General features: G+C 44.3%; 54 protein-coding genes, 1 tRNA gene and 1 pseudogene (2 of these 56 cut by a window edge). 20 read left to right on the forward strand and 36 right to left on the reverse strand.

Going from position 1 to position 57671, the window contains the following annotated elements:
• From lon to DFP76_RS06125, 5 genes are all read right to left on the reverse strand, one after another.
• On the reverse strand, positions 1–1233 hold the 5' portion of the coding sequence (gene lon / locus DFP76_RS06105; RefSeq protein ID WP_113873778.1) for an endopeptidase La. The gene continues 1161 nt to the left of window position 1, outside the view; the window shows 1233 of its 2394 coding nt (coding positions 1–1233); it begins with the start codon at positions 1231–1233; its stop codon lies beyond the left edge, outside the window.
• A 202-nt stretch (positions 1234–1435) separates the two neighbouring features.
• Positions 1436–2716, reverse strand: coding sequence for an ATP-dependent Clp protease ATP-binding subunit ClpX (clpX, locus tag DFP76_RS06110; RefSeq protein ID WP_113873779.1), 1281 nt, complete (start codon positions 2714–2716; stop codon positions 1436–1438).
• 20 nt (positions 2717–2736) lie between these two features.
• Entirely contained in the window at positions 2737–3369 is a 633-nt protein-coding gene (gene clpP / locus DFP76_RS06115; protein ID WP_113873780.1) for an ATP-dependent Clp endopeptidase proteolytic subunit ClpP, read from the reverse strand.
• A 77-nt stretch (positions 3370–3446) separates the two neighbouring features.
• A complete protein-coding gene (tig, locus tag DFP76_RS06120; RefSeq protein WP_113873781.1) occupies positions 3447–4772 on the reverse strand; it encodes a trigger factor in 1326 nt (441 codons plus the stop codon).
• Positions 4773–4884: 112 nt separating this feature from the next.
• Positions 4885–4961 (reverse strand) — tRNA-Arg (locus DFP76_RS06125).
• Between the two features lie 338 nt (positions 4962–5299).
• Here DFP76_RS06125 and DFP76_RS06130 point away from each other — a divergent pair.
• The gene (locus DFP76_RS06130) at positions 5300–6124 is read left to right on the forward strand and encodes a YihY family inner membrane protein (RefSeq protein ID WP_113873782.1); all 825 of its coding nucleotides are present in this window, start codon (positions 5300–5302) and stop codon (positions 6122–6124) included.
• A gap of 54 nt (positions 6125–6178) precedes the next feature.
• Positions 6179–6730, forward strand: a complete 552-nt coding sequence (locus tag DFP76_RS06135) for a hypoxanthine-guanine phosphoribosyltransferase (RefSeq protein WP_113873783.1) — start codon at positions 6179–6181, stop codon at positions 6728–6730.
• Between the two features lie 105 nt (positions 6731–6835).
• Here DFP76_RS06135 and sthA read toward each other — a convergent pair whose 3' ends face one another.
• The 9 genes from sthA to DFP76_RS06180 all read right to left on the reverse strand — a co-directional run bounded on the left by sthA (position 6836) and on the right by DFP76_RS06180 (position 15465).
• Positions 6836–8230 (reverse strand): Si-specific NAD(P)(+) transhydrogenase, encoded by a 1395-nt coding sequence (sthA, locus tag DFP76_RS06140; protein ID WP_113873784.1) that lies wholly within the window; start codon positions 8228–8230, stop codon positions 6836–6838.
• Between the two features lie 20 nt (positions 8231–8250).
• On the reverse strand, positions 8251–8484 hold the full coding sequence (gene nqrM, locus DFP76_RS06145; RefSeq protein ID WP_113873785.1) for a (Na+)-NQR maturation NqrM: 234 nt from the start codon (positions 8482–8484) through the stop codon (positions 8251–8253).
• A gap of 33 nt (positions 8485–8517) precedes the next feature.
• Positions 8518–9531: an FAD:protein FMN transferase gene (locus DFP76_RS06150; protein WP_113873786.1), complete on the reverse strand. Its 1014-nt coding sequence runs from the start codon at positions 9529–9531 to the stop codon at positions 8518–8520.
• Positions 9532–9594: 63 nt separating this feature from the next.
• On the reverse strand, positions 9595–10821 hold the full coding sequence (gene nqrF, locus DFP76_RS06155) for an NADH:ubiquinone reductase (Na(+)-transporting) subunit F (protein WP_113873787.1): 1227 nt from the start codon (positions 10819–10821) through the stop codon (positions 9595–9597).
• 42 nt (positions 10822–10863) lie between these two features.
• Positions 10864–11472 carry an NADH:ubiquinone reductase (Na(+)-transporting) subunit E gene (nqrE, locus tag DFP76_RS06160; protein WP_063333410.1) on the reverse strand — a complete coding sequence of 203 codons (609 nt, stop codon included), beginning with the start codon at positions 11470–11472 and terminating at the stop codon, positions 10864–10866.
• Positions 11473–12135 (reverse strand): NADH:ubiquinone reductase (Na(+)-transporting) subunit D, encoded by a 663-nt coding sequence (locus tag DFP76_RS06165; RefSeq protein WP_063333411.1) that lies wholly within the window; start codon positions 12133–12135, stop codon positions 11473–11475.
• The gene (locus DFP76_RS06170) at positions 12135–12935 is read right to left on the reverse strand and encodes a Na(+)-translocating NADH-quinone reductase subunit C (RefSeq protein WP_113873788.1); all 801 of its coding nucleotides are present in this window, start codon (positions 12933–12935) and stop codon (positions 12135–12137) included. Before DFP76_RS06170 ends, DFP76_RS06165 begins: the two co-directional genes overlap by 1 nt.
• Positions 12928–14124 carry an NADH:ubiquinone reductase (Na(+)-transporting) subunit B gene (locus DFP76_RS06175; protein WP_113873789.1) on the reverse strand — a complete coding sequence of 399 codons (1197 nt, stop codon included), beginning with the start codon at positions 14122–14124 and terminating at the stop codon, positions 12928–12930. Before DFP76_RS06175 ends, DFP76_RS06170 begins: the two co-directional genes overlap by 8 nt.
• 3 nt (positions 14125–14127) lie before the next feature.
• Complete coding sequence (locus DFP76_RS06180) at positions 14128–15465, reverse strand: Na(+)-translocating NADH-quinone reductase subunit A (protein WP_113873790.1); 1338 nt, start codon at positions 15463–15465, stop codon at positions 14128–14130.
• 443 nt (positions 15466–15908) lie between these two features.
• Between DFP76_RS06180 and folX the strand changes: the two genes are divergently transcribed.
• The 3 genes from folX to DFP76_RS06195 are packed head-to-tail and all read left to right on the forward strand — an operon-like array spanning position 15909 to position 20608.
• Entirely contained in the window at positions 15909–16277 is a 369-nt protein-coding gene (folX, locus tag DFP76_RS06185; RefSeq protein WP_220150984.1) for a dihydroneopterin triphosphate 2'-epimerase, read from the forward strand.
• 6 nt (positions 16278–16283) lie between these two features.
• Positions 16284–19697 (forward strand): transcription-repair coupling factor, encoded by a 3414-nt coding sequence (gene mfd / locus DFP76_RS06190; RefSeq protein ID WP_113873791.1) that lies wholly within the window; start codon positions 16284–16286, stop codon positions 19695–19697.
• Positions 19694–20608: a hypothetical protein gene (locus DFP76_RS06195; RefSeq protein WP_113873792.1), complete on the forward strand. Its 915-nt coding sequence runs from the start codon at positions 19694–19696 to the stop codon at positions 20606–20608. The genes mfd and DFP76_RS06195 overlap by 4 nt, the downstream gene beginning before the upstream one ends.
• A gap of 84 nt (positions 20609–20692) precedes the next feature.
• Here DFP76_RS06195 and DFP76_RS06200 read toward each other — a convergent pair whose 3' ends face one another.
• The 6 genes from DFP76_RS06200 to sohB form a co-directional block, all read right to left on the reverse strand.
• Positions 20693–21331, reverse strand: a complete 639-nt coding sequence (locus tag DFP76_RS06200) for a response regulator transcription factor (RefSeq protein ID WP_113873793.1) — start codon at positions 21329–21331, stop codon at positions 20693–20695.
• A gap of 23 nt (positions 21332–21354) precedes the next feature.
• The gene (locus tag DFP76_RS06205) at positions 21355–22710 is read right to left on the reverse strand and encodes a cache domain-containing protein (protein WP_113873794.1); all 1356 of its coding nucleotides are present in this window, start codon (positions 22708–22710) and stop codon (positions 21355–21357) included.
• Positions 22711–22835: 125 nt separating this feature from the next.
• Positions 22836–24125: a TRAP transporter large permease gene (locus DFP76_RS06210; RefSeq protein WP_113873795.1), complete on the reverse strand. Its 1290-nt coding sequence runs from the start codon at positions 24123–24125 to the stop codon at positions 22836–22838.
• A gap of 33 nt (positions 24126–24158) precedes the next feature.
• Positions 24159–24698, reverse strand: coding sequence for a TRAP transporter small permease subunit (locus DFP76_RS06215; RefSeq protein ID WP_181799799.1), 540 nt, complete (start codon positions 24696–24698; stop codon positions 24159–24161).
• A 56-nt stretch (positions 24699–24754) separates the two neighbouring features.
• Positions 24755–25840: a TRAP transporter substrate-binding protein gene (locus DFP76_RS06220; RefSeq protein WP_113873797.1), complete on the reverse strand. Its 1086-nt coding sequence runs from the start codon at positions 25838–25840 to the stop codon at positions 24755–24757.
• Positions 25841–26120: 280 nt separating this feature from the next.
• Positions 26121–27164, reverse strand: coding sequence for a protease SohB (gene sohB / locus DFP76_RS06225; RefSeq protein ID WP_425451750.1), 1044 nt, complete (start codon positions 27162–27164; stop codon positions 26121–26123).
• A 169-nt stretch (positions 27165–27333) separates the two neighbouring features.
• On the opposite strand from sohB, the gene nhaB reads away from it, so the two are divergent.
• Positions 27334–28836 carry a sodium/proton antiporter NhaB gene (gene nhaB / locus DFP76_RS06230; RefSeq protein WP_113873798.1) on the forward strand — a complete coding sequence of 501 codons (1503 nt, stop codon included), beginning with the start codon at positions 27334–27336 and terminating at the stop codon, positions 28834–28836.
• A 92-nt stretch (positions 28837–28928) separates the two neighbouring features.
• Here nhaB and dnaQ read toward each other — a convergent pair whose 3' ends face one another.
• Genes dnaQ through DFP76_RS06245 form a run of 3 tightly spaced genes read right to left on the reverse strand, consistent with a single transcriptional unit; the run spans position 28929 to position 30831 of the window.
• The gene (gene dnaQ, locus DFP76_RS06235; protein WP_113873799.1) at positions 28929–29654 is read right to left on the reverse strand and encodes a DNA polymerase III subunit epsilon; all 726 of its coding nucleotides are present in this window, start codon (positions 29652–29654) and stop codon (positions 28929–28931) included.
• A complete protein-coding gene (gene rnhA, locus DFP76_RS06240) occupies positions 29654–30094 on the reverse strand; it encodes a ribonuclease HI (protein ID WP_113873800.1) in 441 nt (146 codons plus the stop codon). The genes dnaQ and rnhA overlap by 1 nt, the downstream gene beginning before the upstream one ends.
• A complete protein-coding gene (locus DFP76_RS06245; protein WP_113873801.1) occupies positions 30091–30831 on the reverse strand; it encodes a class I SAM-dependent methyltransferase in 741 nt (246 codons plus the stop codon). Before DFP76_RS06245 ends, rnhA begins: the two co-directional genes overlap by 4 nt.
• 88 nt (positions 30832–30919) lie before the next feature.
• On the opposite strand from DFP76_RS06245, the gene gloB reads away from it, so the two are divergent.
• Together gloB and DFP76_RS06255 are read left to right on the forward strand one after the other, a co-directional pair.
• Positions 30920–31693 carry a hydroxyacylglutathione hydrolase gene (gene gloB, locus DFP76_RS06250; RefSeq protein ID WP_113873802.1) on the forward strand — a complete coding sequence of 258 codons (774 nt, stop codon included), beginning with the start codon at positions 30920–30922 and terminating at the stop codon, positions 31691–31693.
• 55 nt (positions 31694–31748) lie between these two features.
• The gene (locus tag DFP76_RS06255) at positions 31749–33437 is read left to right on the forward strand and encodes a lytic transglycosylase (protein ID WP_113873803.1); all 1689 of its coding nucleotides are present in this window, start codon (positions 31749–31751) and stop codon (positions 33435–33437) included.
• Positions 33438–33538: 101 nt separating this feature from the next.
• On the opposite strand, the gene ppnP is transcribed toward DFP76_RS06255, so the two are convergent.
• From ppnP to DFP76_RS06275, 4 genes are all read right to left on the reverse strand, one after another.
• Positions 33539–33829 (reverse strand): pyrimidine/purine nucleoside phosphorylase, encoded by a 291-nt coding sequence (ppnP, locus tag DFP76_RS06260; protein WP_113873804.1) that lies wholly within the window; start codon positions 33827–33829, stop codon positions 33539–33541.
• Between the two features lie 48 nt (positions 33830–33877).
• Positions 33878–34774, reverse strand: coding sequence for a transcriptional regulator GcvA (gcvA, locus tag DFP76_RS06265; RefSeq protein ID WP_113873805.1), 897 nt, complete (start codon positions 34772–34774; stop codon positions 33878–33880).
• Positions 34775–34876: 102 nt separating this feature from the next.
• Complete coding sequence (locus DFP76_RS06270; RefSeq protein WP_113873806.1) at positions 34877–36214, reverse strand: DEAD/DEAH box helicase; 1338 nt, start codon at positions 36212–36214, stop codon at positions 34877–34879.
• An 87-nt stretch (positions 36215–36301) separates the two neighbouring features.
• Positions 36302–36835, reverse strand: a complete 534-nt coding sequence (locus DFP76_RS06275; protein WP_245931885.1) for a DUF1285 domain-containing protein — start codon at positions 36833–36835, stop codon at positions 36302–36304.
• 165 nt (positions 36836–37000) lie between these two features.
• On the opposite strand from DFP76_RS06275, the gene DFP76_RS06280 reads away from it, so the two are divergent.
• Complete coding sequence (locus tag DFP76_RS06280; RefSeq protein WP_113873808.1) at positions 37001–37957, forward strand: methylenetetrahydrofolate reductase; 957 nt, start codon at positions 37001–37003, stop codon at positions 37955–37957.
• A gap of 10 nt (positions 37958–37967) precedes the next feature.
• Here the strand turns inward: DFP76_RS06280 and DFP76_RS06285 are convergent, their stop codons facing one another.
• A complete protein-coding gene (locus tag DFP76_RS06285; RefSeq protein ID WP_113873809.1) occupies positions 37968–38978 on the reverse strand; it encodes a glycosyltransferase family 9 protein in 1011 nt (336 codons plus the stop codon).
• Positions 38979–39081: 103 nt separating this feature from the next.
• On the opposite strand from DFP76_RS06285, the gene DFP76_RS06290 reads away from it, so the two are divergent.
• The 4 genes from DFP76_RS06290 to DFP76_RS06305 all read left to right on the forward strand — a co-directional run bounded on the left by DFP76_RS06290 (position 39082) and on the right by DFP76_RS06305 (position 42357).
• Positions 39082–39792 carry a 3-deoxy-D-manno-octulosonic acid kinase gene (locus DFP76_RS06290; protein ID WP_113873810.1) on the forward strand — a complete coding sequence of 237 codons (711 nt, stop codon included), beginning with the start codon at positions 39082–39084 and terminating at the stop codon, positions 39790–39792.
• Positions 39785–40720: a lysophospholipid acyltransferase family protein gene (locus DFP76_RS06295; protein WP_113873811.1), complete on the forward strand. Its 936-nt coding sequence runs from the start codon at positions 39785–39787 to the stop codon at positions 40718–40720. The genes DFP76_RS06290 and DFP76_RS06295 overlap by 8 nt, the downstream gene beginning before the upstream one ends.
• Positions 40721–41855: 1135 nt before the next feature.
• The gene (locus DFP76_RS18370) at positions 41856–42035 is read left to right on the forward strand and encodes a DUF4160 domain-containing protein (RefSeq protein WP_220150985.1); all 180 of its coding nucleotides are present in this window, start codon (positions 41856–41858) and stop codon (positions 42033–42035) included.
• 82 nt (positions 42036–42117) lie between these two features.
• Positions 42118–42357, forward strand: coding sequence for a DUF2442 domain-containing protein (locus tag DFP76_RS06305; protein ID WP_113873812.1), 240 nt, complete (start codon positions 42118–42120; stop codon positions 42355–42357).
• Between the two features lie 92 nt (positions 42358–42449).
• Here the strand turns inward: DFP76_RS06305 and DFP76_RS18375 are convergent.
• A pseudogene (locus DFP76_RS18375) lies at positions 42450–42740 on the reverse strand (ferredoxin reductase domain-containing protein); the annotation flags it as partial.
• 418 nt (positions 42741–43158) lie between these two features.
• Here DFP76_RS18375 and DFP76_RS06315 point away from each other — a divergent pair.
• The 3 genes from DFP76_RS06315 (at position 43159) to DFP76_RS06330 (ending at position 46549) form a co-directional block, all read left to right on the forward strand.
• Entirely contained in the window at positions 43159–44208 is a 1050-nt protein-coding gene (locus DFP76_RS06315; RefSeq protein ID WP_113873813.1) for a hypothetical protein, read from the forward strand.
• 61 nt (positions 44209–44269) lie between these two features.
• A complete protein-coding gene (locus tag DFP76_RS06320) occupies positions 44270–44734 on the forward strand; it encodes a hypothetical protein (protein ID WP_113873814.1) in 465 nt (154 codons plus the stop codon).
• Positions 44735–45256: 522 nt separating this feature from the next.
• Complete coding sequence (locus DFP76_RS06330; RefSeq protein ID WP_113873816.1) at positions 45257–46549, forward strand: hypothetical protein; 1293 nt, start codon at positions 45257–45259, stop codon at positions 46547–46549.
• Here the strand turns inward: DFP76_RS06330 and DFP76_RS06335 are convergent.
• The 7 genes from DFP76_RS06335 to DFP76_RS06365 all read right to left on the reverse strand — a co-directional run bounded on the left by DFP76_RS06335 (position 46525) and on the right by DFP76_RS06365 (position 53675).
• Entirely contained in the window at positions 46525–47076 is a 552-nt protein-coding gene (locus tag DFP76_RS06335; RefSeq protein WP_181799800.1) for an NUDIX hydrolase, read from the reverse strand. The two genes, DFP76_RS06330 and DFP76_RS06335, sit on opposite strands and share 25 nt — an antisense overlap.
• 147 nt (positions 47077–47223) lie before the next feature.
• A complete protein-coding gene (locus DFP76_RS06340; RefSeq protein ID WP_113873818.1) occupies positions 47224–48213 on the reverse strand; it encodes an LLM class flavin-dependent oxidoreductase in 990 nt (329 codons plus the stop codon).
• A 111-nt stretch (positions 48214–48324) separates the two neighbouring features.
• Positions 48325–50673, reverse strand: coding sequence for a fatty acid cis/trans isomerase (locus tag DFP76_RS06345; protein ID WP_113873819.1), 2349 nt, complete (start codon positions 50671–50673; stop codon positions 48325–48327).
• 113 nt (positions 50674–50786) lie between these two features.
• Positions 50787–51386, reverse strand: a complete 600-nt coding sequence (locus DFP76_RS06350) for a hypothetical protein (RefSeq protein WP_113873820.1) — start codon at positions 51384–51386, stop codon at positions 50787–50789.
• 68 nt (positions 51387–51454) lie between these two features.
• Positions 51455–51835, reverse strand: coding sequence for a YacL family protein (locus DFP76_RS06355; RefSeq protein ID WP_113873821.1), 381 nt, complete (start codon positions 51833–51835; stop codon positions 51455–51457).
• An 11-nt stretch (positions 51836–51846) separates the two neighbouring features.
• Positions 51847–52824, reverse strand: coding sequence for a ribosome biogenesis GTPase YlqF (gene ylqF / locus DFP76_RS06360; RefSeq protein WP_113873822.1), 978 nt, complete (start codon positions 52822–52824; stop codon positions 51847–51849).
• Between the two features lie 242 nt (positions 52825–53066).
• Positions 53067–53675, reverse strand: a complete 609-nt coding sequence (locus DFP76_RS06365) for an acyl carrier protein phosphodiesterase (protein WP_113874142.1) — start codon at positions 53673–53675, stop codon at positions 53067–53069.
• Between the two features lie 232 nt (positions 53676–53907).
• Between DFP76_RS06365 and DFP76_RS06370 the strand changes: the two genes are divergently transcribed.
• From DFP76_RS06370 to DFP76_RS06385, 4 genes are all read left to right on the forward strand, one after another.
• The gene (locus tag DFP76_RS06370; protein WP_113873823.1) at positions 53908–55437 is read left to right on the forward strand and encodes an ABC transporter substrate-binding protein; all 1530 of its coding nucleotides are present in this window, start codon (positions 53908–53910) and stop codon (positions 55435–55437) included.
• 73 nt (positions 55438–55510) lie between these two features.
• The gene (locus DFP76_RS06375) at positions 55511–56491 is read left to right on the forward strand and encodes an ABC transporter permease (protein WP_113873824.1); all 981 of its coding nucleotides are present in this window, start codon (positions 55511–55513) and stop codon (positions 56489–56491) included.
• Positions 56488–57426 carry an ABC transporter permease gene (locus DFP76_RS06380; RefSeq protein ID WP_113873825.1) on the forward strand — a complete coding sequence of 313 codons (939 nt, stop codon included), beginning with the start codon at positions 56488–56490 and terminating at the stop codon, positions 57424–57426. The genes DFP76_RS06375 and DFP76_RS06380 overlap by 4 nt, the downstream gene beginning before the upstream one ends.
• A gap of 2 nt (positions 57427–57428) precedes the next feature.
• On the forward strand, positions 57429–57671 hold the 5' portion of the coding sequence (locus tag DFP76_RS06385; protein WP_113873826.1) for an ABC transporter ATP-binding protein. The gene runs 756 nt beyond the window's last position; only the first 243 of its 999 coding nucleotides appear in the window; its start codon is at positions 57429–57431; its stop codon lies off the right edge, out of view.

The following is a 57671-nucleotide window of genomic DNA, read 5'->3' on the forward strand; positions in this document are numbered from 1 at the left end:
CACCTTCACTTTGGTTAACTTCTGCAACAATTTACCCGGCATAGAACCAATGTAAGTACGACGGTGACCACGAATCTCAGCCTCATCACGCACGCCACCTAACGCCATACGAACGTATTTACGATTGACCGCTTTGGCAATCGACTGACCTAATGACGTTTTACCCACACCCGGCGGCCCAACTAAACACAATACCGGCCCTTTTACTTTCTTAACACGCTGCTGAACCGCTAAGAACTCCAAGATGCGCTCTTTCACATCTTGCAAGCCGTAATGATCCTGATTCAATACTTTTTCGGCATACGCTAAATCGTTACGAACTTTACTGCGTTTTTTCCAAGGCAGTGACACCAACCAATCAATGTAACCACGCACCACGGTTGCTTCGGCCGACATAGGCGACATCATGCGCAACTTTTTCAGCTCCGCTTCCGCTTTGTCTTTGGCCTCATCCGTCATGCCGACTTCCGCGATTTTTTCCTGCAGCAAATCCAGTTCATTACTACCGTCTTCCATATCACCAAGCTCTTTTTGAATGGCCTTCATTTGCTCATTCAAATAGTATTCTCGCTGACTCTTCTCCATTTGTTTCTTAACGCGACTACGGATATTTTTTTCAAGATGAGCAATGTCTAGCTCGCCATCCATCAAACCAATCAGATATTCACCACGACCCACCAAAGAATCCACTTCAAGCACTTTTTGCTTATCTTCAAGCTTCAAGCTCATATGGCCGGTGATGTTATCGATCAATTTAGCCAAGTCATCAATAGACTTAAGAGAGGCCACGACTTCGGACGGGATACGCTTGCTACCAGCAACGTATTCATCCAATTGCTTTAATAATGCACTTCGAATCACATCAAATTCAGCTTGATCTTCTTCGATCTGCTCTAGCTCAGTCACTTCGCCAAGAACAAACTCCGCCTCATCTTTCATGGATTCAAGACGTGCACGCTTCACCCCTTCAACCAAGACTTTGACCGTGCCATCAGGAAGACGTAATAACTGCATTATTTTCGCAGTGGTACCGATTGAATATAAATCTTCTGTTGTCGGGTCATCTTTTGAAGCGTCTTGCTGCGCCACAAGAAAGACATGTTTATCCCCTTCCATCGCGGATTCAAGCGCTGCAATGGATTTAGCGCGACCAACAAACAACGGCAATACCATATGGGGATAAACCACTACATCACGTAGCGGCAACATTGGAAGAAGCAAAGTATCTGACATATAAATTTCCAACTTGGGCGCAATCACAAAAGGCGCACTTACTATCTATTAAATTGAGGATTAAGAAAGAGATAAGGGCAAAGCAGAAAAATACAAGCACTTATATCCATTCAATTTAGCTTAGATCGACATGAAAAGCGAAAAACAAAAAAGCCGAGATTAAGAATGACTTAAACTCGGCTTTTTATAACAGGCAAGGAAATTAGGCGTTTTTCGCCACGTCTTCCTTTTCTATTACCATTAATGGGGCAGATTCACCACGAATAGACGGCGCATCCATTACCACCTTAACCACATCTTGTCGTGATGGCAGATCATACATGCAGTCTAACAAAGCAGACTCCAAAATACTGCGCAAGCCACGCGCTCCTGTTTTACGCTCTAGCGCTAACGAAGCTGCTTCCAACAAAGATTCAGGCGTAAACTCTAAGGTCACACCTTCTAATTCGAACAAGTGCTGGTACTGTTTGACCAAGGCATTTTTAGGCTCGCTCAGAATCGTAACAAGCGCCTCTTTGTCCAGTTCTGACAAGGTAGCCACAACAGGCAATCGACCAACAAACTCTGGAATCAGACCGAATTTCACCAAGTCTTCGGTTTCCACATTGTGAACCGTTTCAGAGAAAGACTTACCTTCATCTTTACTTTTCACTTTAGCAGAGAAACCAATACTACTTTTCTCAGTTCGCTCACCAATCACACGTTCAAGGCCTGCAAACGCACCACCACAAATAAACAAGATGTTAGACGTATCAACCTGCAAGAACTCTTGCTGTGGATGTTTACGACCACCTTGCGGCGGCACTGATGCAACCGTACCTTCAATTAATTTCAGAAGCGCTTGCTGAACACCCTCACCAGATACATCACGAGTGATGGATGGATTGTCTGACTTTCTAGAAATCTTATCGATCTCATCAATGTAAACAATTCCGCGCTGCGCCTTCTCAACATCATAGTCACAGTTCTGCAAAAGCTTTTGAATGATGTTTTCAACATCTTCACCAACATAACCAGCTTCGGTTAAAGTCGTCGCATCAGCAATCGTGAAAGGCACATCCAATACACGCGCTAGAGTTTGTGCTAACAAGGTTTTACCACTACCAGTCGGACCAATTAGCAAGATGTTACTCTTACCCAGCTCCACGCCTGCTTCTGACTTACCTTGATGACGTAGACGTTTGTAGTGATTATAAACCGCTACCGCTAACACTCGCTTAGCACGATCTTGACCAATAACATAATCATCAAGCGCAGTGCTTAACTTCATTGGCGTAGGCAATTCATCTTCTGAAGCTGACTCACCTTCTACTTGTGACAACTCTTGTGTGATGATGTTATTGCATAAATCAACACACTCATTACAAATATAAACCGATGGACCGGCTATAAGCTTCTTAACTTCATCTTGGCTCTTGCCACAGAAAGAGCAATACAATAACCGATCGGAGTGGTCGCCACGGCTAAAATTATCATCCGACATTTATTCCACCCTTAAAAAAATTAAACTGTACGTTTTTGTAAAATATCATCAATTAACCCGTACTCTTTTGCCGTTTCAGGATTCATAAAATTATCCCGATCAGTATCAACAGCAACCTGATCTATTGGCTTGCCAGTATGGAATGAGATAATTTCATTAAGCTTATGCTTAATACTCAAGATTTCACGTGTATGGATCTCAATATCTGATGCCTGACCTTGATAGCCACCAAGCGGTTGGTGAATCATGACACGAGAATTTGGCAGACAATAACGTTTACAAGCAGCACCGGCTGTCAATAAAAGCGCCCCCATACTGGCCGCTTGACCAATACACATAGTACTCACATCTGGTTTGATGAACTGCATTGTATCATAAATAGACATACCAGCGGTGACAGAGCCACCAGGGGAGTTGATGTACAAATGAATGTCTTTATCTGGGTTCTCAGACTCTAAAAACAACAGCTGAGCCACCACTAGATTCGCCATGTGATCTTCGACCTGACCAACCAAAAAGATAACTCGCTCCTTCAGCAAGCGAGAATAAATATCGAAAGACCTTTCGCCACGAGCGGTTTGCTCAATGACCATAGGAACAAGGCCATTACTTGTAATTGCTACGGGACCAGTTGTTGGGTTCGTCAAATTCATATCGCATTCCTTAAAACAAAAAAGTCGACATAACCTAAGCTATGTCGACCTTATTCAAAAAAGATAAGACGGAAGTCTTATGCTTCTTCTCCAGCTTCTTCAGCTTGAGCGTTTGGCTTGATAGCGTCTTCATAGCCCAAAGTTACTTCAGTTACTTGAGCGGATTCCAACAGTTTATCAACAACCTGCTCTTCAAGTACAGCAGATTGAACTTGAGCTAACTGCTCTTTGTTCTTCAAGTAGAAGTCGATAACTTGCTGTGGCTCTTGGTAAGCTTGAGCCATATCTTCCAAGAAAGTACGTACGCGATCATCATCAACTTTGATGTCATCTTTCTTGATTACTTCAGAAATCAACAAACCAAGTTTAGCGCGTTTTTTCGCTTCGTCTTGGAACAATTCTGCAGGAAGTTGAGAAGCATCAAAGCCTTCACCACCAAATTGTTGAGCCGCTTGCTTACGAAGTGCATCCACTTCTTGATCAACCAATGCAGAAGGTACTTCCACTTCGTTGATAGAAGAAAGACCGTCAAACAACGCTGTCTTAAGCTTAGCTTTAACCGCTTGGTTCAACTCACGCTCCATGTTTTTACGTACTTCAGCACGCAAAGCATCCAACGTCGCTTCTTCTAGACCAAACTTCTCAACGAATGCATCGTCAAGTTCAGGCAATACTTGCTCAGCCACTTCAGAAACAGTGATTTTGAACGTTGCAGCTTTACCTTTTAGGTTTTCAGCTTGGTAATCTTCTGGGAAGGTTACTTCAATTGAACGCTCTTCACCCGCTTTCGCACCGACAATACCAGTCTCAAAACCAGGAATCATTGTGTTAGAGCCAAGCACCAATTTATGTCCTTCTGCTGAACCACCTTCAAAGGCTTCATCGCCTAGGTAGCCAACAAAATCGATGGTCACTTGATCGCCATCAGCCGCTTCACGCTCAACAGCATTCCACTCTGCATTTTGCTTACGCAATGTTTCTAGCATAGTGTCAACGTCAGCATCTGTTACTTCAGAAATAACACGGTCAACTTTGATTGCTGAGTTATCAGCCAACTCAACTTCTGGGTACACTTCAACCTTAACAACAAACTCAAGGTCAGCGCCTTCAGCAAAATTCTTAGGCTCAATTGCTGGCATACCGGCTGGTTGAATGTCTTCTTTTTGAATCGCTTCAACATACGCATCACGCATAATTTGCTCTACAGCATCAATACGAATACCTTGGCCATAGCGTTTTTTAACAACACTAACTGGCACTTTACCTTTACGGAAACCATCCAGACGGATAGTTTTGGCTGTTTTCGCCACTTCAGTATTTACTTTCTCGTCTACACGAGCTGCTGGAACAGTGATATTCAGTACGCGCTCAATTGGAGACGTTGTCTCTACAGAAACTTGCATAAAATTTCCTCTCGGGAACTTGCTTTAATTTGTTGGTTTCAATCTGACCCGAAAGGGTCACTCATGTAATACAGCCAACAAAACCTAAACTTATTAAAGTAATGGGCTGAAATGGCGCGCCTGAAGGGATTCGAACCCCTGACCGTCCGCTTAGAAGGCGGATGCTCTATCCGACTGAGCTACAGGCGCAATACTCATTACATTTCTTGTGGTGGGCTATTATAGGGATGGAATAGCAATCGTCAACCAATAGACATAAAAAAGCCCAGTTAAACTGGGCTAAAATGACTATTTGTTACTAAGGAACCGAGAATAGTTAAACTCTACTACTCCGCAGCACAAATATCACAAAAGGAACAAGACAAATAATACTACCGACTCCCCACAAAAACAACCTGAATGCGCCATAAAATAGCACGTTGCACTCTTCTTGTGCATTGTGCATAAATCCTCACTCTATTACCTAGCTCGTCGGCCTATGCTATGGTAATAAGCCTGTTTCTTACCGAGCAAAACAAGCCACTATAATGACCGATCGCATCTTGTATTTAATCACTGTTTTTAAACGTTATGGATTACTGACCTTAAACCACTTTAAAACAAGTGCTTTATCACAAAAAGCCGCGCAGCTTACCCTATCCAGTTTATTAGCCGCCGTTCCGATTATTACCATCATCCTCGGCATTTTAAGTTTCACGCCGACTCTGCAAACTATGCAGACGCAACTGCTGAACTTCATTGAGTTGCATCTGGCACCTGGCTCAAGTGAACAAGTGTTGCCATATTTGATTCAATTCTCTGAGCAATCTAAGAAATTGCCCATTGCCGGGATCATCGCCCTTTTTCTAACCGCACTACTATTGTTAAACAGCTTTGAATCCAGTGTTCAGTCTATCTGGCAGATTCAGCAACGCCGAAAAATCAGAGAACGCCTACTGACCTATTGGGCGATTTTAACCCTAGGTCCAATTCTATTTGCGACAACACTTAGCCTTTATGGCACCTTAATCTCACTTGAATTTCAGCAGGATGACACAAGCTCATGGCTCAATAATCTGCTTGAATTAGGGAGCATGGTGCTATACTTTTTAATGCTATTAACCTTAAATTACCTAACACCAAATGCTGAGGTTTCCATTAAACTTGCCAGTATCGCCGCTCTTTTCGGCAGCATTGGCCTGGTGATTCTCAATTATATCTTTAGTTCTTTTGCACAATTTTTCACTAACTACCAAATTGTATATGGTGCCTTTGCAGCCTTACCGATTTTTTTAATTTGGTTACAGCTGTCATGGCTAATCATTCTGGCTTCAATTTGTTTGTGCGCCACACTACATAAGATTAAAACTTAGCATCTGGTCAAGTTTGATGTAGAATCGCGCCTATTTTTAAAAACAGAGCCTAAAATGACTAACACGATTGACCAACTCAACCAAATTTTAGACGAAGCTGACTGCCTTGTAGACGAGCATCAAATCGATGCCGCACTAGATAAAATGGCACAACAGATAACCGCAGACTTGGGAGACAAACTCCCTCTCGTTTTGTGTGTTATGAATGGCGGCTTAATCCCAACTGCAGCACTTATTGAGCGTTTAAACTTTCCACTTGAGTTAGATTACATCCATGCCACACGCTATGGCATGGAAACGGAAGGCGCGTCCCTAAACTGGTTAAGCTACCCACAAACCAGCTTGAAGAGTCGTCATATCTTAGTGGTTGACGACATTTTCGACCAAGGTCATACCCTGCAAGCCATTAGCAAATGGCTTGAAGAACAAGAAAGCAGCGCTGTGTATACTGCGACCGTAATCAATAAACTACATAACCGCAAAACAGACATGACGCCTGATTACATTGGAACGGATGTTGTTGACCGTTTCTTGTTTGGCTATGGCATGGATTACAAAGGCTACTTTCGTAACTTAAAAGGCATTTACGCCGTTAAAGACAGCTAAATCCATTCCTCTCAACCCCATCTGTTTCAGCATGGGTCCACTGAGACAAAAAAGGCGCCTGCATTGCAAGGCGCCTTTTTTAATACCTTTACTTAAGTATGTCGCTTAAAAAACTCGGTTAAAACCATTCAAAGCGGCCACACGATACGCTTCCGCCATCGTAGGATAGTTGAAGGTAGTATTTAAGAAATACTTCAACGTATTTTGCTCACCAGGCTGCTTCATGATCGCCTGACCGATGTGAACGATCTCAGACGCTTGGTCACCAAAACAGTGAATACCTAACAACTCTAGCGACTCACGATGGAACAAAATCTTCAACATACCTACCGCTTCACCCGTAATCTGAGCGCGGGCGGTATTTTTAAAGAAAGCACGACCCACTTCGTATGGCACTTTCTCCGCAGTCAATTCCGCTTCCGTTTTACCAACAGAGCTGATTTCAGGAATGGTATAGATACCTGTCGGTACCTCGCTGATAAACTCACCACCAGGCATGTTAAACATATTCGCCGCGGCTGCACGACCTTGGTCGTAGGCAGCACTCGCCAAACTTGGCCAACCAATCACATCACCAGCCGCATACACATTTTCCACCTGCGTCTGATAAGTGTCATTTACCGCCAACTGACCACGACTGTTTGCTTCCAAACCAATCGCATCTAACCCCAAGCTGTCGGTATTACCTGAACGACCATTACAGAACAGCAAAGCATCCGCACGTAGCTTCTTACCAGACGCCATGTGCATGACCACACCACGTTCCGTCGTCTCAACAGACTCATAGGTTTCATTGTGACGAATCAACACGCCACCATCACGCAAGTGATAACTCAATGCATCGGTAATTTCATCATCCAAGAAGCTTAGTAACTTCTTGCCTGGATTGATTAATTCAACACGCACTCCTAAACCACAAAAGATAGAAGCGTATTCACAACCAATGACACCTGCGCCATAAATAATCAATGAACGCGGTGTATGATTCAGACTTAAAATAGTGTCTGAACAGTAAATACGAGGGTGAGAAAAATCGATATTGGCCGGACGATAAGGACGCGAGCCTGTCGCGATCACAACCTGTTTAGCAACCAACAATTCTGGGCCACGCTCATAAGTGTTTACTTCTATGGTGTTCGCATCTTTAAATTTGCCTCGACCAAAGTAAATATCAATACGGTTACGTGCGTAGTATTCAGTACGACCTACAACCTGCTTATCAATAACCTTATTTGCTCTATCCAATACCTTAGGGAAAGAAAACCAACGCGGCTCACCGATATCACGAAACATGGTATTCGTATTAAAGGCAATGATTTCTTTAACCGCATGACGCAAGGCTTTAGAAGGGATGGTTCCCAAATGCGTACAACTACCACCTACCTGTGAACTGGCTTCAATGACAGCGACTTTCTTACCTGCTTTCGCCGCACTCATGGCTGCGCCTTCACCTGCAGGCCCTGTACCTAGAACCACAACATCATAATGTCTCGTTGTCATAACACCCTCTATTCGTTCAATTATTTAGATGCGTCGTAAAATGCATCGTCTGAGACTTTCGCGGCCGCGGCTTTTTTCGTTTCTTTTTCACATTTAACTTTATCGCCACCACAAATATCACAAGCCACTTCCATGCCAAGCGCACTCATGCCGCCACAGGACCCAGAAATAGGCTTACGCCCCATCAACACACCAACCGACATTGCGGTGACCACCAACAACATCGCTGCAAACACGATAATAGCCGTTAACATAACGCCTCCTAAAGCAAAATAATTCTACTAAGCCTAGTTCAAGTAAGGCTTAAACGCATCCGATGGACGCTCTTCAAAACCGAAATCTGTTTTCACCAATAAGTAAGCCGCAATGCCATTTTGCTCTGCAAACTCAAGCCCTTTTTCAGGACCTAAAACGGTAATGGCCGTTGCCAAACCGTCTGCCATGGTGGTTGTTTTGTCTATTACAGTAACAGAAACTAAGCGATGAGTAATGGGCTTGCCCGTTAAAGGGTTAATCGTATGGGAATAGCGAACCCCATTTTTTTCGAAATAATTTCGATAATCACCCGATGTCGCCACCGCCATATTATCTAACTCAATTACTCGCTCTGCCATTTCATGACCACCGGCAGGACTTTCAATCGCAATTCGCCACATTGCGCCATCTGGCTTCTCACCTTTGGAGGCAATTTCACCACCCACTTCTACAAGAAAACTTTCAATACCGTTGTTCTGTAAAACTTGAGCAACCGCATCGACACCATAACCTTTGGCAATCGAAGACAAATCCACATACAGATCTTTTTGTTTAGTGAGCTTATTGCCCTCTAACGTCAAACTCTGATAGCCCACTTTGGATTTGGCCGCTTCAATTTCAGCATCACTTGGCACTCTATCTTCGCGACTTCCTGGGCCAAAGCCCCATAGATTCACAAGCGGCCCAACGGTGACATCATATTCACCCTTCGTCATCTGGCTAATCAACAACGCCTTATCGATGACATGAGCCATTTCATCACTGATCATCAAAGACGACCCCGCTGGCATTTTATTAAAACCAGACAATTCAGAACTTGGGTCGTAGGTTGACATCAGCTTATTGACTCTAACCAAAGCGGCATCCACACCCTCTTTTAAGGACCAAGGATTTGAGATATCGCTCGTGGTATAAAACTTTACCGTATAGGTAGTGCCCATTGTCGGGCCAGAGAAACTAACAAGCTCGGGAGTAAAAGAAGAGCAGCGATAAACCACCGCTAACAGAATAAGGACACACGCTGACAATAGTATTTTTTTACGCATAACACATCTTTTTAGTTAGCAACAAAATAAAGACCCACCAAATGGTGGGTCTTTATTCAGGCATTAGCCACCGAAATCATCCAACAAGATGTTTTCTTTCTCGACACCTAAATCTTCCAGCATCTTAATAACAGATGCGTTCATCATTGGAGGTCCACACATGTAGAACTCACAATCTTCAGGCGCTGGGTGATCTTTCAGGTAGTTTTCATACAAGACGTTATGAATAAATCCTGTTTTACCTTCCCAGTTGTCTTCTGGCTGAGGGTCAGACAACGCCAAGTGCCATTCGAAGTTATCGTTCTCTTCTTGCAACTTGTCGTACTCATCCATGTAGAAGGCTTCACGCATACTACGCGCACCATACCAGAAAGAGATCTTACGCTTAGACTCTAAACGCTTAAGCTGATCAAAGATATGTGAACGCATTGGCGCCATACCAGCACCACCACCAACGAAGACCATTTCTGCATCGGTATCTTTCGCGAAGAACTCACCGAAAGGACCGTATACTTTGATCTTATCGCCTGGTTTCAAGCTAAATACATAAGATGACATTTGACCTGGCGGCAAATCATCTTTACCTGGAGGCGGAGAAGCAATACGGATATTAAATTTCACCAAGCCTTTCTCTTCTGGGTAGTTCGCCATAGAGTAAGCACGGATAACCGTTTCATCCACTTTCGATGTGAACTTCCACAAGTTAAATTTATCCCAGTCACCACGGTACTCTTCTTCGATATCGAAGTCTTTGTAGTGAACGGTATGAGCTGGCGCTTCAAGCTGAACGTAACCACCGGCACGGAAGTCAACGTTCTCACCTTCAGGTAATTTCAAAGTAAGTTCTTTGATGAAAGTCGCAACGTTTGGATTGGACTCAACAGTACACTCCCACGCCTTAACACCAAATACTTCTTCAGGAACTTCAACGTCCATATCTTGCTTAACAGACACCTGACAAGAAAGACGGTAACCCTCTTTCTCCTCACGACGTGTAAAGTGTGACTGCTCAGTAGACAGCATAGAACCGCCACCACTTGTCACTTTACATTTACACTGGGCACAAGTACCACCGCCACCACAGGCAGAAGACAAGAAAATACCACTGTTTGCTAATGTTTGAAGTAATTTACCACCTGCAGGTGCCGTCACTTCTTTTTCACCATTGATGCGGATTGTAACGTCACCCGTACTCACCAAGCGGGCACGAGCAGCAAGAATAATTGCTACCAGCGCCAACACGATGGCGGTGAACATTACCACACCTAGAATAATTTCTAAGTTGACCATGTTAGTTAAACCCTATTCTTCGTTGTCCAAATGCACGGCCGATTAAAGCTGTACACCAGAGAATGACATAAAACCTAAGCTCATCAGACCGACAGTAATGAAGGTAATACCCAAGCCACGTAGACCAGCAGGCACATCTGAATACTTAAGTTTCTCGCGAATACCAGCAAGGGCTGCAATTGCAAGCGCCCAACCAACACCAGCGCCCACACCGTAAACCAAACTTTCACTGAAGTTGTAGTCACGCTCTACCATGAACAGGGACGCACCCATGATGGCACAGTTTACAGTGATCAGCGGTAAGAACACCCCAAGGGCGTTATACAATGCCGGCATGTATTTATCGAGAGTCATCTCAAGGATTTGAACCACCGCGGCGATAACGCCGATGTAGCTCAACAGACCCAAGAAGCTCAGATCCACATTGCCATAACCCGCCCATTCAAGTGCGCCGTCTGCCAACAGGTTTTTATACAATACATTGTTCAAAGGAACCGTAATCGCCAAGACCACGATAACCGCAATACCCAAACCAATGGCGGTTTCTACTTTTTTGGACAAAGCCAAGAAAGTACACATACCAAGGAAGAAGGCAAGCGCCATGTTCTCAACAAATACCGCCTTAACAAAAAGACTGATTAAGTGTTCCATTTATAGGGCCTCCTGCGCACGTGAATTAGCAGCAATCTTGAATTCTGGCTCTTCCACCTGCTCTTTCTTGTAAGCACGTAGCGCCCAGATAACCAAACCGATTACGAAGAATGCACTTGGTGGCAACAACATCAAGCCGTTTGGCTGATACCAACCGCCATTTTGTACAGTGGCGAAGATTTCAACACCGAACAATTTACCAGCACCCAACAATTCACGGAAGAAGGCAACAATGATCAACATCACACTGTAGCCAAGACCGTTACCAATACCGTCTAGGAAACTCATGCCTGGACCATTCTTCATAGCGAAGGCTTCAGCACGACCCATTACGATACAGTTAGTAATGATCAAACCTACAAATACAGACAATTGCTTACTGATCTCAAAAGCAAAGGCTTTCAAAATCTGATCTACCACAATTACCAAAGAAGCAATAATGATCATCTGTACAATGATACGAATGCTGTTTGGGATATGGTTTCGAATAATCGCAATAAAAAAGTTAGAGAACGCCGTTACCAAGGTTAAGGCAATCGCCATAACCAAAGACACACTCAAACTACTTGTTACTGCCAATGCAGAACAAATACCCAAGATCTGCAAAGCAATCGGGTTATTAGACAGAATTGGTCCAAAAAGGACGTTTTTGACATCAGACATTATTGAACTCCTTCGCTACGAAGATGAGACAAGAAAGGACCAAAGCCTTCTTTACCCAACCAGTATTGAACAAGGTGAGTCACACCACGGCTAGTCAATGTAGCACCAGACAGGCCATCCACCTTGTGAGAGGCATTTGGATCAGAACTGTCTACACCACCTTTAGCAAGCGCAATAACCGCTTGACCTTGGTCGTTGTAAACTTCTTTACCTTTCCAAAGCGCTTTCCAGTTAGGATTATCAACTTCACCACCCAATCCAGGTGTTTCAGCTTGGTCATAGAAACCAAAACCGATCACTGTATTGTAGTCGTTCTCTAACGCCATAAAACCATACATAGTCGACCATAGGCCGTAACCATGGACTGGCAAAATAATACGCTCAATGTCGTCACCTGACATAACCAAGTAAACAGAGGCATAGTTTGAACGACGCTTGATACCAGCAGGATCGTTCTCACCTGACAAAGTAATCGACAAGCTTGGATCTTTCGCTGCGGCTTTCTGATCAAACGTCTCAGGGTTAATACCTTCCGCTTTCAACTCTTCAGCTGACGCGAATTCACCTGTTTGCAAATCGACGATGCGAGTCTCTACTGACGCAAAGATCTCATCAACCGACTTACCATCTTCAAGCATTCCCGCTGCGGACAAAATATTACGCTTACGGTCTTCATCTTTGTTGGCGTTCTGAATTGGCTTTAAGCCTACTGCCGCGGCTGCGACAAAAATAGAACACACAAGACACAAAGCAAACGCGACAAGAATGGTCTTTTTAATGCTATCGTTACTGCTAGCCATTGCGTGCAATCCTCCGTTTAATGTTCGCTTGAACAACAAAGTGGTCAATAAATGGCGAGAACAAATTCGCAAACAAGATTGCCAACATCATACCCTCTGGGTAAGCCGGGTTAACAACACGAATCAAGACAACCATTAGACCAATCAGCGCACCATAGAACCACTTACCTCGGTTCGTCATAGACGCGGATACAGGGTCAGTTGCCATGTACATCATACCAAACGCGAAACCACCCAATACCAAATGCCAGTACCATGGGGTAGCAAACATTGGGTTAGTGTCTGAACCAATCACGTTGAACAGCAACGACATACCAACCATGCCTAGCATGACACCAGCGACAATACGCCAAGCCGCAATTCGCATGATCAACAACGCACCACCACCGATAAGGATAGCCAATGTTGATGTTTCACCCATTGAACCTTGGATGAAGCCAAAGAAAGCATCAGACCAAGCAACTGTCACACCAGGCACACCGCTTGCCGCCAATTGGCTTAGCGCTGTCGCACCAGAGAAACCATCAACAGCCGTCCAAACCGCATCACCCGACATAGACGCTGGGTAAGCAAAGAACAAGAAAGCACGGCCAGCAAGTGCTGGGTTCAAGAAGTTTTTACCTGTACCACCAAACACCTCTTTCGCCAGAACCACACCAAAGGTGATACCCAAAGCAACTTGCCATAGCGGCACTGTCGCAGGAAGAGAAAGAGAGAATAGGATAGAAGTAACAAAGAAGCCTTCGTTTACTTCGTGCTTACGCACTGCAGCAAACAGAACTTCCCAGAAACCACCGACAATAAAGGTCACAAGATAAACCGGCAAGAAATGCATCGCACCGTAAATCATGTTGTCCCAGATGCTACTCGGGTCATAATTTGTCAAACCACCGATCACAGCGTGACGCCATGTATCTGCAGCAGTCACTCCCATTGCTTCCATGGCAGTATTGGCTTGCAAGCCAATGTTGTACATACCAAAGAACATCGCTGGGAAAGTACACATCCAAACAAGAATCATGATACGTTTCATATCAACCGCATCACGAACATGGGAACCATTTTTCGTTACAGAGCTTGGACGGTAGAAAATGGTATCAACCGCTTCGTAAAGCGCATACCACTTTTCGTATTTACCACCTGAATGGAATTCAGGCTCCATTTTATCAAGTACTTTTCTAAGTCCCATGAATTAACCCTCTTTCTCGATTAGAGTTAGGCAACTACGAAGAATAGGACCGTATTCGAACTTACCAGAACAGCTGTAAGTACAAAGTGCTAAATCTTCATCGTCTAACTCAAGCGCACCTAGCTTTTGAGCTTGCTCTGTGTCATTCACCACCAATGCACGCAGCAATTGAGTTGGCAGAATGTCCATCGGAATCAAGCGCTCAAAGTTACCAAGTGGCAACATAGTACGGTCACTACCATTTGTTGTCGTCGACATTTCAAATGACTTCTTACCTGTCAGTTTAGAAATAAACACATTCATTAGAGAGTGTTTTTCTACACCGGCACGAAGGTAGTGCATCATTTGACGCTCACGCCCTTCACGCAATACAGAGACTTGATTATGGTAACGACCCAAGAAAGCAAAAGGACCAAACGCATTACGTCCAGACAATACCGAGCCAGAAACAATACGATTGTCATCATCAGACAATTCGCCTGCGGTTAGTTGCTCTAGACTTGCACCAAGTTGAGTGCGAATCAAACGAGGGTTTTTAACCTGTGGTCCAGCTAATGCTACTACACGCTCAACACTTAACTCGCCAGTAACAAACAATTTACCGATGGCAATTACGTCTTGGTAATTAATAGACCAAACCGTTTTCTTGTCACTTACAGGATCAAGTAAGTGGATGTGTGTTCCGGCTAGACCCGCTGGGTGTACGCCTGCAAATTCTTCAACAGTCACATCAGACGTTGTTGGCACTTTAGCGCCTGGTGCTTTACAAACAAACACCTTACCTTCTGTCAAACGCGTCAGAACGGTCAAACCATCTGCAAACGCTTCCGCTTGCTCAGCTAAGACAACTTCTGGGTTCGCCGCCAATGGATTAGTGTCCATTGCCGTAACAAAGATAGAGTTCGGCGCAGTATCAACACCAGGAACTTTAGAGAAAGGGCGTGTACGGAACGCAGTCCACAATCCAGAATCAACTAGATTATCAACAACTTTACTACGCTCTAACGATTTTAATTCTGATCCAGAATAAGCGGCAAAGGTTTCGGATTCGTCACCTTCTACATTAATCAGGATAGATTGAAATACACGTCGCTCACCGCGATTAATCGCAGCGATGGTGCCAGAGGCCGGGGCAGTATACTTTACACCTTCCGTTTTTTTATCCGTAAAGATAACTTGCCCTTTCTTTACCTTATCCCCTTCCTGAACCAGCATGGTCGGTTTCATTCCATGATAGTCAGGACCGATCAAAGCAACTGTTTTTGCTGCTAACGTACTCTCAATCACTTGCTTGGGAGCACCTGCGATCGGAAGATCAAGGCCTTTTGTAATTTTATACATATGTTCTGCCCAACAATAAATTGAACACAAAAGCGTAATGTGTCATTGCTTGCACCCCCCTCCGGGAAAGCATGTACAAGCGTTTAGCTAACGTAAAGATAGCTAAAAACACAAACTCACTTCACCTAAAAACCGACGTATTATAATGATCATTGTCGACATTGACCAGCGTAACGCACCGCCTTTGAGCAGCAAGTTTGATCGAAAACTACGAGTTTTTTCTCATTCGTCTATTTTCCGTACAAAAAATAGGCCTTTTTTTGTTGGTTTATCACCACGGAAATTCTATCGACCTATTGTTATCCATAAACAAAGCAATCCAAAGGCGACTTTTTTCAGTATAGAAAAAAGCATTCTGATTGCTAAGTTGATATAGCAGAACGAAACCGCCACAATATTGCTTACTTATAAATAGTAGGCTCACAAACACGGAAGCAAAATTTATGATCAAACCTGACGCTCAGATTCATATTAGTAATTTACGCCTACGAACCTTTATTGGATTCAATGAATCCGAAAAAACCAACAAACAAGATGTCGTGATCAACGCTTGGATACACTACCCTGCCGATCAAGCTTACAATACGGATGATGTTGAAAACGCAGTTAACTATCGAACCATCTGCAAACAAATGATAGCTCACACTGAAAATAATCGCTTTTTATTGCTGGAAAAGCTAACAGCAGATTTATTGGAAATTTGCATGTCGCCCAGTCATGTTACCTTTGCCAAGGTAGAAGTGGCCAAGCCACACGCGTTAAGATTTGCCGACTCTGTTTCTTTAACCCTCTCCGCTACTCGAGACAAATAACCTCCAATGACACAAAACATGTCCATTACTCTAAAGCCGGGATTCAAAAACCACATCCAAGGTCTAGAAGGCAGCCGCAAAGCCCTGCAACTTCTCGCCATATCGGCACAATACAACACCCCCATCCTTTATATGGCCGATACTGTTGCCGAGCTCAATGAGCTGGAAGATGAAATTCACTTTCTGAAAACCTCACAACAACAGGTGCTTAGATTCAGTGATTGGGAAACTTTACCGTACGACGCCTTCTCTCCTCATCAGGACATCATCTCGCAACGACTCGAAACGCTTGCCAAAATTAATGAGAGCAACAGCCCGATCATACTGGCCACAGTCGCCTCCTGTATGATTCGCTTATGTCCGAAGCAACACCTTGATAGAGAGCGCTTTCATCTAAAAGAAGGTCAACAGCTGCCAGTCGAAACATTAGCAGATAAATTAAGCAAAGCCGGTTATTTAAATGTAGACACTGTGCATGAACATGGTGAGTTCGCGATTCGCGGCGCACTCATGGACATCTTTCCGACTGGCGCAGAGAACCCGATCCGCATTGACTGGTTTGACAACGACATTGACTCTATTCGTTGGTTTGACCCAGAAACCCAGCGCAGTATTAATAAATTCACAGAAATTAACATGCTGCCGGCAAAAGAATTCCCAACCACCAGCCAAAGCATTCAGCACTTTCGTCAAGCGTTCCGAGAACGATTCGACGTAGACCCTCTGGCATGCCCAATTTATCAAGACATTTCCAGTGGCCTAATGCCAGCAGGCATTGAATATTATCTCCCCTTATTTTTCGAACAAACGTCAAGTCTATTCGACTACCTGAATAAGGATACGTTAATCATCCGCTCTGATGTCTTCAATGAACAACTAGCCAGTGTGCAATTGGACTTTCGTAGTCGCCACGAATCGTTAAGCTACAACATAGAACGACCTATCTTGACGCCAGACGAAGTAACATTAAAAGAAGACGAAGTATTCAGCCTGCTTAATCAGTTCAGTAATGTCATCTTTTCTGCGCAAGGCGATCACCCACAATATCAAGCGATAGACGACGTTAAAATTGACTCTAAAGCGGACGACCCGTTAGCAAAATTAACGCACTATTTAAACGCGACCCAAAATCGAACCTTGATTGTGGCGGAATCAGCAGGGCGACGAGAAGCTTTGCTCGACCTTCTCAAAAAACATCAAATCGCCCCAAAACAAGTCAATGATTGGGCCGACTTCATACAGACAGACCACCCCCTCGCGATTACCGAAGGTCGAATAGGAAGAGGCTTCTCCATTTTAAATGATGTCTCCCTGATTCCTGAGAGCGACATTCTTGGGGAACGGGTTTCCCAACACCGACGTCGTAATAAACAACAGAACATCAGTGAAGACGCCATCATTCGTAACCTTACGGAGTTGCGCATGAATGCACCTGTGGTTCACATTGACCATGGTGTCGGACGCTATCTTGGCCTGACCAATTTAGAGATTGATGGTCAAGAAACCGAACTGCTAACGCTTGGCTACGCCAACGACGCTAAGCTTTATGTTCCAGTTTCCTCATTGCAACTTATTTCCCGTTACACCGGTGCCGACGAAGATACCGCGCCACTACATAAATTGGGCACGGACAAATGGAGCGTAGCCAAACAGAAAGCGGCCGAAAAAGCCCGTGACACGGCCGCTGAACTACTGGAAATTTATGCCAAGCGTGAATCCAAAATAGGCCATAATTTTGCCAAACCAGATGACCAATATGAGATCTTTTCAGCGGGCTTCCCTTTTGAAGAAACCCCAGATCAACAAATGGCCATTGATGCCGTCATACAAGACATGTCAGCCAAAAAGGCCATGGACAGATTGGTTTGTGGTGATGTGGGCTTTGGTAAAACCGAAGTCGCCATGCGCGCGGCCTTTTTAGCCGTGCAGGATGGCAAGCAAGTCGCTGTGTTAGTGCCCACCACCCTACTTGCTCAACAACATTACGAGAATTTCTGTGACCGCTTTGCCGATTGGCCGGTCGAAATCGAACTCTTGTCTCGCTTCCGTTCGGGCAAACAAACCACCGCCGCCATTGATCGCTTAGAAGACGGCAAAGCTGACATTGTGGTTGGCACACACAAATTGATCCAAGGTGACATTCGATTTGCCAATTTAGGCCTGGTCATCATTGATGAAGAGCATCGATTTGGGGTGAAACAGAAAGAGCAATTTAAGACCCTCAGATCAGAAGTCGATATCCTGACCCTAACCGCCACTCCGATTCCACGGACGCTTAACATGTCCCTATCTGGCATTCGCGACTTGTCTATTATTGCCACCCCACCAGCCAAACGCTTGTCGGTTAAAACCTTCGTTAAGCAAAAAGACGAACATCAGGTGAAAGAAGCCATTTTACGAGAGCTGCACCGCGGTGGTCAGGTGTACTACCTACACAATGAAGTACAAACCATTCAAAAAGCCGCAGAAGAATTAGAAGCGCTTATTCCAGAAGCTCGAATAATGGTTGGTCATGGTCAAATGCGCGAGCGAGAACTGGAGCAGGTAATGTCTGACTTCTATCACAAACGCGCCAATGTGTTGGTTTGCTCGACCATTATCGAAACCGGCATCGACATCCCTAACGCCAACACCATCATTATTGAGCGAGCGGATAAGTTTGGTTTAGCACAATTGCACCAATTACGTGGCCGGGTTGGTCGATCACACCATCAAGCCTACGCTTACTTATTGACGCCAAACGATCGCAAAGTCACCTCAGATGCCGAGAAACGCCTCGAAGCCATCAGTTTGGCTGATACACTCGGCGCTGGTTTCACTCTGGCAACCCACGATTTAGAAATTCGTGGTACAGGGGAATTATTGGGTGACGGACAAAGCGGTCATATTGAACACGTTGGCTTCTCACTCTTTATGGAAATGCTGGATCGTGCGGTGAAATCCCTGAAAAATGGCGAGTCGCCTGATGTCGATATCTCAACGCCTGCGCAAACCGACATCAACCTGCGCGTGCCAGCACTGATCCCAGAGGATTACCTAGGCGATGTACATTCGCGCTTGATTTTGTACAAGCGTATCGCTAACGCCAGCACCAGCGAAGAGCTAAAAGATTTGCAAGTAGAAATGATTGATCGCTTTGGGTTATTACCCGATGCCACTAAGAATTTGTTCCGCCAGACGGAAATAAAGCTAAAAGCCGAACAACTTGGCATTAATAAAATTGAAGCAAACGCAAAAGAAGGTAAAATCTTCTTTAATAGTAAAACGCCTGTTGACCCAATGAAGTTAATCAGCCTGATTCAGAAAAAGCCAGAGACCTACAAACTGGCTGGTTCGGATACTCTTAAGTTCCTTGCCAATATGAACAGCTCTGAAGATCGCTTCCAACAGACCACAAAAACGTTGGAATTATTACATTGAAAAAATTAGCCCTTACTCTCTTTACGCTGCTTTTTATCAGTAGTCCAAGTCAAGCGATTGATGAGCCCATCGACCCGGATACGGCCAGAGCTTATGAAGGTTACATCGTTACCTTTATTTGGCCAGATGATCAAACCAGTGAGCAAATTGACTATAAAAACATTCTCTCTACGGAAGGCTTATTACGCCTTGAGGAAGCACCAATCGATGCATCGACCTCGACCGAGGATACACCAACCGATGTGACACAAAATACCGAAAACGAACCGACAAGCCAGCCTGGCTTACCTGAGCCGTTCGTGAAAATAGCGGAGAAATTAGGACGGAACGTTCGTATTTTATCGAACCAACAATGGACACTGATATTTAGACACCCAGGCGACACAATTGAGAAATCTTTTCACAGTGAAGAAATAAAAGACGGTTACCCTGAGTTAACCGGTGACATTCGCATCAAACTCGGCCGTTACTTGGAGTCAGACATTCAATACAAACACTTTTTGTTTGATAGCTTCACCCAACCGGATACCTCCCTGCCCGTTGAAGAGAACCAAAACAGCCTATTCTTTTCTAGTAAAGAGCCTAATAAAGAGCCTAGTAAAGAGCATAATCAAGAAGCCGAACTGACTCGCTCAGGAGATTTAAAAGCATTTGAGCCTGCGCTTGTTTTAACCCTCGACATGCGCAACAAGACGGCCAGTAAAAAGCTCAACTATTTGGACCACCCAACCATCGGTAGCTTGCTGTATTTTCAACCGTTAGACTTAGAAGAAGCGGTTGAAAAAATCGCCCTTAAAACCATGTCGCCAGAAACAGGCCAGAGTCTTACCTTTGATACCTTAAACAGCACCAATGAGCTTACTCGACCTCAGGCCATCACAGCACCACTGCAAATCGCGCCAAGTGAGTAGCGCTTCCAGCTGATCTCACCGCGTTAAAGGCGAGGTTTGTCTTGCTGTTCATGCACGACAAGACAAACCGCCAAACTCTCACCATCAATCAATCAATTCGTGCTCTAGGGCGTATTTGATTAAGCCTGCTGAAGTATGAATGTCCAATTTATTCTTGAGATTCTGACGGTGAGTTTCTACTGTTCTCACACTGATGGATAAAGACTGGGCAATTTCTTTATTGGACAAACCAATAGCCACTTCTTTCAGCACCGCCACTTCACGCTTGGTTAATTCTTCATAACCTTTCGATTCCGTCTCGGTAGTGGGTGAAAACAAAGAATCAGAAGCACCGGAGCTGAAATACGTTCCGCCCTGGTAAACCGTATTAATCGCCTGAACCAATTCCTCTGAAGACACGTCTTTAAGTATGTAGCCATTGGCACCAGATTGAATCAAAGACAAAATATACTCTTTATCATGATGCATACTGAGCATCAAAATTTTAACGCTTGGTAGCTCAGCCTTAAAACGCTTAGTGGCTTCTAAGCCATTTAACACTGGCATAGAAACATCCATTAAAATCAGATCAGGCTTGGCATCATGAGCCTTTTCTAAGGCTTCCAAACCATTTGAAGCTGTCCCTATGATGTCAATATTATCTTCCAATTCTAGACGAGCCTGCAGCCCATCCAATACCAACATATGATCATCAACTAAGAGAACGCGGATTTTTTTTGTCATTGTTATCGCTCTTTTTTGACTTGCTAAAATTGTTTTTCTAGGGGCAATGAAGCATGCACCTTAGTACCCTTGCCACGCTGAGACTCCAATATAAAATCACCGCCAATCAACTCTAAGCGTTCACGCATATTGATCAGTCCAATGCCAGAAGACGATTCCCCTTTATCGGCAAAGCCTCGACCATCATCCAAACACTCAAACACAATATGTCGATCAGATTGCCATACTTGCAATTCAATAAGATTGGCATGGGCGTGCTTTTCAATGTTGGTTAACGACTCCTGAGTAAGCCGATACAAAGTAATCTCAATTTCGTCCGGTATCTTAGTCGATACCTGAAAATGATAGACCACATCAATCCCTGTGCGCTCAGTAAATTGATCGATTAAGGCTTTTAATGCGGTGTCTAGACCAAGATCATCCAACAGAGTTGGGCGCAAATTATGCGAGATTTGCCGTACTTCATTAATCGTCTGACCAATAACATCACTGGCCTTAGCCAACTCTAATTGCACTATGTCTTTATCATGCTCTCGCTTCAACTTTTTGCCCGCAAGTTCAATGCGAAACTTACAGCTCACTAACAACTGATTGATTCCATCATGCAATTCACGAGAGAAACCTCGACGTTCATTCACCTGCAAACGCATAAAGCGCTGTGCCACTTCTTTCAAACGGGAGTCGGCTAATTTATGCTCATGAAGGTTGATCGCCAACCCCAGTAAAATCACCAATATAACCGTGATCACAACGACTATAATGACACTGATAAAACTGCGCTGAATATTGTCATTCATGATTGCTTGGGTTTTGGCCAACTCAGCATAAACATCGTCTAAGTATAAGCCAGTGCCCATCATCCAACCCCAACGATCAATCGCTACGACGTAACCAATCTTATCCTCTTGAATCATCAGTGGTGGTTTTTCCCAAATATATCTATGGTAGCCCCCACCTGCTTGCGCCGCCTTAATAAGACCTTGAATCAAATAATTGCCGGAGCGATCCTGAAACTCCCACAGATTCTTCCCCACAAAATCTGGCTGAGTAGGATGCACTAAATTCACCCCAGTCATTTCATAAGCAAAAAAGTAACCGTCGTCTTCATAACTCAAGTTAGCCAAAATATCCTTTACCTGAGATTGAGCTTCTTGCTCTGTTAAAGCCATATTTTCAAGTATTGGTGAAATCGCCGACATAGCAATATTGACGTGATTTTTTAAGGCGAGCTTTTTGGCACTGACCAGATTATATTCATAGATGGAAAGCTCTTGGGAAGCCAAGTCTCGGGCAGACTGCAAACCCAAGTAGGTAATAATGGTGGTCGCAACGATAAGAGGGGCGATGGCAAGTAGGATGATTTTACTTTTTAAACCCACGAAACCACCTTCTTTTATTATTTGATGCCATGTACAAGTAAGCACACCGCATGATATCGGTTAAATTAGAGGCGAAAAGCGGGTCAAAAACCCGCTTCTGCATCATGCTTATGAACAGCTAAAGTTTAGTTCATTCCATACCAGCCAGGGAATACCATAATGCTGGCCAAAACAAGAATTTGAATCAATATAAACGGTGTCACCCCTTTATAGATGTCCGTGGTTCTAACCGAGCTGGGAGCAACCCCTTTCAAATAAAACAAACTGAATCCGAAAGGTGGCGTCAAGAAAGACGTCTGTAAATTCATCGCAATCAAAATCGCAAACCAAATCATGTTAATGCCTAAAGCCTCTGCAACAGGCGCTAGAATTGGCACAATAATGAACGCAATCTCGACAAAATCAATAAAGAAGCCCAGTATCAAAATGGCGATCATGGCTAAAATGATAAAGCCCCACTTCTCACCCGGTAAACTCAACAAAGCCTCTTCCACTATGTAGTCGCCGCCGGTGTAACTAAAGGCCATCGAAAAAGCGGTCGCCCCCATCAAAATAGCAAACACCATCGCGGTTACTTTAACCGTTTCGAGTCCACTGTCGTACAGCATTTTCCAACTAAACTGACGATAGATTAACGCCAAAATAATCGCACCAACACCACCTAACGCCGAGGACTCAGTTGGCGTCGCAATACCAGTAAATATGGAACCCAATACAATCAATACCAAAGCCAAAGGAGGAATAATGGCTTTTAAGGCGCTGCGAATTTGTTGCGCGCGAGTTTCCTTATCCAAATCCTGAGGCATCGCTGGTGCCATATCAGGGTTCAAAAAGGTTAAAATCAAAATATACGCTATGTAGCAACCAATCAGCACCATGCCCGGCATAAGAGCCGCTTGAAACAAATCCCCTACCGGAATTCCCAGCACATCACCGAGAATAATCAAAATAATCGACGGTGGAATGATTTGTCCTAAAGTACCTGAAGCGCAAATCGTGCCACACGCTAAGGACTTGTTGTAGTTGTACTTCAGCATGACCGGCAAAGAGATCAATCCCATGGCCACGACACTCGCTCCCACTACCCCTGTTGACGCCGCTAACAAAGCACCAACCAAAATAGTCGAAATAGCCAGACCACCTCGGACACCACCAAACAGTTTGCCCATGGCTTCAAGTAACTGTTCAGCCAATCGTGTCTTCTGCAACACGATGCCCATAAAGACAAACAGAGGCACAGCCATCATAACTGTATTTTCCATATAGCTCTGGATACGGAACGGCATAAAGGCAAACATATCAAAACCTTCGGCAAAGACACCAAAGATCAAAGCAATACCACCAAAGGTAAAAGCAACAGGGAAGCCCAGCAATAGCATTACTAGAGCAACAAAAAACATGATTATACCAATCATAAACAACCTACAAGTTTAAAATGGTGACAAGGATTAATGCTGAATTGGCGGATGGGAGAAGCCTTCTTCGCTCACCCCTCGCAGCACATTAATGCAGCGAATAATCATGCCAAGGCCGGTAATCGCCATGGAAAAAAAGGCAAATGGGATAACGGCTTTTATAATCCATCGATAAGGCAAACCACCTGGATCACCACTGGTTTCGCCAAGCAAGAATGCTTCATGAGAAAAGCTTATACCGTAATAGCCAACCAATAAGGTGAAAGGCATTAAGAAGCACACACAACCAAACAGATCGATCCACGCTTTACCACGAATGGACAAGTTTTCATAAATCAGATCGACACGAACATGACCACCATGCTGAATACCATAAGGTATGCCTAGCAAGAAGATAGCGGCGTACAAATGCCACTCTAACTCTTGCATCGCAATGGACACATCATTAAAGGCATAGCGCATTAAGACGTCATAGAAGACATTAAACAGCAAAGCAATGAACAATAAGGTTGAGGCCATTCCAAGCGCATTTGCAAAACGAGTAATACCACGCTCTAAGCGGATTAAAAACATCACGAACTCCTATGCAAAACAAGGCGAATGACAAACATTCGCCTTGTTTAGAGGTTTTATTCAGCTAGGCTATCAACACTATCAAGGTAGGCACGATCTGAAATATTGGTCCAAACACGTACCTTTTTCAGGTAATCCGCTTGAGAATCCAAAATCTCTTTCGCTAAAGGATCTTCCGCTGCTTTTTCATCAAGCAGTTCTTGGTTGGCTTTTCTCATAGCTACCAACACGTCTCTCGGGAAGGTTTTTACCTGAACATTCGGGTATTCCGTTTTCATCGTCGCCCAGTTTTCAGCGCTTTCATGATAAGACTGAATGTACATATCATAAGAAGCCAACTTCATTGACGTACGAAGGATTTCACGAAGATCTTCTGGTAGTTTTTTCCAAGTACGCTCATTGACTAGGAACTGAAGCTCCGTTGCTGGCTCATGCCAACCTGTGTAGTAGTATGGCGCAATCTTGTGGAAACCCATGCGCAAATCAAGGGAAGGACCAACCCACTCAAGCGCATCGATAGTACGACGCTCTAGTGCTGTATAAAGCTCACCAGAGGCAATATTCGTTGGTTTAGCGCCCAGTTTCGCTAGCACTTCACCAGCAAAGCCAGGAATACGCATTTTCAGACCTTGTAGGTCTTCTAAAGAATTAATCTCTTTTTGAAACCAGCCGCCCATTTGGTTCCCCGTATTACCACCTGGGAAAGACAGCAGACCAAATGGCTTATAGACTTTTTGCATCAAGTCCATGCCACCACCATAGTAGAACCAACCATACTGCTCTGGGGTGATCATCCCAAATGGCATAGTCGTGAAATATAGGGTATTTGGCACTTTGCCTTTCCAGTAATACGACGCAGAGTGACCCATATCATATTGACCAGAACGAACCATATCGAACACACCGAGTGGTGCTTTGTGCTTGTTAGCAGAGTCGATGGTGATTTTTAAGCGACCATTGGACATGTCTTCAGCAATACGAGCCATATTACGTGGCGCATCACCGAAAATCGGAAAGTTAGATGACCAAGTTTCGGCCATTTTCAGTTTATAGACTCTGTCAGCAGCAAAGGCAGGCAGAGAAATCGCACTTAGGGTTACTGCGGTTGCAGCAACAAGCGTTGTCAGTTTTAAGGATTTCATTGTTTTTATCATCCTGTTGTCTTGTTTTTTATTGTTTGGATCAAGCAGGATGGATCATCGCCCGTCTAAAAAGTGTAAACAATTCGTACGAATACCGACACAAAAGAAAAAACTACGTAGTGAGACTCAGTATTTCTACTTAGAAAAGGCGATCACAACACGGCCTAAATAGCATCGAAGTCAGTCAGGACGACAGATAAAGGAAGGGGAAAATACACACCATAGGTAAATAAAAAGCCGCCGCAACAATAAAGAGGGGCGGCCTTTATTCTTAGGGCGTTTAGAAGCCTCGTGATTGAGTCAATTTACCAAGCCAAGTGACGGCCTTTTGCTCAAACGCTGAAAACACAGACAAACCAAAACGTTCGGCCATGCCTTTCGGTTGCTTATAAGACACCTGCACAACCTCTGAATCTTTATATTGCGCCACCAAATAAGCATCACTGGTCATAACGTCATCAACCAGTTTATTTTCCAGCGCTTCACGGCCATACCAAGTATCACCCGTTGCGATCTCTTCAATATCGAGCTGAGGACGCTGCTCGGATACAAAACGCTTAAACAAACCATGCGTGTCTTCTAGGTCTTGTTTGAATTTTTCACGTCCTTCATCAGTGTTCTTACCCAACATCGTCAAAGTACGCTTGTATTTGCCAGCCGTATGAAGCTCCACGTCAATCAAACTCTTATCCAACAGACGGTGAACGTTAGGCACTTGAGCCACCACACCAATCGACCCCAAAATGGCAAAAGGAGCCGCGACAATTTTATTGGCGACACACGCCATCATATAACCACCACTGGCGGCCACCTTGTCGACACAAATCGTCAAGGGAATGTTCGCTTCACGAATACGCTGCAACTGAGACGCCGCTAGACCGTAGCTGTGGACCATACCACCACCACTTTCAAGACGCACGACCACTTCATCTTTTGCCGTCGCCACACTCAATATAGCGGTAATTTCTTCGCGCATTGAAGCCACAGCTGAGGCTTTAATATCACCGTCGAAGTCCAATACATAAAGGCGTTTTTTCGGTGCTTCTTCGGTTTCCTTAGGTGCCTTCTTATTGGCTTTTTTCTCTAGCTTTTCTTGCTTCTTCTTTTCTTTCAACTGGCTTTTTAGTGTTTTCTTATCGAGCAATTGACGATCCAAGTCATCTTTCATGGAATCGTAATTTTCATTCAGCTTAGTCACCGACAAACTGCCTGGCTGCGATTTACGTTTTCCATTTGCGACCATCGCCAGTAACACACCAATCACGATAGCGACACTAACCAACTTCAACAAAAAACCGGCATAGTCCGTTAGAAATTCCAACATCATCTTCCTCTAAATTCTATAAGTCTTTGTAATAATGGGGCATAAAACGCAAATAACAATGGTTTTTATGCATTTTCACCGTAGATACAAGCTTGTTTATCCCTTATTATTCAGCGCATCTAAAAATAAGCAAAAAACTTGCACGCAAGTTACGTTTAAGGAGCTCTTAATGAAAACCTCTATATCCCATGCTCTGGGAAATAATTTCCTCGGCAGCTCGCCTCTCTGGTACAAGCAAGTGGTGATCGCCTTTTTAATTCTAAACCCTATTGCAGTAGTGACATTAGGGCCTTTCATCACCGGCTGGCTACTCATCATAGAGTTTATTTTTACCCTTGCCATGGCATTGAAATGCTACCCACTACAACCTGGCGGTTTGATCGCATTAGAAGCGGTATTATTAGGCCTAACCAATAGTGATGGCGTGTATCACGAAGTCATTAAAAACTTCGATGTCATATTGTTGCTGATGTTCATGGTGGCGGGCATCTACTTTATGCAAGGCATGCTGTTGTTTATTTTCAACAAGCTCTTGGTAAAAATCCGCTCCAAGGTCATTATTTCTTTGGTGTTCAGCTTCGCTGCCGCCGTCATGTCTGCTTTTCTAGATGCCTTAACGGTAACAGCCGTATTAATCAGCGTCAGCGTCGGTTTTTACTCTGTATACCACAAGGTTGCCTCGGATCAGACCAGTAGTGGCAAACACAACCCTAACAGCGACGACAAGGTACTGCCGGTAAACCAAAGTGACCTCGCAGAATTTCGCTCCTTCTTACGAAGCTTGTTGATGCACGGTGCCATTGGTACGGCACTGGGTGGTGTTTCTACTTTAGTGGGCGAGCCACAAAACCTATTGATTGCCAAAACTGCTGGTTGGGATTTCCTCGAGTTTTTCATCCGCGTCGCCCCAATCTCTATGCCAGTTTTGGTGTGCGGTTTGTTAACCGTGATTGTGCTTGAGAAAACCAGATGGTTTGATTACGGTGCACACCTACCAGAAAACGTGCGCAATATTTTGAAAAACTTCGAGAAAGAAGAATCACAAAAAAGCACGGCTCGTCACAAAGCTCAGTTGATTATCCAAGGCATTGTGGCAATCGTCTTGATTTTTTCTTTGGCGTTCCACGTAGCCGAAGTGGGCTTAGTCGGTCTGATGGTCATTGTGTTATTAACAGCCTTTAACGGCATCACAGAAGAGCATCAAATTGGCAATGCTTTTAAAGAAGCTCTGCCCTTCACAGCCTTGCTAGTGGTGTTTTTCACCATTGTTTCTGTCATTCACGAGCAACACTTATTCCAGCCTATTATCGATGTGGTTCTTAATCTGCCAACGGAAACCCAACCTCTAATGTTCTTTATCGCCAACGGCCTACTCTCTGCCATCAGTGACAACGTGTTCGTAGCAACCGTTTACATTGGTGAAGTGAAACAGGCTTTAGACAGCGGCTTGATTAGCCGTGAGCATTTCAATACGCTAGCGGTGGCCATTAATACAGGGACTAACTTGCCCAGTGTTGCGACACCAAACGGACAGGCGGCTTTTCTGTTCTTGCTAACGTCTGCAATCGCCCCACTATTGCGCCTTTCTTATGGCAAAATGGTTTGGATGGCATTGCCATATACCATCGTATTGAGCCTCGTTGGCGGCCTATGCGTTAGCTACTTTCTGTAATCAAATCAGCAAGCACTTGATATAAAAATGCCCGCTTACTCCTGAATTTAGGCCTGAGTAAGCGGGCATTTTTTATGACATCGACGGATTCTTTATTGAGCTGATTGATTCGCTCGCCACAAGGCTTGCCCAGCTTTCTTCTCAATCAAATCCAAGCGTTCTTCGTGCGCCTGTAATTCTTCTTCACTGGCACGAATCACTTTTAACGCAGGTCGTTCAGGCGATAAACGGCGAATTTCGCCCACATCACCCTCTTCACTTGAATCTGAATCCGAGTTATTTGCCAAACCAAGACTGGTTTGACCACCCGTCATCAATAAATACACATCGGCTAGGATTTCCGAATCCAATAAAGCGCCGTGCAAATCACGATGGGAATTATCAATGCCGTAACGCTTACATAGGGCGTCTAGGTTATTTTTCTGACCTGGATGCTTTTTACGAGCGTAAACCAAGCTATCAAAGACGCCACAAACCTCTGCTACTTTCGGATAACCGGCTCCAAGCAAAGCAAATTCATGGTCGATGAAACCAATATCAAACGGTGCATTGTGAATGATTAATTCAGCCCCTTTAATGAACTCGAAAAATTCTTGGGCGACCTGATGGAACCTTGGCTTATCCGCCAAAAATTCATTACTGATACCGTGAACTCGAAACGCCTCTTCTTCCACTTCACGATCAGGATTGATGTAAACGTGAAAGTGGTTTTTGGTTAGCTTGCGGCCAACCATTTCCACACAACCGATTTCAATGATTCGATGACCCTGTTTCGGATCAATACCCGTTGTTTCAGTATCCAGTATAACTTGTCTCATTATTGCGCCCTCAACTCCTCAATACCTTGATTCGCCAATTGATCAGCAATTTCATTACCTTCAATGCCAGCATGACCCTTTACCCATTTCCAAGTCACCTGATGCTTTTGACAAGCTTCATCCAATGCTTGCCATAGATCTTTGTTTTTAACAGGTTGTTTTGACGCCGTCATCCAGCCCTTCTTTTTCCAACCCGCCAGCCATTGCGTAATGCCTTTCTGAACATAAGAAGAGTCCGTGTATAAGGTAACCTCACACGCTTCTTTTAATGCTTTCAGACCTTCAATGGCGCCCATTAATTCCATTCGATTATTGGTCGTGTCACGCTCGCCACCACATAAACGTTTCTCATGGCCACCGAAAGTTAACCAAGCGCCCCAGCCACCTATGCCAGGATTACCTTTACATGCACCATCAGTATAAATTACAACTTCTTTCACTCTTTCATCTCTTTTGCGGTTGGTTTTGTTAATGGCGGAACACGAACTCGCGCTCTTGACCAACGAGGTCTTAAAGGAATATTGCGTTTCACATGTTTTGTTGCGGTCATCACATAAACCCCGCCAAATGGTAATTTCAACGCTTTAAATAAACGATTTAACCAGTTAAAACGGCCACGCCATTTCGCACTCTGTAATGGCGGCTCATAATAGATAAAATGCTTACTCTCTAGGGTCAAGCCTGCGACTTTTAACCAGTCTTCCAGTCTTTGATAACGAATAAAACGACCACACCAAGGCGCTTTGACACGCTTGGAAAACACCCTTCTCATCCCCCACCAACTCCATGGGTTAAACCCAACAATGACTATTTTGCCACTTGGCAATAACGTCCGTGCGGCTTCACGTAAATCATCGTGAGGACTGGAAGAGACATCAAGGGTATGGTGAAACACATGAACATCCACACCGTCCGATTCAAATGGCAATTCGGAGGCCTTTGCTACCACAGTGTTTACCGACGCTCCCAGCTCTAGGGTAGGCGCGATCAACAAGTTTTCACGTAACCGATCATGCTTTATAGCGAATTGTTTTAAAGGCGATTGGCACACCAAATAATACCCAATGGCAAGGTCTAACTCCGCCTCAATCTGCTGCAGCTCACACTGTAATAAATCCACCCCAAGCGGCGTTTCATACCAGTTTTGAAACAATTGTCTTGATTGATCATCCAACATACAATGAAATCTCTTTATCGCGTCATGACGCCAGTCCAACTTTGATACGCCATGATTTACATCGACTTCTTATTAAAGTAGAAAGTTTATGATTATTTTTCCGCTTCCGGCCTTTCAAGACAATTATATCTGGATAATCCGCCACAATGATAGCTCCCTCATCTGGGCGATTGATCCAGGTGATGCCAATGTCGTACAGGATTACTGCCAACAAAATGACAAACAATTAGCCGGCATTCTTATTACTCACCACCATAAAGACCATACAGGTGGCGTAGCTGAGTTAAAAGAAACATTCCAATGTCCGGTTTTTGGTCCCGCTCATTTAACCCATTTGATTACACACCCAATGGCGGAAGACGACCAAGTTAACATTTTTGAGCGATCGTTTCGCGTCTTAGAAACCCCAGGACACACACTGGATCATCTGTGTTATTTCAGTGACCAACCCACCCCGATACTGTTTAGCGGCGACACACTTTTCCGTGGCGGCTGTGGACGCATCATGGAAGGCACTGCGGAACAGATGTTAGCCGCCATGCAAAAAATCTCAGCCCTGCCTGATGATACCCTAGTGTACTGTACGCACGAATACACCCTCGCAAATTATCGCTTCGCTTTGTCCCTTGAGCCTGAAAATCAGAGCCTAATAGATGCCAATTTAACTTGCCAAACGTTACGCCAACAAAAGCAAGTCACCTTACCGAGCAAGCTGGAATTAGAGAAAAAAACCAATCCATTTTTACGTTCTCATGTAGAGACCGTAAAAATTCAAGCTGCACAGCAACTTAGCGAAGAAATAGCGGATCAACCGAGCGCCACTTTCGGTCAAGTAAGGCGAGCAAAAGACAGTTTTAGTTGACCTGAATATTCAGCTCGATAAAATGGCGAAACTTTACTCAATTTTGTGACCCTTCATGACATATAAATTATTATGGGTTTGTTTAACAAGCCTACTCCTAACGGCGTGCCAAACGGTCTCTAAGGTCGAAACAAGCAACGCATCAGATACCCTCGAAACCACAGAAGAAGCACAAGTGGTTGAAGCCAATCCTGAACACATTGGCATTATCGACACCGTACCAGCGGTCGATGTCGATGAAGCAACAGCAGAAGAGCTCGCTGCCGCTACAGACGATGAGATCATTGAAGTAGAAGAAGCTGATGACCTTGTCATTGTGGAGAATGAGCCAAAAGAACCAGAAGACATTTGGGATCGAGTTCGTGCTGGCTATCAGCTGAATTTAGACATCGACCGCCCACGCCTGTCTTCACAGCTACGTTGGTACAGCTCACACCCTCGCTATTTAGATCGAGTGTCTAAACGCGGTGAGCGCTATTTGTACTACATTGTTGACGAACTAGAAAAAGCTGGCATTCCAACTGAAATCGCCCTATTGCCGATTGTTGAAAGTGGCTTTGATCCGTTTGGCTACAGTCATGGACGTGCTTCCGGCCCGTGGCAATTTATTCCATCTACAGGTCAAATGTATGGCTTGGACCAAACTTGGTGGTATGACGGACGTCGTGACATCATTGGCTCCACCCAAGCCGCCATTGCTTACCTAACCCGTTTGCACAAAATGTTTGATGGCAATTGGTTACACGCCCTAGCCTCTTACAACTCTGGTGAAGGTACGGTAATGCGTGCGATTCGTAAGAACAAACGCGCTGGCAAGCCTACCGACTTCTGGTCTTTGGATCTACCACGCGAAACCCGTGCTTACGTGCCAAAACTGATTGCCCTAGCCAAAATCATCAAAAATCCAGAAAAGTACAATTACGAAACCTACTTTATTCCTAACAAGCCTTACTTTGATGTGGTCAACATAGGCGGTCAGCTTGACCTTGCGCAAGCAGCCCAAATGGCAGGCATCAGCATTGATGAAGTGTATTTGCTTAACCCAGGTTTCAACCAATGGGCGACGTCGCCAGATGGCCCGCATCGTCTTTTGATGCCAGTCAGCAAAGCGAAAAATTTCCGCACTAAACTGGCCGAAATACCAAATAAAGAGCGTGTCACCTGGGTACGTTATACGGTAAAAGCTGGCGACAACTTATTGCTTGTGGCAAAACAGCACAACACCACAGTGAACGTTCTACAGAGTGTTAATAAGATTTCATCGTCTTTGATTCGAGTTGGCCAAGAGTTGATGATTCCTGTGGCGGGTAATGACATTGAAAGTTACACCTTAAGCTCTCACCAACGTTTGCTTGCTAAGCAATCCAGAGCGCCTAACCGTAACAAAATCAAAATCAACTATACAGTAAACCCAGGTGATAGCCTGTGGCTGATCGCCAACAAGTATGGCACCACCAGCAAAACCTTAGCACGCTGGAATGGCATGGGATTGGGCGACCCACTTATGCCGGGTAAAAAATTGGTAGTTTGGTTAGAGCCCAAAAAATCTCAAACTGCGCAGCGCAGCGTCATGAAAAAAGTGGTTTATACCATTCGCTCAGGTGACTCCCTAGCGAAAGTAGCGAACAAGTTCAAAGTCTCCGTGAATGACATTCGTGACTGGAACCCTAGAGTGGGCAGCAAAAAATACGTCCAACCAGGTGACCGTGTTACCCTGATGATCAATGTGGTGGCTGGTAACTAATCACAACGACAGCCATTAAACTGGGCTGTCGACATTACCATTAAAAAAGGCTGACTCCATTCGGAATCAGCCTTTTTTGTGACCTTTATTCGGCTTAACTTTTATTCGTAGCGACAATGATAAGCAGTGACTTCTGTCACTTTCACACCAAAGCTTTGATTGGCTTCTACGATAAAGGTTTGGTTTTTGGTAAAGGTTTGCCAATCCGACTCACCTGGTAATTTTACCGTCAAACTCCCCGACACAACCGTCATGTACTCACGCTGGCTGGTGCCAAACTCATACTCACCGATTTGCATAACACCAACCGTAGACACGCCTTCCGCATTGTCTAAGGCAATTGATTTCACTTGATCGTCAAAATAACTGTTTACCATTAACGCCTTACTCATATCTTTCTCTCATTTCAACATACTAAAATCACGGAAAAGGTTTTGGCTTTAGCCTTCATCGTCAACCACCATTTTTTCGATAATCCATTCCTTAAACGCCAACATGGCTGGGGTCACAGAACGTCGCTTTTCATACACTAAATAAAAGGCTTTATCGGTTATTAAGTGCTGATCAAACAAGACCCGCAACGTACCATCGACAATTTCCGGCATCACCAATTCCGGATCAGACAAAGAAATACCTAAGCCTTGAGCCGCCGCGCCTGCCGTTAAAGAACCACTAGAGAACATCAAGCCACGACGAAATTGATTAGGGTCTAGATCATGCTGTTTAAGCCAATCATTCCATTCATCTTTTCGCTTAGTGACGTGTAACAAAGGATAAAAACGCATGTCGTCTGGTTTGTTGATCGGACGATCAGGCTTAATCAAACGAGGGTTACAAACGGGCGCTAATCTTGAAGGGCGTAAATAATGGGCTTCAATACCTTCCCATTCGCCACTGCCAAAATACACCGCCATATCAATGTCATTCGCTGCAAAATCCACCAATCCCGTTGAAGAACTGATTTCAATTTCAATGTCAGGATAGCTTTCTTGAAAGCTTTCCATTCGCGGCATTAACCAACGAGTCAAGAAAGCGGGGGCCACCGCCAGTCTCAAGGAGCCAGACTTTTGCTGGCTCTTTAATTCTGATGTGGCACTTTCTAGTTGCTCAAAAATGCTCTTGATGGGCTTTAGATAAGACTCCCCAGCTTCCGTTAAAATAACTTTGCGCTTAGTCCGACGGAATAATTCAATCCCTAAAAAGCCCTCAAGGCCTTTTATTTGGTGACTAATCGCAGAAGGTGTAACGGACAACTCCTTGGCCGCTTTATTAAAGCTGCCATGACGAGCAGCCGATTCAAAACACCTTAATGAATTTAATGGGGGTAAACGATTAATAAGCTTTTCTCCATAGAATCAATTCGTAATGTGAATATAGATCACAGTTAGATCAATATCATGCGATTTTTTTGATTCTTTATAAATAACATTCGTTATCATTTACTCTTCATCGGACAATGAGGATTTAGTTCGCTTAACAGGTAACTTAAAGGCCTCAAAACCATCTTGACGGTCTTCGTGAAAACGCTTCCGTACCGGTGAAGACTTTTTCTTTTGAGACGCTTTACGAGGCGCTTTAGAATCCTTTTTAACCACCGTATTGGCTTTCTTAGGCTTAGCTGGCGCTAACCCTTTAAACTTCGCCTCCAGACCTTCCACGCTTTCAAGCGTAAAGGTTTTTTGTAGGAAGGCTTCAATCGCTTTAAAACTTAACCAATCTTTTGGCCCAACCAAAGAATACGCATCTCCTTTAAAACCCGCTCGACCGGTTCGGCCCGTACGGTGCACAAACTCTTCTGCTTGTTTAGGTAGATCAAAGTTAAAAACATGAGACACACTGGCAATGTCTAAACCACGGGAAGCCAAATCCGTACTGACCAATACGTCAAACTGGCCTTTCGCAAAGCTCTCCATGGTCTTATTACGCGCGCTTTGTGATAAATCGCCATTCAATGCTTGAGTGGTCATTCCCCACTCAGCAACCAACTCAGCTAAGCGGACGGTATCGGCCTTGGTGGCCGTAAAAATAATGGCTTGTTTGATGCTTTGTTCTGACAACAAGTGTTTCAGCAAAGCTTGCTTATGATCCAAATGATCACACAATAATACATGCTGCTGGATGTCTTTGTGCTCGTCATAACCTTGTCCAATCGCCACACGAGAAGGTTCTTTTAGTAATTCCGCAGCCATCACATTAACATCGGTATTATCCAGCGTCGCCGAGAAAAACAGTGTTTGGCGCTGGCGATGATTGGCCGCATTGTTGATCGCTCTCATGGCATCCGCAAAGCCTAAATCCAGCATGCGGTCGGCTTCATCAAGGATCAACAACTCCAACCCTTCCAAATACAAGTGACGCTGTTTCAAATGGTCGACCAATCGCCCAGGTGTTGCGACGATGAAATGCGGATCTTTTTGTAATGACTTATGCTGATCATTGAAGTTTTCACCCCCCAAAATCAACACAGACGTCAAACGGCTACCTGCTAGCAACAAACGTAACTGCCCAAAGACTTGCTTGGCCAATTCTCGAGTCGGCACCAGAATAACCACACGAGGATCACGACGCGACAAGGCTTTCTTTTTGTATACTCGATGCAGGGCAGGCAAAATGTAGGCTAACGTCTTACCAGAACCGGTTTTCGAAGAGGCCAATAAGTCACGACCAGCCATGGCTTCAGGAATCGCACGTGCTTGAATTTCCGTCGCCTCATCAAAGCCAAGGTGACCAATGGACTTTAAAATACGATTATCAAAACCAAAATCTTCGAATAACAAAAAAACACCTCAATACGTCTGCTAGATAACCCCTAACGGGTCAATTTCATAATTGTCGTGATTATAACTCAGACGCAGAAAAATACCTTATTCATCTTGCATTAAAAGGTAAGATTTCCCAGCACTGATCAAGCCTAAACCACTTTCTTCACCCACCGTAACAGGCTCCAAGCATTCCGTCAGTTGATAAAATACGGAACGACCAATTAATGCCTTCATACCATATCGCATACTAAGGTAAGGCCGCTGCTCACCTTGAAAATCTGCCAACCAAAGGTCTGTGTTCTCACCCAACACCAGCACATCCTCTGTGGCAGTGGTGAACTCATAAGCCCACCCTGCTGTCGTTTCAATACGACGCCACTGAGTGACCAGAAATGGCGCGTCCTCAACTTGTATACGTACCTTTTCCACTGGGGTCACCAAAAAATGCTCCCCCGCCTCTTGCCATAAAATACGACTGAACATTTTTACCATCGCCGGACGATGAATTTTTCCACCTTCATGAATCCAATCCCCGTTAGCCTTGATCAACATATCCATGTCACCACAAAAGTCCGGCTGCCATTGGTGTACCGGTGGTAACGCCTCATTATCTGGCAACTCTTTTAAGTCAATCATGACCACAACCCCTTACCGTAGGGCTAACAAATTAGCCCGCCTCACTTTAACTTCAATATTATTCAACTTCATAGAGAAGCCGTGAAAATCATTCACTGATAGAATAACCACATTGAATGAATTGGAGGCCTAAACCACAGCCTCACAGAATAAGAGTGTGACATTATGAAATCGGAATTGGCAAGAAAGTTTCAGGACGCAAGTAGAGGCGTCTATTTTATCGGTACGACACCACCAAAATCCTCTGTACAAGATGAGCAATTACAAGAAATCAGCACGAAACTACTGAATCGACTGGCCGACATTGATGTGGATGGCTTGATTGTCTACGACATCCAAGACGAAACCAGCCGTATCGATAAGCCACGCCCGTTCCCTTTCATGGAAACTCACGACCCAAGAGCTTGGTCGAAACGTCTTCATCTGGCCTCAGACAAGCCAGTCGTCACCTACAAGTCAGTGTCTTCACGCAGCGCCGAAGCCTTTTCTGGCTGGTTAACAGAGGCATGGGAAGATTACGGCATTCGTGACCTAGTATTAGTAGGCTCCCCGTCTTCAGATGGTGACATCAAACTGCCACTACCAGAAGCCTATAAGACCTTAGCCGCTTCCGAGCATGACTTTAACTTAGGTGGTGTCACCATAGCCGAGCGCCATGCCAAAAAAGGCGATGAACACCTTCGTTTGATCAAAAAAGCCAACGCAGGTTGTGATTTTTTCATTTCACAAGCCGTTTACGATCCACAGGCAACAGCGGACCTAATCAGTCGCTACGCACGTACCTGCAAAGAAGAAGGCAACACGCCAAAGCGCATTATCTTAACCTTTACACCTTGCGGCAGCGCCAAAACTCTAGAATTCATGGAATGGCTTGGTATCTCAGTTCCAGAAGCGACCAAGCATCGCATTTTGGACTCGGAAATACCGTTAGATGAATCCATTAAAATTTGCCGCAATGCCTTAGAGCAAATTATTGAAGTAGCGTTACCCCTTGGCGTGCCGCTGGGTCTAAACATCGAAAGCTTGACCAACCGCAAGGAAGAAATCGACGCTTCCATTCAACTGTATCGTTTATTAAAAGCCACGCTCGACCTTAAACTGGCCGAGCAAGGTTTAAAGTAATTCAAAAGAGTTAAATCAGCGAATCCACCTGCTGCAATACCCGTTCGATACGAATTGCCTGCATGGCCTCAGGGTCATGCACGCGAGTCGACCAAGGCAACTCTGCCAACGGCTTATCGTATTCTTTAGCAATGCCCTCTTCATACACGCTAATCACCTTGTCCAAATCACGGTAAGGACCAGTGCGCTGTGGATTGGAATGAGCATACAAACCTAATACAGGCGTGCCGACCAAAGTTGCCATATGCGCAGGACCAGTATCAGGACTAATCACTAATTGCGCGCCTTTCAGCACCGACAACATGGCATTCAAAGGTGTTTTACCCACCAAGTTAATCACCTCAGAAGACGTTTGTGCGACCAACTTTTCCGCCAACTCTCGCTCACTATCAGCGGGCCCACCCGTCAACACAGGAACCTTCCCCTTGACTAATAGATGCTCTAGTAAGGCCTTATAACCCTCAAACGTCCAATTACGCACAGCGGTAGATGCCGCTGGATTGATCACAACATAGTGCTCAGGCAAATCAAATTCATGAGCTGGCAAGGTCAACTCACAGGGCAAACTTGGCGCAGTGACACCCAGCACACTGGCAATCGAAAGAAATGAATCCAGCACATGCTCACCTTGTGGCTCAGGGGCCAACTCATTAACAAACCAATGCTGTTTTTCACGAGAATGAGACAAAGCAAAACCAATGCGACGTTTGGCTTTCACCGCCAAGGTCAGCAAACTGGCACGCAACGACCACTGTAGATGCAATAAGGCATCGAACTGCTGCCCAGCAAGCTCTTTGCGCAAAGCCCAAATCCCCTTAAACCCTGATTTTTTGTTGTATACCTTGACGTCTACCCCAGGCAATAAGCGAACTAAATTGGCTTCAAGTGGTGAGGTTATCCAAGTCACCTGCATCTCAGGGTGTTGCTTCATAATCGCTTGCACCACGGCCATGGCATGACAAACGTCACCTAGCGCTGACAAACGAACCACGGCTAGGTGTTGAATTTTATCTTGCTGCATCTCTTCCTCTAGGGCTGCTTAACGTCGGCAAGTATTATAGAATAGCCGGTCTGGAAAGTGTCCAAATTTCTGAACACGATAAGAATTACCCTAAGCGAGCAAAATGCCACAACTGATTAAAACCAAGCCTCATGGCTATTTAATGCAGAGCGACACCCAACTGCCCATCACACAAGACTGGTTTAATACCGATTTCTGGCAACAACAAAACGCTGTGAAAGGAACGGGAACCGGCCGCGGGGATGTGTGGTTTATTGATAGCCAATACGGCAAATTTGTTTTACGTCGCTATCGCCGTGGTGGCTTAATTGCCAAACTGAGCAAACGTCATTTCGTGTTTTCAGGACTGCAGCGTACACGCCCATGGCAAGAACTGAGCCTGCTCGAAACCATGCACAATCAAGGCTTACCCGTTCCCAAACCCATCGCCGCCATCTGCCAAATAGACAAAGGCTTTTACCAAGCAGAATTGCTCACTGAGACAATAGAAGGCGCGACGGATTTATTTGACCTGATTAAGCAGCAACAAAATGATCAACTAAACTGGAAAGAAATAGGACGTGTCATTGCTCGCTTTCATCAAGCTGGCATTTTTCATTCAGACTTAAACTGTCACAACATCATGATAGATAACACCAGCAAAGTCTGGCTGATCGACTTTGATAAGTGCCAACAAAAAAAGCCTCACTCAAGCTGGATGCAAAACAACCTCGACCGACTAAAACGCTCATTCAACAAAGAAGCGACGAAATACCCAGAATTTACAGTAACAGACGCACAATGGACGGCGCTGTTGGCAGGATACCATGGCTAAAAAAACCACCTTAAATCAAAGCATCAAACACTTTATTGCCCCACAACATTGGCCAACTTGGCTGGGCATGGGCATTGCCTATTTACTCAGCTTCCTGCCTTGGACAATACAAAAAGCCTTAGGCACAGGCCTTGGCAAATTGCACTATGCCCTGAGCAGCCGACGAAAAGAGATTTGCCATACAAACCTGCAAATCTGCTTCCCTGACCTGTCAGCAAACGACCGAGAAAAACTCGCCAAGGCCCACTTTGAAAGCATGGCCATTGGCGTCTTTGAAATGTTTACCGCTTGGTTCCGCAACCCAGAGAAAACAGCACAAAAAGTCACCTTCAACGACCAAGACGTGGTTCAAAAAGCCATTACAAAAGGCAAAGGCTGTATCATAGTTGGCGCACACTTTTCCTCCATTGATTTATGCGGCACCCAGATCGCCCGCTTCATTGATGTTCACCCCATTTACAAGCTACAAAGAAACCCAGTGATGAACTGGGTGATGGAACGCCAACGCCAAGCCGTGTTCAGCAAAACCATAGAGCGCAAAAACACCAAAGAAATATTTCGCTCATTAAAAGGCAACAAGGCTGTGTGGTTTGCCGTTGACCAAGACTACGGACGTAAAAGCTCCGTCTTTGCCCCCTTCTATGGTCGCGAATGCGCCACCATCTCCCACATCAGCCGCTTAGCCAAATCTACCGGCTCCACCATATTAATGTACGACTACGGCCGTACTAAAGACGGCTATGTCTTGTCCCTGCAAGAAGTAAAAGGCTACCCAACGGGAGACGAAGTGGCGGACGCCACCCTACTCAACTCGTTAATAGAAAAACAAATCGAAACTAAGCCAGAGCAATACTTCTGGTCACACCGACGATTTAAAACGCAGAAGAACCGGCAGGATCCTTCACCTTATAAGATCAAAAAACGGTAAATTGTTTTATAACTATTTACACCTGATAAAATCTCGCATCCCTTCCCCTTTTCAAGGGCAGCCAAACCAAATCTCGCGTCCCTTCCCCTTTTCAAGGGGAAGGCTAGGATGGGGTTAATCCAGCAACCTCAAATTCACTGTTCCTTAGGCTATTCAGAATTCCTCTTATTGGCTTTGTTTAGGGAGCATTTTTCCGCTCTGCTGAGCGGGTAACTTTTGCCAAACGATGCAAAAGTTACCAAAAAATCTTTTTCAGAATCATAAGGGCTCATTGCTTCCGGATGTTGCCAATGTTTGCACAGGGTTCACTATTGTAAGGTGTTGAGCTGTTATTATGGTTGGAGAAAGGTCTTCGGTTACTGACTTGGGAAGACCGTAAGGTCGCGCAATCAGGATCGCGTCGAACTGACAAGGGTTGAGTTGCTCATTACCTCTTTTTACGTTTAAAAGCATTTCAGCCAAACCAAATCTCTTGTTCCTTCCCCTTTTTAAGGGGAAGGCTAGGATGGGGTTAATCAAGCAACCTCAAACGAACTCATCACAAACAACAATCTGTAGGTTTGATTAGCGCAGCGCCATCCAAATCTCGTGTTCCTTCCCCTTTTCAAGGGGAAGGCTAGGATGGGGTTAATCCAGCAACCTCAAACGAACTCATCACCAACAACAATCTATAGGCCTGATAAACGAAGCGCCATCAGACAAAACCATCTACAACCAAACCAAATCTCTTGTTCCTTCCCCTTTTCAAGGGGAAGGCTAGGATGGGGTTAATCCATCAACCTCAAATGAACTCATCACCTACAACAGTATGCAGGCCAGATAAGCCGTCCTCAAACACAGCTTTGCGGACTAGAAAGGAACTTAGACCTTATTGCTGATAGACTAGATATTGCTCTTTCAGAGCAAATCGAGAAATTCATAAATAGGCTTGAAAAGTTCGGGGCAAGATTTCGATACCTAGAGGTGTCTTGGTTTATAAAGGACTGTGAACTCGCGATATTGGATCGAGCAGTATGGGAACTACGCCGCTTCTCGGCTCCAAACCGGCGCATGAGCCGGGCGTTATGTGACTCACTTTTTTATTTCCCGATAAACCGTATAGAATAGCACTTACGCCGTTTAAAGGAGCCAAACAATGCCCGTAATTAGCCGGTTCTATGGAGTTATTATCGCAATGTATTTTAACGATCATAATCCTCCCCATTTTCATGCTAAATATTCTGGTTACGAGGCTCTCTTTACCTTTGACGGCTCAATACTTGAAGGGGAACTTCCTAACAGAGCCACGAAATTCGTTCAGGAATGGCTTTCATAGCATCGAGCTGAACTAGAAGAGAATTGGCATAAGGCTCAAAATGGCGAACCGCTAAACTACATTGCACCATTGGAGTAAAACTATGCTTCACGTTAAAAACGCAAAATATCTAGACGGCTTTAAACTGTGGGTAACATTTGACGATGGTACAGCTGGTGAAGTCAATTTAGAAAACAAACTATCTGGCAGTGTCTTTGAACCTCTAAAGGACTCTTCGTTTTTTTCTAAAGTTACTGTAGACCCAGAATTAGAAACAGTGGTTTGGCCGAATGGTGCCGACTTAGCACCTGAGTTTTTAAAACGTCACATAACAAAGCGTTAAAGTTCACTCACTCCAGTCGCTGGGACGCCAACATTTTGGCCGACTCACTTCGGTCGGATTTTAGCCACATGCTAGCGCCCCTTAGCTTAAAGTTAGTTGGCACTACCAAAAGTTTCAAAATGAATTCGATCAGTAGTAACTCCTGCCGCCTCAAGCCTACGCTGAAGCTCAGCGATAAAGGTCAGAGGGCCGCAAAGTAAATAATGTGCAGAAGGTTCTGCACCAATACCAATTAGATCTTCTGCGGTGATCCTACCTTTAATGTCATAGTCCTGTCCTGTGACATCATTTTTATCCGGTTGGCTGTAGTAGATGATCTGTTGTAGCTTGTCATTGTGCTCAATCAGTTGATAGATCTCTTCACGTATTGCATGGCTGGTGCTGTTTTGTGTCCCTTCCCCTTTTCAAGGGGAAGGCTAGGATGGGGTTAGTCCAGCAACCTCAAACGAACTCATCACCAACAACAGTATGCAGGCCTGATAAGCGCAGCGCCATCAGACACTAGCGAATGTCTAATTATCCAATTCTTCCTCGTCAAAAAACTTAATGTCTTATTGGTAAAACTCAAAACGCTGTTCTATGATGAAATTTAAATAAGGGATGTACCAATGAATTGATAAGGAATTTTTCTTCCTTTTTTACTCCCTTCAAATTATATGAACGCTGGTTTTTCCAGTTTTAGGCTTTGTGAATACCTTATTTAAAGCATTATTAATAAGTTACAAAGATATTAGAGAAAATTTTGAATTATCTAAACACGCCTGCGCACTATTAAAGTTTTATGAATTCTAAGGAGAGATCGTGCAAGTTAAAGAGCTGCTGCAATTAACCCATTGGGTAGATAAGAATATTAAAACTGCCAATGTTGCTAAAAAGTACCAGCAACTCCAGGCGATACTTCAGCACAATGTAAATAGTAGAAACAATCAGCCTCAGCAACCCTTCAAAGATCAGAAGGATGACGTAATTAGTACCATAAAAGACATATCCACGGGATCTTTAACCAATGAGCAGGAACGGATGCTCGATACGCTAGGTATTGAGCGTCACCTAGGCACTCATGGCATAGAAAAGCTGGAGGAAATTCTTTTTAAGAATGGACTTGATATGGCTACAGCTGCGGCTGAGATTGCTACGATCCATCAAGATATAAGCAATGGTGTAAAGCAATCTGATCAGTTGAAAGCAAGTCTAACTCCTCTTGTTTCCGAAGATGAAGAAGAGGACGACGAAAATAGTGATGTTGTAATGCGCATACATTTCCAGAACGAAGTAGCGATGGAAAATTTGAGTGATTTTAAAAAATGGGGGTCCACTTGGTGGGATATCGGTCGTGGTATTGCTATGGCGCATGATCATACGCCTGAAGATATTCGAGTTGTTGGTGCGCAGAAAGGATCAATAATTATCGAGCTTGCAGTTATTGCAGCAATAGCAACAACGACAAGTACAATTATTTTATCTGCTCTAAAGGTTGCCGATAGAGTTTTAACAATAAGAAAGAAAGCTGAAGAAATTAAATCTCTAAAGCTAAACAATAAAAAGTTGGAAGATGACCTAGAAAAAGAAGCTGACAAAGAAAAGAGCCAAGGATTAAAGAACATCACTCAAGAAATATCAATTTCTCTTAATATTAATGAGAATGGTGATGGCGAGAAGCTAAAAGTTCTAGAGAAATCGGTTAAGAGCCTCATAGACTTTGTGGAAAATGGTGGAGAGGTTGATTTTTATGCTGACGATGAGAATGTTTCTGAGGATGAGCAGAATGATATTGAACAGCTCAAGGTTAACTTCGCTGAAATTAAAAAACTAGAGCAGAGAGTTCTAGCAATTGAACACAAAAATTCATAACAAAAAAAGGCCGTCGGATGCTTCGCACCGCTGCTTTGGGCGTTATGTTTAAAGGTAAATCATGTCGGCAGAAACTGATTTTTATAATTTATATAGAGTTTATAGAAACGAAGAGTCGAAGCTGGTAATCGTTAAAGCTTTACGACCTGATTTTTCCAATCATGACCAAGCTCAGGAAAATTCAGCTTGGTCTGCCTTGGATAAAAATAGAGAGGCTACTGTTTCTGAGTTTTGTAACAGCAATGTATATGACAAGTATGAGTTCATTGCAGAGTGGATGGATTATCCAGTAGGTGATGTGTTCTATGGAGATGCTTCAGGAATTGAGCTTGAAGTTTGGATATCAATGCATAACCAAGGAAAACCATATTTTGCTTTTGGAGAATGTGAAACAGAGGAGCATTTCTGGGCTAAGTTAGAAAACGACCATAGCGATGGTGATTGCTATATATTTCCTGATTTAGAAAGGCCCGCAAAAAAGCAAAAAGTTATATATGTTCAACAAAAAACACAACAAACACATTAAAAACCGCCCACAAAAAACGTGCACTAATTAGGGGCGGTACTAATTAGAGCCAGAGTAAAATTAAAAAAATTTACCCTACCCCTTTAACCCTCTACCCCACCAACCCTTCTCTCACTTCCGCCATCAAACGCAGTGACTTCAATCTCGCGTCAGTAATAATCAGGGTCAGAGTAAAATTAAATTTAATCGTAAGTAGCCGCTTTTTAATAATTGGGGTCAGAGTAAAATTAACTATTATTCTACTCTGCTCCCATCTAATTTTTACATCAAGTATAAACACCACTATCAAATCAGACAATAATTCGACCTTAGATATCAGTATTTCCGGTAGAAAAGGAGACAGCTAGTTGCTAATATCACTTAATAAGTTTCACAATGCTCGGCCAGTAAAAATACGCCAGCTTTAACTCGCTAAAGCTTGCCCACCCGTTAAGCATCATATGCATCCATAGGTAGAGTTGATAAATTCAGAAAATAAAAATTAAAGAGATCAGCCCCTTTAATTAAAGCTAAGGATTAGATATGAATAAAGAGTTAAATCGTGCTTATTGGATGCTTGCAGATACAGAGCTACCTATTGCAAAAGACTTAACTTACAAAGACTCTTTTGCAGCTCATTTTAAGCATGGATTATTATTTAATGAAAAGTTAATGATTTCAGATGCTCAAGCTGTTAATTGTGCCAACTTTAGAGCTTTGCTAAATGAAAGTGAAGAATTCAAGCAACTCATGTCAAAAGATCTTTTATCAATTGCTGTAAGAGACCCTTTAGGTACATCTGAATGTCATAGGCTTACTCAAGTTAGAGACGCTTTTCAAAAAGAAAATAAATGTAATATGGCACAAGATCAGTTTCTTTCAGATATTGATTTAGACTTCGTAAACAACAACTGTGAAATCATTCCATATACTTATTCATCTTTACGAGAAAACTACACAAAAAGTATAATAGAAATATTCAACAGTAAAAATGCACAACAAGTTTTTGGCGATGACATTCAGAGTTTACTAATAGAAAGATTATTAATTGAATCTGAGCGCGATCAAGGTTTAGGCAGAGTTTTCCTGCACAAAAATTTTGAATCTGATTTAAAGGATATTGGAAAGCATGATATTTGGCTCAAACATCAAAAAGAAATAATTAGATTTTCAGACGCACCCTATATCACCGGAATTCCGAAAATACTTAATACAAACCCTATATACTCACCTCTTCATCAAAGCAGTTTTGATTTAGCGTACCCTAAAGAACCAAAAATTATTGAGAAAAGCTCTTCGATTGAAATAGCAACTAACCTGAACCTAAGTAGTTACGAAAAAGCGCTATCAAAGTTAATGCCTGAAGATATTTTATATATTAGGGATAGCCTTGAATTCAAAGAGTATCAGAAAAAAATTAAGTATGGTGTTTCCAGCGAAAGCTCACTTGAGAGCACATTGGATGTTCTAATTTCGTATCAGAACCTTATTGATCAGTATATTATTAAGCGTCATCTTGGGTTAAAAACGTCTAAGCAATTTAAGGGAAAAAGATTTTTAGAGCCTATTAGAAAAGTTTCCCAAGAAGGTGGAGTCTTTGCGCTTGGTTTAGCGCTAACTGATTCTATTTCTGGTGGAGCACTCTCTATTGCAAACTTTTTTGTGAGTGAACTCATTGACCGCCAATCAACATTAAGTGATCAAAATATAGCTCGAGAAAAATACAAGTTGCAGGTTTCAATAGAGAGTTCTAAAAATAATAGCAAAATTAAAGCACAACACATTACTAACGATACTTCTAATGAAACTATTTACACATCACTGGGTAAATTTTGAGAAATGAAAAACATTGTCATAGGATCAGTCACTTCATTACTCAATAATAGCTCCTGTAATTCACCAGCCTCAAAGAAACGAACATCCGCGATAGCTTCTTTGCTCTCTTGGTTAATAGCAGATACTTGCCCTTCGACTTCCACATTAAACAAATAAGTTTTCGATTGATTTTCTACAATAGTCTTATAAAGCTTCCAATTACTTCCAATGCAACCAGTTTCTTCAAAGAGCTCCTTTTTACCGCACTCTAAAGGAGTTAGTTCTATTTCTCCAAATCCTTTTGGTATTTCCCATGACCAACACCTATTTTCATGCCTAAAGTTTTTTACAAGGAGCAATCTTCCAGCAATGTCTTTAGCAAAAATCATAACACCATAAGGGGCGTTCCAAATAAAACGAAGATACTTTCCATGATTACCAGACGGAAAGATAACATCATCATTGTAAAGAGTTGCATATTCATTCTCGAACTCTTTAACTTCTTTTATTATTTCTATCTCGCCTTTTTTATAATTACCCTTGTTCATTAAATTTATTTCTCTGGTAAATAGACATTTGTATAATGACATATGACAAGTTGCTTCACACGGAAAATTATTCGCTACACTCGGGCTTCCGACAATTAAGGTGTAAACGGTTATCGAAATGAAATTCAGTGCTCAGCTCATATCCCTCTACCCCACCAACCCTTCTCTCACTTCCGCCATCAGACTTAAGGACTTCAGTCTCGCGTCAGCATCATGAATCGGCATGGAGATGATGAGTTCATCTATGCCTGTAGACTCAATAAAGCGCTCTAGCTGAAACGCCACTGAGGCTTTTGATCCCACCACGGCGTATTGCAGCATGTGCTCCACCATGTGTTTTTCAGGCGCAGACCAAATATCATCCATAGAATCCACTGGCCGCGGGAAAGGACGGTTGCGGTCACGGCGCAAGTTGACAAATTGCTGCTGCGCTGAGGTAAACAGGTATTGAGCTTCTTCGTCCGTGTCTGCCACCACCGCCATGACACCCGCCATAGCATAAGGCTGATCACCCTCTTTAGCGGCTTTAAAATGACGTCGATAAATGGTCAAGGCTTGATGCAATTGATCAGGCGCAAAGTGAGAAGCAAAAGAATACGGCAAACCAAATTGCGCGGCGACTTGAGCACTGTACAAGCTGGAGCCCAGCATCCAGATAGGCACTTGTGTACCAAAGCCTGGCACGGCACGAATGCCCTTCTCTTGGCTACTGAGATAACCTTGCAGCTCTTGAACATCGTCAGGGTAAGAATCCACGCCTGCATCCATGTTACGACGCAATGCGCGCGCCGTCATCATGTCAGTACCAGGCGCTCGGCCTAAGCCTAGGTCGATACGTTGCGGATAAAGTTCGGCTAAGGTGCCGAATTGCTCGGCAATCACCAATGGCGAGTGATTGGGCAGCATAACACCACCGGAACCAAGACGTATGTCTTTTGTGTGTGCGCCAAGGTGCGACAACACCACAGAAGTGGCCGAGCTGGCGACGCCAGCCATGCCGTGATGTTCCGCCAACCAAAAGCGCTTGTAACCTAAGGCTTCCGCCGTTTGCGCCATTTTGACGCTCATTTTTAAGGAATCCGCAACCGTATGGCCTTCGGCAACAGGAGCAAGATCCAGAATGGAAAAAGGAATCATAAAACCTACTCAAAAGATGTAAAAGATACCCTGATAGTTGGCCCTAAGCCGCTCAGTTACAAGTCATCAATCATGCAGCAAATATTGAAACCTATTTGATGAACTTATTCCTTAACGGTTTTCCAAACGATTGAAGTCTAGAATGCCACTTTCTCTAGGTCGATCTTGCTTATTTAAGCGGGCAATAGCGTCACTCACTGACCAGAAATTTGGGTGGGTACGACGAACCCCAAAACCGTTCAACAAGGCTACGTAATCTTGTCGAGTTTTCAAGGCGGCGATGTGTTTCACCCAGTTCTGCAATTCTGACTCCTCCACTTGCATCAGCACATTTGGGTAATCCCCCAATACGCCTTTCACTATGGTCACACCGTCTTCTTGCGGTAAGCGGGTCGACGCCTCATCCAACAAACTGGAAATATTGGCATGGGCTTTGTTATGAATCAGGCTCAGCACTTCTAGCGGTTCCCCTTGGCGTGTCACCAACACGGTCACCACATTAGGTAAATACTCGATACCGCCACCTTGCACCTGCTGCAATGACAAGAGCGCATTAATATCCTGTTGGGCCAGTTTACTTCGCGGTAGATCGTAACCATGATCGAGAATCGCCGCTAACTTACTGCGCAGCATTTCATACAGTTCCGCTTGGTGATCTGAAGTTTTGTACTGGATGTCGGATTGTACGCCGACCTTAATGTAATCACTGAAAATATAATCTTTGATGATCTGGTTGGCATCACGATACCAGTACTGACGAATGCGTTCTCTGTCTTCTTTTGGCAACAGCATAAGGAAGTTCATCTCCCCTTCCATACGCAAGAAGTCCATATACAAACGTGTTACCAATTGGTGACCCACATTGCCATACACATCAAACCCTGCCACCAGCAGATAATGAATGCGCTCTAATAGTGGATAGTCAATCACCCAAGCGGTTTTTGGATGCTGCCCCACCATGCCACGCACCACAGAGGCGTTATCGAAGTGGCGGAAAATGGTTAATGCGGCATTTTGATTATTGCCGTCTCCATCCCAGATTAAATCCAAATCCAAGGCGCTTATTTTGTTGAATTCTGTTTGCATCAACTTGGCTTTCGCCGACAAATACGATTTTTGTTGCTCGGAAAACATCACCCAAGATGCAATCGACAAGGTGTTACTGGATTCCACCGCTGGCATTTCTAAGTCTTTTACCTGACTTTCAAGGAAGTCTGCGGTGCCCTTGTTGTAGGCAATTTCAGGGTCAAGGAAATACACCCAGAATTGCTCATTGATGACATTCACCGCCACCTGACCACGACACACAGGCCCTTTAATAAAGGCCATGATGGTTTTCTGAGCATGATCCAGCAAGAAGCGATAGCGAGCGTAGGGTGGTATTTCACGGAACGCCATGAAGGGGTTGGTAGCCACTTCAGGCTCATAACTAGGTAAGGAGGTAACCTGATACTCAGTTCCATAGAAGAAAGACTGCCAACGCTGGTAACGAGCGTCATCCAAGCGCATAGGAATGTGGTTTTTCTGCACCTTCACTTCTGGGTCTGACCACAAACGGTAGTAAACTCGGTCAACACCAGGATCATCGTATGGACGTCGAGTCGCAATGCGATCGATCGGCTCACCCGGCGGCGTACTAGAACGCACTAAACGAAAACGAAACGCTTCACCATCGCCCAAATACATGGAGTAAAGGTACAAATGTTCATAGATATATCGCGCCACCAGCTGATCTTTCAGGCTATCGCCATTTAAACGACTTTCCCAAACAGCAACTTGCTGCTGAAGTTCTTCTGTCAGCGGTGTAGGAGCTGGCATTTTACCACCGCTTGCCAACCAACGACTGAGGACATTGTATTCTGAGTCCGTCAACTGCGGCAGACCATAAGGCATCCCCCACTTTGGGTAATCCTTCTCAAATTGATCGTATTCCTCGATGCTCACACATTGCTGATCACGAGCTAGACTAAAGTCATAATCATCATCTAATACCGGCTGAGCAAACTCACCTTGCTGCTTTCGCAAAGCAATGGCCCGATACAACAAACTACCTTCTAAATTGGCCGCGGGGGATTGGTCTCGCTCGTTGAGTACAGGGTGGAAGCCTTTCTGACGCCATTCATCCGTGGTTTTACCATCAATGAATAAACGTGACGGTTTGGCGGCAAGTAGACGTGTGCCATCATAGACCAAATCCTTTGATCCACCGCGCTCAATCCCTTCGGAGGCCGTTAATTTAAGCTGACAAGGGGCATCGTAACAAGCGTGACAGGAAACACAGCGTGAATCTAAAATGGGCTTCACTTGTTGATGATAAAACTCTGCTTCCTGACTGGAAATAGATTGCGCTCGATTCTCTGGCGTGGCGGAACCAAACACCGAATCCAATTGATGCGTTGCATAAGCCGCGCAGCCTGTTACCACAATTAAACTCAGCAACACCGTCAGCCATCGAGACATAGTCCTTAATTCCTTTCTATACTTGCTCTTTTAAACATAGTTCGAGATGCCCAATGACACCTCATAAAAAAACGCCACTGCGGGCGTTTTTTTATGAGGTAATTTATCCTTTATTACTCGTCTTCAGCTCGATCATCATCAGGGTAGTCATCTGATAATTCATAAGAATCTTCCCCCATGTCTTCGTTTGCCATAAGCAGAGCTTCTTCGTAAGCACCACCAAATTCAATGCGAGTGATGTCATATAAATCGTATTCAAAGGTGTCATCAAACCAACGGGCATCGGAACCGATTTCTTCCAACTCATAAGTCACCGCATCGGCACGAATAACGCGACCAATCTCACAGCTGTCCGGTTCGACTTCTTCACGGTGTAAGGTAACTAGGCCGTATTCTTCGCTGATGTCCATCAGCAATACCGCCAAGTCGTCTAAATCCACTTCAGGATCGACCACCTCTTCTTCACGAAGGGCTAAGACACGTTTTTGAAAATCGTTAAAAGGAGCCGGATGAGCGAAGTCACTTATGTCTTCTAAAAACAGAATTTGATAACCATTGAGACGCACACTGTCATCTACTAGCTGGAGCAAAACCATTTCTTCATTGGCATCCACGACAAAACCGTCTGACCAGCTGTCTGGGCCATCCAGTTCTTCACGAAAAATGCGCACTACATTTTTTCGAGTACGGGCTTTTTCCAACTCAATGAGCATATCGGCTCCCTAAAAATACGTAAAATTCAAACACCTATTAGTGTAAACCTAGCCAGCGCGTGGAACAACTATTGCAGCACGTCATGCCAGTTTTCTATCATTTCGACCAAGTCTTCCAGACCACATTCGGCCTGAATACCATCGGTTGAGGTTTGATAGAAGCTGTTTTGTGAATCGAACATGGCTTTGATTTCTTCTTCCGCCACGTTTAGATCCACCTGTCTGGCTACATTAACGCCTTCTTCACTGATCACTACTCGAAAAGGACCATGAGAAAATTCAGTGGTTTCCTTTTCTGTTTCGGCTAAGCGAGCCGCCATGAGCACACGCTGAATCATCTCCAGTTCGCGCACATATTCGCTTACCCATTCACCGATCGCAGCGAATTCATAACCTGTAAAAATACGGTAATTGCTTTCTTCTTGATCAAAGGCTATTTCATAATCCATGGCCTTGAACCTCACTCTTTGTCTTCATGTTGTTGCTGCTGTCTTCTGTATTCTTGATTATTCGCTTGCTGACGCTGTGGTACAGCGGCCGCCAAACGCGCTAAACGCTCTGCTTCTTTTTTCGCTTTCGCCTCTTCCACTAAACGCTCTTCATGGGCAATCATTTCGGGGGTTTCCATCACGTATGGACCGATTGCACCAGTACGCACGTCGTTGAGAAACACTTCCGCAGCTTTATGCATGTCCACTTTGCCGCCAGAACGTAACGCGCCTCGCTTTGAACCAATCACTTTTAAGGTTTCATAAGGATCGCTTGGGACGTCTTTAAGCTTGTAACGGGTTGTCAGCGCATCCAGATAATCGGCAATAAAAAACTTCAACCCAGCCAAAGCCACATCTTCATAGTCAATCGCTGTGTCTCGCACCGCGCCGGTGACCGCCAAACGATAGCTTGCATCTGGGTTTTCAATTTTTGGCCACAAGATTCCTGGGGTGTCTAACAGCTGAAAGCCTTCTGTTACTTTTAACTTTTGTTGGGCTTTCGTCACCGCAGGCTCATCACCTACTTTCGCTACACGACGCCCTAATAAAGCGTTCATTAAGCTGGATTTGCCCACGTTAGGAATGCCCGCAATCATGGCGCGAATGGGTTTTTCTGCAGAACCGCGATGAGGCACCATTTGCTTAACCCATTGACTGATTTTAGCCACATCACTTTTTTCTAATGTGGAAAATGGGTGCGCTAGAATCGTTTCACTGCCGCGCCAATGAGCCAGCCATAGATCTAAACGAGCTTTATCCGCCAAATCTTTTTTATTTAATAAACGCAGCACAGGCACATCGCCACGAAGGGTATTAAGCATAGGATTTTGACTGGAGTCTGGGATGCGCGCATCCAATACTTCGATCACTATGTCAACTTGCGTGATGACCTCTTCGATTTCTCGACGCGCCTTGTTCATGTGTCCCGGATACCACTGAACGCCCAACCTGATTCCCCTTTCTTTGTCTGTTTCTTGCTGGCTGCGGATTCTAGCACAAGTTCACACTAAGAATGACACATTCCGTAATAATCTGATTACCATCACAATGAGCAAGAGGCTGACCTAGGTCAACACCCTTCAGCAAGGATTCCGCCTATACTGCAAACGTCATCTTAATGAGCGTTATGGCTTCTGCACCTGACGCATTATATTTTGATGGCTGTTCTCTCGATCGAGCCTTTTAAGGCTCATTCTGCCGAGGTTATGTGTGTGATAACCTCGGCTTTTTTCGTTTGCAGGGCAACAAACGCCAGTAAGTCTGGATACAAGTCTAGAAACGGCTGTTCAGCCTGTTCAATCACGTTAGGCAACTCGTCCACAAACCCTTGTAAGTGATGACCGTGTCGCCAACGTCTCATGATGGAATAAATCGCCTTTTCAACCCCATCAAGCTGACCTAGATTCGCTAACCAATTATGTTGCTCCAGAGACTCGATCATGCGCGTTAAACGTTCTGGCGTTCTTGCTTTATCCTCCACCAAACCGTTAACCGCACGCTGACAAAATGAAGGCAACGCCTCATCGCTAAAGGTGGACCAGTACTGTATTAACCAATAATCCATGGCGATGTCTTGCACTATGCCCGCAAAACGTCGCCTGCCCTGCCTTGGCATGACTCGAAAGGCCACACTAGCAGGATGCTCGTCGACCATCACATCCACCATTTGATGCAAACGCCAACCTTGGTATAAGTCATCATCCAATTGAGAGGCAACGACAGGAAAATCCCCCAACAAGTTACCTACCCATGACGTGTTCGTCAGGCTGGCAATATGCAGGTGGGCAAAGTAATTCATGTCACTTTTCTCCCAGTTGGCAGACATGCAAACTTGTCTAAATGCGTCATAAGTTGATCTCGTCCTGTCTTTTTTTCGTCATTTTTGTCAGAATGCTCTCTTGTCTATATGGTCAAAATCTAATAATTAAACGCCAACAACCAGACCAAACAGACGCCTTCACTGGACAAGATACGTCAATAGAAGGAGAAAGCATGGCTTTCAAAGGCATCACAAAAGAGACCATATAAGAATGAAACCAACGGTTATTATAGTTGCTTGCTTGAGCATTCTCTTCAGCAGTCACACCTTATCTGCCACTCTTAGAATGGCGTTTGACGCCGACCCTATTTCACTCGACCCTCATGAACAATTATCTGAAGGGACGCTGCAATTCTCACATTTAGCCTTTGACCCACTTCTAAGATGGCAACAAAACGGAACCTTTGAAGCAAGGTTGGCAACCCATTGGCAGGCCATTACCCCCTCCACTACTCGTTTTTTCTTACGCCAAGGGGTGACCTTCCATTCTGGTAATCCACTTACTTCGGCCGATGTTGTTTACACCATTAACCGATTAAAGCGCTCGGCCGATTTTCGTGCCATGTTTGACACCATACAATCCGCCAAAATCATTGATGACTATACGTTTGATGTCACTAGTGCCAAACCTAATCCGCTCATACTCAACATCATGACCTATGTTTTTCCGATGGATAAAGCCTTTTATCAAGGAAAAGATGAAATAGTAAAATACGGCGAAACCTTTGCTTCTCGTCATGTATCCGGCACAGGGCCCTTCATTTTGAAAAAGCGTGAATTGGGATCGCGAATGGAGTTCACCCGCAACCCGAACTACTGGGACACGGCGTCACCGGGCAACGTTGACACATTGATTTCCACGCCCATTCATACCGATGCAACACGCTTAGCGGCCTTATTGTCTGGTGATGTGGATTTCATCTTTCCCATCTCTCCCATCGACATCCAGCGCACTCAACGGACAACAGGGATTCAACTGGTCACCATGCCCAGTACGCGCATTTTGCTATTGCACATGAATCAGACCAGACGCAAAGAGTTTAGAGATGTGCGGGTACGTAAAGCCATTAACCTTGCCATTAATCAGTCATTAATCGTAGATAAGATTTTACGCGGCTACGCCACCCCAGCAGGTCAACTCAGCCCTAACCGTTTTCTTGGTCATGTTGCCGACCTACAGCCAGAATACGACCTTCAAAAAGCACGTCAGCTAATGAAAGAAGCCGGCTACGAACAAGGTTTTCGAATCAGTATGATGGCACCGAACAACCGCTATACGAATGACGAAAAAGTGGCTCAAGCTGTGGCGGCCATGCTGGCGAAAATCAACATCAAAGCCGATTTAAAAACCCTACCCAAAGCTCAGTATTTTAAAGAGTTTGATGACCGAAGTGCTGACATGATGATGCTCGGTTGGCAGTCTGACACCATGGACTCCAACAACTTATTTGAATTTATTATTGCTTGTGCAGATGCCAAAACAGGTCTTGGCGCTTATAATGCCAGTGAATTTTGCAACCCAAGTATCACAGACGATATTCGCCAAGCCAATCAAGAGCTCAACCCCGAAAGACGTTTACGCTTGTTACAGGGTATTGAAAGGACACTCTATCAAGAGTCTGCCGTTGTGCCTCTTTATTGGCAATTTCTAACTTGGGCAGCAAAGGATAAGGTCAACATACAAGACGTCATCAATGACCGAAACTACCCTTATATTGGAGACCTCATCATTGAAGAATAATGTGCCTCGACATTTTACATCGCATGCATTTTTGCCCAATGGCGCATTAACCAGCGGAGAATTAATCTAATCCATGTTAGCGTTTTTACTACGCCGTTTAATACAAGCTTGCTTTGTCTTAATCGTCATTAGCTTGATCAGCTTTGCCATCCAAGACAAATTAGGTGACCCCGTCAGACAAATGGTCGGTATGACAACGACGCCTGAAGTACGTGAGCAACTAAGAGACGAGTTGGGGCTCAATGACGGCTTTATCACCCAATATACTAGGTTTGCTAAAAATGCATTAACTGGAGATTTTGGGACGTCCTACTACTACAAAGAACCCACTATTGATGTCATTCTGAAAAAATTACCGGCCACATTCGAACTGGCTTTTTGTGCTATTTTACTGGTGATCTGCATCGCGACCCCCTTTGGTGTCATTACTGCGATTCACCCTAAACACCTTGTTTCACGCTTAATTATGCTGGTCAGCTCAATTGGTCTGTCCATTCCAATCTTTATCATTGCCATCTTTATGGTGTATGTCTTTTCCATTCAGTGGAATCTGGCGCCAAGTTTTGGTCGCGGCGAAACAACCCTATTATTTGGTTTTTGGGAAAGTGGCTTATTTACTAAGGATGGACTCAGTCATTTATTGTTACCCAGTTTGTCATTGGCGATTGCCTTGATCCCGATTTTTGTCCGGCTGATTCGCTCTGAAATGAGTGAAGTACTGCAATCTGAATACATTCGATTTGCGTGGTCGAAAGGCCTATCAGCACCGCGCATTTATTTTTTCCATGCCCTTAAAAATACCATGCTGCCGATTATTACTATTGGCGGCATTCAAGCCGGCACCTTAGTGGCTTATACCATTCTGACCGAAACCATCTTCCAATGGCCCGGTATGGGATTTCTATTTATGGATGCCGTGAGCCGAGTCGATACACCCTTAATTTCAGCCTATTTGATGGTTGTCGGTGGAATGTTTGTGGTCATGAATACCTTTGTAGATCTGATCTATGGCTTGGTTAACCCAACTGTTCGCTTAGCGAGTCATGGCCTATGAAGCACATTAAAGCCGATTTAACGCCGCCCATTCCTGGCAGTCGCTGGCGTCATATGCTCAGCGGTTTTGCGGGCGATAAGCTGGCTATGCTGGCCTTATTTATCTTTTTATTTTACTGCCTAGTGGCCTTACTCGCTCCTTTAGTGGCACCGTTTGACGTCGACGATCCTGCTTTTATGGATCTATTTAATGCTGAAATCGCGCCCAGCTGGATCAGCCACGACTATCGCTTTTTGCTGGGTACGGATGGGCAAGGCCGAGACCTCTTATCGGTGATTTTATATGGCACCAGACTGTCACTTACCATTGGTGTTTGTGCCGTTATTTTGCAAGCCAGTATCGGCATATGCATTGGTTTGATTGCTGGTTATTTAGGGGGACGAGTTGATAATTTCTTAATGCGTTGTGCCGACATCCAGCTGTCTTTTTCGAATATGATGGTGGCCATTGTTTTCTTAGCGGTTTTTCAGTCTATTTTCGGCGTCGCCATGTATCAACAACTGGCGATGCTGGTATTAATTTTGGTCATAGGTCTGACCGAATGGCCACTGTTCGCCCGCACCATTCGAGCCTCGGTACTGGCTGAAAAACAAAAAGAGTATGTGGATGCCGCACGAGTGATGGGCATCAGTCAGAAGCGCATTATGTTTCGTCATATTTTGCCCAATACTCTGTCACCTGTCTTGGTCATTTTTACCGTTCAAATTGCCAACGCCATTGTGGCCGAAGCCGCTTTGTCTTTCTTAGGGTTAGGCATGCCTTCAACCGAACCGTCTTTAGGCTCTCTTATTTCAGAAGGCGTCTCTTACATGTTTGCGGGCTCTTGGTGGATCTGTGTGATTCCGAGTATCACCCTGATCATTTTAATACTGGCGATGAACTTACTGGGTGATTGGTTACGCGACCACCTCAACCCAAGGGCTTACAAAGACTGATTATGAATTTGTTAAGTGTCGAACATTTAAACGTCAATTTTCATTTTAAGAAGCGAGAACTCACCGCGCTGATTGATGTTAGCTTCAATTTAAAACGAGGCGAGCGTATTGCCATTGTCGGCGAATCTGGGGCAGGAAAATCCATTTTGGGTTTCTCCATCGTTAACTTGATTGGTAAGCCTGGTTACATTCAATCCGGCACCATTAAGTTGGAAAATAAAGACATCACCAAGATGAACTTGCGC

This window comes from Marinomonas aquiplantarum, from assembly GCF_003314975.1.
Lineage (GTDB): Bacteria > Pseudomonadota > Gammaproteobacteria > Pseudomonadales > Marinomonadaceae > Marinomonas > Marinomonas aquiplantarum.

Coding starts and splice junctions, on each gene's coding strand:
- tig (WP_113873781.1), bottom strand. CDS start 4,772: ATGCAAGTTTCTGTAGAGACAACGTCTCCAATTGAGCGCGTACTGAAT.
- DFP76_RS06215 (WP_181799799.1), bottom strand. CDS start 24,698: ATGTTTTTAATCCGCTTAGAGCGTGGTATTACTCGTTTTGCAAATGCG.
- DFP76_RS06380 (WP_113873825.1), top strand. CDS start 56,488: ATGAAGCACATTAAAGCCGATTTAACGCCGCCCATTCCTGGCAGTCGC.
- DFP76_RS06135 (WP_113873783.1), top strand. CDS start 6,179: ATGACTAACACGATTGACCAACTCAACCAAATTTTAGACGAAGCTGAC.
- DFP76_RS06280 (WP_113873808.1), top strand. CDS start 37,001: ATGAAATCGGAATTGGCAAGAAAGTTTCAGGACGCAAGTAGAGGCGTC.
- DFP76_RS06165 (WP_063333411.1), bottom strand. CDS start 12,135: ATGTCTGATGTCAAAAACGTCCTTTTTGGACCAATTCTGTCTAATAAC.
- DFP76_RS06340 (WP_113873818.1), bottom strand. CDS start 48,213: ATGATTCCTTTTTCCATTCTGGATCTTGCTCCTGTTGCCGAAGGCCAT.
- DFP76_RS06275 (WP_245931885.1), bottom strand. CDS start 36,835: ATGATTGACTTAAAAGAGTTGCCAGATAATGAGGCGTTACCACCGGTA.
- nqrE (WP_063333410.1), bottom strand. CDS start 11,472: ATGGAACACTTAATCAGTCTTTTTGTTAAGGCGGTATTTGTTGAGAAC.
- DFP76_RS06210 (WP_113873795.1), bottom strand. CDS start 24,125: ATGATTGGTATAATCATGTTTTTTGTTGCTCTAGTAATGCTATTGCTG.
- DFP76_RS06130 (WP_113873782.1), top strand. CDS start 5,300: ATGACCGATCGCATCTTGTATTTAATCACTGTTTTTAAACGTTATGGA.
- DFP76_RS06350 (WP_113873820.1), bottom strand. CDS start 51,386: ATGCTCATTGAGTTGGAAAAAGCCCGTACTCGAAAAAATGTAGTGCGC.
- DFP76_RS06150 (WP_113873786.1), bottom strand. CDS start 9,531: ATGCGTAAAAAAATACTATTGTCAGCGTGTGTCCTTATTCTGTTAGCG.
- DFP76_RS06335 (WP_181799800.1), bottom strand. CDS start 47,076: ATGAACAAGGGTAATTATAAAAAAGGCGAGATAGAAATAATAAAAGAA.
- DFP76_RS06345 (WP_113873819.1), bottom strand. CDS start 50,673: ATGTCTCGATGGCTGACGGTGTTGCTGAGTTTAATTGTGGTAACAGGC.
- DFP76_RS06170 (WP_113873788.1), bottom strand. CDS start 12,935: ATGGCTAGCAGTAACGATAGCATTAAAAAGACCATTCTTGTCGCGTTT.
- DFP76_RS06355 (WP_113873821.1), bottom strand. CDS start 51,835: ATGGATTATGAAATAGCCTTTGATCAAGAAGAAAGCAATTACCGTATT.
- folX (WP_220150984.1), top strand. CDS start 15,909: ATGATCAAACCTGACGCTCAGATTCATATTAGTAATTTACGCCTACGA.
- DFP76_RS06370 (WP_113873823.1), top strand. CDS start 53,908: ATGAAACCAACGGTTATTATAGTTGCTTGCTTGAGCATTCTCTTCAGC.
- sohB (WP_425451750.1), bottom strand. CDS start 27,164: ATGTTGGAATTTCTAACGGACTATGCCGGTTTTTTGTTGAAGTTGGTT.
- DFP76_RS06375 (WP_113873824.1), top strand. CDS start 55,511: ATGTTAGCGTTTTTACTACGCCGTTTAATACAAGCTTGCTTTGTCTTA.
- nqrF (WP_113873787.1), bottom strand. CDS start 10,821: ATGGTCAACTTAGAAATTATTCTAGGTGTGGTAATGTTCACCGCCATC.
- DFP76_RS06255 (WP_113873803.1), top strand. CDS start 31,749: ATGACATATAAATTATTATGGGTTTGTTTAACAAGCCTACTCCTAACG.
- DFP76_RS06285 (WP_113873809.1), bottom strand. CDS start 38,978: ATGCAGCAAGATAAAATTCAACACCTAGCCGTGGTTCGTTTGTCAGCG.
- gloB (WP_113873802.1), top strand. CDS start 30,920: ATGATTATTTTTCCGCTTCCGGCCTTTCAAGACAATTATATCTGGATA.
- DFP76_RS06295 (WP_113873811.1), top strand. CDS start 39,785: ATGGCTAAAAAAACCACCTTAAATCAAAGCATCAAACACTTTATTGCC.
- DFP76_RS06365 (WP_113874142.1), bottom strand. CDS start 53,675: ATGAATTACTTTGCCCACCTGCATATTGCCAGCCTGACGAACACGTCA.
- DFP76_RS06245 (WP_113873801.1), bottom strand. CDS start 30,831: ATGTTGGATGATCAATCAAGACAATTGTTTCAAAACTGGTATGAAACG.
- mfd (WP_113873791.1), top strand. CDS start 16,284: ATGACACAAAACATGTCCATTACTCTAAAGCCGGGATTCAAAAACCAC.
- DFP76_RS06200 (WP_113873793.1), bottom strand. CDS start 21,331: ATGACAAAAAAAATCCGCGTTCTCTTAGTTGATGATCATATGTTGGTA.
- nhaB (WP_113873798.1), top strand. CDS start 27,334: ATGAAAACCTCTATATCCCATGCTCTGGGAAATAATTTCCTCGGCAGC.
- dnaQ (WP_113873799.1), bottom strand. CDS start 29,654: ATGAGACAAGTTATACTGGATACTGAAACAACGGGTATTGATCCGAAA.
- DFP76_RS18370 (WP_220150985.1), top strand. CDS start 41,856: ATGCCCGTAATTAGCCGGTTCTATGGAGTTATTATCGCAATGTATTTT.
- DFP76_RS06305 (WP_113873812.1), top strand. CDS start 42,118: ATGCTTCACGTTAAAAACGCAAAATATCTAGACGGCTTTAAACTGTGG.
- DFP76_RS06330 (WP_113873816.1), top strand. CDS start 45,257: ATGAATAAAGAGTTAAATCGTGCTTATTGGATGCTTGCAGATACAGAG.
- clpP (WP_113873780.1), bottom strand. CDS start 3,369: ATGAATTTGACGAACCCAACAACTGGTCCCGTAGCAATTACAAGTAAT.
- sthA (WP_113873784.1), bottom strand. CDS start 8,230: ATGACAACGAGACATTATGATGTTGTGGTTCTAGGTACAGGGCCTGCA.
- DFP76_RS06175 (WP_113873789.1), bottom strand. CDS start 14,124: ATGGGACTTAGAAAAGTACTTGATAAAATGGAGCCTGAATTCCATTCA.
- DFP76_RS06220 (WP_113873797.1), bottom strand. CDS start 25,840: ATGAAATCCTTAAAACTGACAACGCTTGTTGCTGCAACCGCAGTAACC.
- DFP76_RS06180 (WP_113873790.1), bottom strand. CDS start 15,465: ATGTATAAAATTACAAAAGGCCTTGATCTTCCGATCGCAGGTGCTCCC.
- nqrM (WP_113873785.1), bottom strand. CDS start 8,484: ATGTTAACGGCTATTATCGTGTTTGCAGCGATGTTGTTGGTGGTCACC.
- ppnP (WP_113873804.1), bottom strand. CDS start 33,829: ATGAGTAAGGCGTTAATGGTAAACAGTTATTTTGACGATCAAGTGAAA.
- clpX (WP_113873779.1), bottom strand. CDS start 2,716: ATGTCGGATGATAATTTTAGCCGTGGCGACCACTCCGATCGGTTATTG.
- DFP76_RS06320 (WP_113873814.1), top strand. CDS start 44,270: ATGTCGGCAGAAACTGATTTTTATAATTTATATAGAGTTTATAGAAAC.
- DFP76_RS06290 (WP_113873810.1), top strand. CDS start 39,082: ATGCCACAACTGATTAAAACCAAGCCTCATGGCTATTTAATGCAGAGC.